Origin of the sequence: Streptomyces sp. NPDC006435 (assembly GCF_040612315.1) — a bacterium.
In the GTDB taxonomy this organism is placed as follows: Bacteria; Actinomycetota; Actinomycetes; order Streptomycetales; family Streptomycetaceae; genus Streptomyces.
Window position 1 is genome coordinate 1 of sequence record NZ_JBEXPY010000015.1, and the last position, 57,671, is coordinate 57,671.

39 protein-coding genes and 1 riboswitch (1 of these 40 running past the window's edge) are annotated in these 57,671 nt (G+C 71.2%); of the genes, 12 read left to right on the plus strand and 27 right to left on the minus strand.

Annotated elements, in window-relative coordinates:
* Nucleotides 1–177: 177 nt before the first annotated feature.
* The 7 genes from ABZZ04_RS16930 to ABZZ04_RS16960 all read right to left on the minus strand — a co-directional run bounded on the left by ABZZ04_RS16930 (nt 178) and on the right by ABZZ04_RS16960 (nt 8,587).
* Nucleotides 178–1,344 carry an MFS transporter gene (locus ABZZ04_RS16930; protein WP_356932985.1) on the minus strand — a complete coding sequence of 389 codons (1,167 nt, stop codon included), beginning with the start codon at nt 1,342–1,344 and terminating at the stop codon, nt 178–180.
* Between the two features lie 6 nt (nt 1,345–1,350).
* Nucleotides 1,351–1,908 (minus strand): GNAT family N-acetyltransferase, encoded by a 558-nt coding sequence (locus tag ABZZ04_RS16935; RefSeq protein ID WP_356932986.1) that lies wholly within the window; start codon nt 1,906–1,908, stop codon nt 1,351–1,353.
* Between the two features lie 12 nt (nt 1,909–1,920).
* Entirely contained in the window at nt 1,921–3,090 is a 1,170-nt protein-coding gene (locus ABZZ04_RS16940) for a type III PLP-dependent enzyme (protein ID WP_356932987.1), read from the minus strand.
* A 15-nt stretch (nt 3,091–3,105) separates the two neighbouring features.
* Nucleotides 3,106–4,500: a DUF6271 family protein gene (locus tag ABZZ04_RS16945; RefSeq protein ID WP_356932988.1), complete on the minus strand. Its 1,395-nt coding sequence runs from the start codon at nt 4,498–4,500 to the stop codon at nt 3,106–3,108.
* On the minus strand, nt 4,482–5,546 hold the full coding sequence (locus ABZZ04_RS16950) for a phytanoyl-CoA dioxygenase family protein (RefSeq protein ID WP_356932989.1): 1,065 nt from the start codon (nt 5,544–5,546) through the stop codon (nt 4,482–4,484). The genes ABZZ04_RS16945 and ABZZ04_RS16950 overlap by 19 nt, the downstream gene beginning before the upstream one ends.
* A gap of 752 nt (nt 5,547–6,298) precedes the next feature.
* On the minus strand, nt 6,299–7,246 hold the full coding sequence (locus tag ABZZ04_RS16955; protein WP_356932990.1) for a winged helix-turn-helix domain-containing protein: 948 nt from the start codon (nt 7,244–7,246) through the stop codon (nt 6,299–6,301).
* 474 nt (nt 7,247–7,720) lie between these two features.
* A complete protein-coding gene (locus ABZZ04_RS16960; protein WP_356932991.1) occupies nt 7,721–8,587 on the minus strand; it encodes a Gfo/Idh/MocA family oxidoreductase in 867 nt (288 codons plus the stop codon).
* Nucleotides 8,588–8,945: 358 nt separating this feature from the next.
* A riboswitch (cobalamin riboswitch) is annotated at nt 8,946–9,130 on the plus strand.
* Between the two features lie 29 nt (nt 9,131–9,159).
* Between ABZZ04_RS16960 and ABZZ04_RS16965 the strand changes: the two genes are divergently transcribed.
* Genes ABZZ04_RS16965 through ABZZ04_RS16980 form a run of 4 tightly spaced genes read left to right on the plus strand, consistent with a single transcriptional unit; the run spans nt 9,160 to nt 11,845 of the window.
* Nucleotides 9,160–9,864: an energy-coupling factor ABC transporter permease gene (locus ABZZ04_RS16965; protein WP_356932992.1), complete on the plus strand. Its 705-nt coding sequence runs from the start codon at nt 9,160–9,162 to the stop codon at nt 9,862–9,864.
* Nucleotides 9,861–10,241: an energy-coupling factor ABC transporter substrate-binding protein gene (locus tag ABZZ04_RS16970; protein WP_356932993.1), complete on the plus strand. Its 381-nt coding sequence runs from the start codon at nt 9,861–9,863 to the stop codon at nt 10,239–10,241. The genes ABZZ04_RS16965 and ABZZ04_RS16970 overlap by 4 nt, the downstream gene beginning before the upstream one ends.
* 6 nt (nt 10,242–10,247) lie before the next feature.
* Complete coding sequence (cbiQ, locus tag ABZZ04_RS16975; protein WP_356932994.1) at nt 10,248–10,997, plus strand: cobalt ECF transporter T component CbiQ; 750 nt, start codon at nt 10,248–10,250, stop codon at nt 10,995–10,997.
* Complete coding sequence (locus ABZZ04_RS16980) at nt 10,994–11,845, plus strand: ATP-binding cassette domain-containing protein (RefSeq protein ID WP_356932995.1); 852 nt, start codon at nt 10,994–10,996, stop codon at nt 11,843–11,845. Before cbiQ ends, ABZZ04_RS16980 begins: the two co-directional genes overlap by 4 nt.
* A 24-nt stretch (nt 11,846–11,869) precedes the next feature.
* Here ABZZ04_RS16980 and ABZZ04_RS16985 read toward each other — a convergent pair whose 3' ends face one another.
* From ABZZ04_RS16985 to ABZZ04_RS17005, 5 genes are all read right to left on the minus strand, one after another.
* The gene (locus ABZZ04_RS16985) at nt 11,870–13,192 is read right to left on the minus strand and encodes a TIGR02679 family protein (protein WP_356932996.1); all 1,323 of its coding nucleotides are present in this window, start codon (nt 13,190–13,192) and stop codon (nt 11,870–11,872) included.
* Nucleotides 13,189–17,571 carry a TIGR02680 family protein gene (locus ABZZ04_RS16990; protein WP_356932997.1) on the minus strand — a complete coding sequence of 1,461 codons (4,383 nt, stop codon included), beginning with the start codon at nt 17,569–17,571 and terminating at the stop codon, nt 13,189–13,191. The genes ABZZ04_RS16985 and ABZZ04_RS16990 overlap by 4 nt, the downstream gene beginning before the upstream one ends.
* Nucleotides 17,568–18,824, minus strand: a complete 1,257-nt coding sequence (locus ABZZ04_RS16995) for a TIGR02678 family protein (protein WP_356932998.1) — start codon at nt 18,822–18,824, stop codon at nt 17,568–17,570. The genes ABZZ04_RS16990 and ABZZ04_RS16995 overlap by 4 nt, the downstream gene beginning before the upstream one ends.
* On the minus strand, nt 18,821–20,599 hold the full coding sequence (locus tag ABZZ04_RS17000) for a TIGR02677 family protein (RefSeq protein ID WP_356932999.1): 1,779 nt from the start codon (nt 20,597–20,599) through the stop codon (nt 18,821–18,823). Before ABZZ04_RS17000 ends, ABZZ04_RS16995 begins: the two co-directional genes overlap by 4 nt.
* Nucleotides 20,600–20,708: 109 nt before the next feature.
* Complete coding sequence (locus tag ABZZ04_RS17005) at nt 20,709–21,197, minus strand: ATP-binding protein (RefSeq protein WP_356933000.1); 489 nt, start codon at nt 21,195–21,197, stop codon at nt 20,709–20,711.
* 193 nt (nt 21,198–21,390) lie between these two features.
* Here ABZZ04_RS17005 and ABZZ04_RS17010 point away from each other — a divergent pair, with 193 nt between their 5' ends.
* From ABZZ04_RS17010 to ABZZ04_RS17020, 3 genes are all read left to right on the plus strand, one after another.
* Nucleotides 21,391–22,215 (plus strand): helix-turn-helix transcriptional regulator, encoded by an 825-nt coding sequence (locus ABZZ04_RS17010; RefSeq protein WP_356933095.1) that lies wholly within the window; start codon nt 21,391–21,393, stop codon nt 22,213–22,215.
* Nucleotides 22,215–22,421 carry a DUF397 domain-containing protein gene (locus ABZZ04_RS17015; RefSeq protein WP_356933096.1) on the plus strand — a complete coding sequence of 69 codons (207 nt, stop codon included), beginning with the start codon at nt 22,215–22,217 and terminating at the stop codon, nt 22,419–22,421. The genes ABZZ04_RS17010 and ABZZ04_RS17015 overlap by 1 nt, the downstream gene beginning before the upstream one ends.
* A 356-nt stretch (nt 22,422–22,777) precedes the next feature.
* Nucleotides 22,778–24,739, plus strand: a complete 1,962-nt coding sequence (locus tag ABZZ04_RS17020; protein WP_356933001.1) for a DUF4157 domain-containing protein — start codon at nt 22,778–22,780, stop codon at nt 24,737–24,739.
* 418 nt (nt 24,740–25,157) lie between these two features.
* On the opposite strand, the gene ABZZ04_RS17025 is transcribed toward ABZZ04_RS17020, so the two are convergent.
* Nucleotides 25,158–26,171, minus strand: a complete 1,014-nt coding sequence (locus tag ABZZ04_RS17025; RefSeq protein ID WP_356933002.1) for a YafY family protein — start codon at nt 26,169–26,171, stop codon at nt 25,158–25,160.
* 70 nt (nt 26,172–26,241) lie between these two features.
* Between ABZZ04_RS17025 and ABZZ04_RS17030 the strand changes: the two genes are divergently transcribed.
* A complete protein-coding gene (locus ABZZ04_RS17030; protein WP_356933003.1) occupies nt 26,242–27,729 on the plus strand; it encodes an MFS transporter in 1,488 nt (495 codons plus the stop codon).
* A 796-nt stretch (nt 27,730–28,525) separates the two neighbouring features.
* Here the strand turns inward: ABZZ04_RS17030 and ABZZ04_RS17035 are convergent.
* Complete coding sequence (locus tag ABZZ04_RS17035) at nt 28,526–31,165, minus strand: NB-ARC domain-containing protein (protein ID WP_356933004.1); 2,640 nt, start codon at nt 31,163–31,165, stop codon at nt 28,526–28,528.
* Between the two features lie 343 nt (nt 31,166–31,508).
* On the opposite strand from ABZZ04_RS17035, the gene ABZZ04_RS17040 reads away from it, so the two are divergent.
* Nucleotides 31,509–31,709 carry a hypothetical protein gene (locus tag ABZZ04_RS17040; protein ID WP_356933005.1) on the plus strand — a complete coding sequence of 67 codons (201 nt, stop codon included), beginning with the start codon at nt 31,509–31,511 and terminating at the stop codon, nt 31,707–31,709.
* A 191-nt stretch (nt 31,710–31,900) separates the two neighbouring features.
* Here ABZZ04_RS17040 and ABZZ04_RS17045 read toward each other — a convergent pair whose 3' ends face one another.
* From ABZZ04_RS17045 to ABZZ04_RS17060, 4 genes are read right to left on the minus strand one after another with little or no spacing between them, the layout of a single operon-like run.
* The gene (locus ABZZ04_RS17045; RefSeq protein ID WP_356933006.1) at nt 31,901–34,954 is read right to left on the minus strand and encodes a DUF3962 domain-containing protein; all 3,054 of its coding nucleotides are present in this window, start codon (nt 34,952–34,954) and stop codon (nt 31,901–31,903) included.
* 54 nt (nt 34,955–35,008) lie between these two features.
* Nucleotides 35,009–38,710, minus strand: coding sequence for a hypothetical protein (locus ABZZ04_RS17050; RefSeq protein WP_356933007.1), 3,702 nt, complete (start codon nt 38,708–38,710; stop codon nt 35,009–35,011).
* Nucleotides 38,703–39,893: a hypothetical protein gene (locus ABZZ04_RS17055; protein ID WP_356933008.1), complete on the minus strand. Its 1,191-nt coding sequence runs from the start codon at nt 39,891–39,893 to the stop codon at nt 38,703–38,705. The genes ABZZ04_RS17050 and ABZZ04_RS17055 overlap by 8 nt, the downstream gene beginning before the upstream one ends.
* Entirely contained in the window at nt 39,890–41,659 is a 1,770-nt protein-coding gene (locus tag ABZZ04_RS17060) for a PD-(D/E)XK nuclease family protein (protein ID WP_356933009.1), read from the minus strand. Before ABZZ04_RS17060 ends, ABZZ04_RS17055 begins: the two co-directional genes overlap by 4 nt.
* Before the next feature lie 177 nt (nt 41,660–41,836).
* Between ABZZ04_RS17060 and ABZZ04_RS17065 the strand changes: the two genes are divergently transcribed.
* The gene (locus ABZZ04_RS17065; RefSeq protein ID WP_356933010.1) at nt 41,837–43,348 is read left to right on the plus strand and encodes a serine/threonine-protein kinase; all 1,512 of its coding nucleotides are present in this window, start codon (nt 41,837–41,839) and stop codon (nt 43,346–43,348) included.
* Nucleotides 43,349–43,430: 82 nt separating this feature from the next.
* Here ABZZ04_RS17065 and ABZZ04_RS17070 read toward each other — a convergent pair whose 3' ends face one another.
* The 5 genes from ABZZ04_RS17070 to ABZZ04_RS17090 form a co-directional block, all read right to left on the minus strand.
* Complete coding sequence (locus ABZZ04_RS17070) at nt 43,431–45,458, minus strand: N-6 DNA methylase (RefSeq protein ID WP_356933011.1); 2,028 nt, start codon at nt 45,456–45,458, stop codon at nt 43,431–43,433.
* A gap of 271 nt (nt 45,459–45,729) precedes the next feature.
* Nucleotides 45,730–47,049: a class I SAM-dependent RNA methyltransferase gene (locus tag ABZZ04_RS17075; protein WP_356933012.1), complete on the minus strand. Its 1,320-nt coding sequence runs from the start codon at nt 47,047–47,049 to the stop codon at nt 45,730–45,732.
* Nucleotides 47,050–47,203: 154 nt separating this feature from the next.
* Nucleotides 47,204–49,252 carry an APC family permease gene (locus ABZZ04_RS17080; protein ID WP_356933013.1) on the minus strand — a complete coding sequence of 683 codons (2,049 nt, stop codon included), beginning with the start codon at nt 49,250–49,252 and terminating at the stop codon, nt 47,204–47,206.
* 176 nt (nt 49,253–49,428) lie between these two features.
* A complete protein-coding gene (locus ABZZ04_RS17085; protein ID WP_356933014.1) occupies nt 49,429–50,496 on the minus strand; it encodes a 1-aminocyclopropane-1-carboxylate deaminase in 1,068 nt (355 codons plus the stop codon).
* 147 nt (nt 50,497–50,643) lie between these two features.
* Nucleotides 50,644–51,324 (minus strand): GntR family transcriptional regulator, encoded by a 681-nt coding sequence (locus tag ABZZ04_RS17090; RefSeq protein WP_356933015.1) that lies wholly within the window; start codon nt 51,322–51,324, stop codon nt 50,644–50,646.
* A 370-nt stretch (nt 51,325–51,694) separates the two neighbouring features.
* Here ABZZ04_RS17090 and ABZZ04_RS17095 point away from each other — a divergent pair, with 370 nt between their 5' ends.
* Both ABZZ04_RS17095 and ABZZ04_RS17100 read left to right on the plus strand, forming a co-directional pair.
* The gene (locus ABZZ04_RS17095; protein ID WP_124721011.1) at nt 51,695–52,363 is read left to right on the plus strand and encodes a TrkA family potassium uptake protein; all 669 of its coding nucleotides are present in this window, start codon (nt 51,695–51,697) and stop codon (nt 52,361–52,363) included.
* Nucleotides 52,363–53,043 carry a TrkA family potassium uptake protein gene (locus ABZZ04_RS17100; protein WP_356933016.1) on the plus strand — a complete coding sequence of 227 codons (681 nt, stop codon included), beginning with the start codon at nt 52,363–52,365 and terminating at the stop codon, nt 53,041–53,043. Before ABZZ04_RS17095 ends, ABZZ04_RS17100 begins: the two co-directional genes overlap by 1 nt.
* A gap of 88 nt (nt 53,044–53,131) precedes the next feature.
* Here ABZZ04_RS17100 and ABZZ04_RS17105 read toward each other — a convergent pair whose 3' ends face one another.
* The 4 genes from ABZZ04_RS17105 to ABZZ04_RS17120 form a co-directional block, all read right to left on the minus strand.
* Nucleotides 53,132–53,947 (minus strand): DUF3159 domain-containing protein, encoded by an 816-nt coding sequence (locus ABZZ04_RS17105; protein WP_356933017.1) that lies wholly within the window; start codon nt 53,945–53,947, stop codon nt 53,132–53,134.
* Nucleotides 53,948–53,950: 3 nt separating this feature from the next.
* The gene (locus ABZZ04_RS17110) at nt 53,951–54,367 is read right to left on the minus strand and encodes an OB-fold nucleic acid binding domain-containing protein (protein ID WP_187438874.1); all 417 of its coding nucleotides are present in this window, start codon (nt 54,365–54,367) and stop codon (nt 53,951–53,953) included.
* Between the two features lie 108 nt (nt 54,368–54,475).
* Complete coding sequence (locus ABZZ04_RS17115) at nt 54,476–55,168, minus strand: response regulator (RefSeq protein ID WP_148839886.1); 693 nt, start codon at nt 55,166–55,168, stop codon at nt 54,476–54,478.
* A gap of 130 nt (nt 55,169–55,298) precedes the next feature.
* On the minus strand, nt 55,299–57,671 hold the 3' portion of the coding sequence (locus ABZZ04_RS17120) for a sensor histidine kinase KdpD (RefSeq protein WP_356933018.1). The gene runs 171 nt beyond the window's last position; 2,373 of the gene's 2,544 nt are visible here — the last part of the coding sequence; its start codon lies off the right edge, out of view — the gene reads right to left on this strand; its stop codon occupies nt 55,299–55,301.

Here is a 57,671-nt window from a genome sequence, read left to right on the forward strand (position 1 = left end):
GGGGGGGGGGGCCGGCGCCTCCCGGGGTGGTCCTCTCTTTTCCGGTCTCCCCCGCCGCCCCCGCCCGGGGGGGGCCGGGGGGGGGGGCCCCCCCGCCCCCCCCCCCCCCCCCCCGCGGCGGGGGAACGGCCCCGGGCCGCAGGGGGGTTCACGGCGTCCGGCCCGGGGCGGGCGGTGTCAGGACTCGGCGGGTTCCGGCCAGCGGATCCGGGTGGCGCACAGGGAGACCAGGACCGCCGAGGCGGCCACCGCCCCCATGCCCCAGACGAGGCTGCCGGCCTCCGCTATGAAGCCGATCACCGCGGGCCCGGCCAGCAGGCCGGTCGTCCCCATGGCGGCGACCAGGGCCAGCGCGTCCGTGCCCTGCCCCGCCGCCGCCACGTAGATGCACGGTGTGACGGCCGCGACGCCCAGTCCGACGCAGGCGAACCCGATCAGTGTCGGCACCACGCCACCGGCCAGCAGGGCGAGCGCCAGCCCCGTACCGGCCACCGCGCTGCCGACGCGGACGATCCGTCCGTCGCCCCAGCGGCTGCGCCAGCCGTCGGCGAAGAGACGGGCCAGCACCATCATCCCCGAGACGACCGCGATGCCCAGGGGCGCCAGTTCCGAAGCCGCCCCGACCACATCCTCCATGTAGAGCGCCGACCAGTCGTTCATGGCGCCCTCGGTAACGGTGCCGAAGACCATCGCGCAGCCCATCCAGATCGTCACGCGGGACGGCATGGTGAGCCTGCGGCGGCTCTTCTCCGGGGCCGGCCGCTCCGGGGACTTCGGGTCCTCCGTGAGCAGTCCCCCGCGGGTCAGTCCGACCAGCAGCAGCAGAATGACGGCGGCCACCCCGAAGTGCACCGCGACCTTTGGGGTCAGTGCGTTCACCCCGGAGGCGAGCAGTGCCGCGAGCAGGGAACCGGCGCTGAACACGGCGTGCAGCCTGGCCATGGCGGTGCGCTGGTGGGCGGCTTCGAGCGCCGCCCCCTGGGCGTTCATCGCGACGTTCAGGCTTCCGACGGCGACCCCGTCGCAGCAGATGACCAGGAGTGCGACCGGGTAGTTGGGCGCCACGGAGAGCGCCGGCAGGAGCAGGGCCAGGAAGCCGGCCGACACGAGTGCGAGCCGTCGCGATCCCAGGCGTCTCATCAGGACCGCGACGAGGGGGAACGAGGCCGCCGCGCCCGCGCCGCAGGCCATCAGCAGCAGGCCCAGTTCCGCTTCGGTCAGGTCGAGTTCCGCCTTGATCGCGGGGAGCCGGGAGGCCCAGGTCGCGTACTGGAACCCGAGGAAGCAGAACAACGCCCCGATCGCCAGTTGTGCTCGGTGGAATTCGTCACGGACACCAGCCATGTGCAGTCAGCCCACTTCGTCTTTCGGAGGTACCCCGTGTGCCGTCATGCCGGCGAGGTTCGTTCTTCCGGCCCGGACTCCCGGCACCGTCCTGGACATGTACACCGCGCCCGGCCCGTAGCTCGTCGGCGGCCGGACCTCCCGGTGGGCCCGGTATCCGTGCGCCGCCCAGAAGGTGTCGCTGCCGCGGACCGCGACCAGGGACACCTCCTCGTACCCCTTCGATCCCGCCGTCGCCGTGAAGTGGCGCAGGAGGTTCTTCGCGAGTCCTCCGCCGCGGAACTCCGGGGCCACGACGAGGTCGTGCAGGTGCAGGTTGCGCGAATGGAAGACGATGCCCTCCCTCCGGTCCAGGTCGGGGTACTCGAACTTCGGGTAGGGCAGGGCCAGCAGGTATCCCGCGACCCGGCCGGCGTGGTCCAGGACGAAGCAGGTGGCCGGTGAGGCGTGGGCCCGGGACCGCAGCGCGGCCCCGCCCTCCGACAGTCCGTCGGCGGTGTACTCCTCGGCCTCCAGTGCGGTGATGCCGTCCCAGTCGTCGTCGGTGATGTGCCGTATACGCACGTGGTGATCTCTCTAGTCGCCGCGCGTCCACGCGTACGGAAGCGGATCGAAGCCGTTGAATCCCCGTGTCATGTATCCGGTCGCGTAGGCGCCGCTGGAGAGGATCCACACCGGGTCCCCCGAGGCGACCTCCCTGGGCACCGGGACGCGGTTGTGCTCGTGGGCGAAGGCGTCGTCGCTGTCGCAGGTGGGGCCCGCGACGACGGCCGGTACGTGGTCGCCGTCGTCGTGCGAGGGGAACAGCAGCCGGTACTGCAACTGGTCCATCTCGTAGAGGCCGTTGAACTTCCCGCAGCTCAGGTACAGCCAGTTCTCGCGTGCGCCGTCGAGCTGCTGCCGGGACGACAGCCGTGCCACGTGTGCCCTGATCGCACCGTGGTCGGCCACCAGGTGGCGGCCCGGTTCCATGAGGAAGTCCAGCGGTGCCCGCGACACCGCCGCGAGGTGTTGTGTCCCCTCGCGGATCACGGCGAAGATCTTGTCCACCGGCGGGTCCAGGGGCCGGCCCCTGTCGTCCAGGTAGCCCAGTGCGGGCAGTCCGCCGCCGAGGTTGACGTGGTCCGGGAGGATGCCCCGCCGGTTCAGCGCCGTGAGCAGGTCGGCGAGGGCCTCGAAGGTCTCCTGCCACGCCTGCGACGTCATCTGCTGGGAGCCGACGTGGACGGACAGCCCGGCCGGGGTCAGACCGGCCGAACGCGCCGCCTCCATCACCAGCACCGCGTCGGCGGCCGAGCAGCCGAACTTCCGGCTGAGGCCCCAGAGCGCCCCGGCCCCGCTGGTGGCCAGTCTGCAGAAGACCCGGGCGCCGGGGGCGTGGGCCGCGATCGCCGCCACGTCCTCCAGGCTGTCGGTCGCGAAGGTCCTGATCCCCATGCGGTGGGCGTCGGCGATGTTCCGGTCCGACTTGATGGTGTTGCCGTAGTGGATCCGGTCGGCCGGCACCCCGGTGCGCAGGGCCTGGGCCACCTCGTTGGGGCTCGCCGCGTCGAAGCCGGAGCCCCGCTCCGCCAGGCAGGCCAGGACCTCGTCCACCGGGCATGCCTTCATGGCGAAGCGGACGGAGATTCCCGGCAGTTCGCGCAGCAGCGCTTCGTACTGCGCCGCTATGCCGGTGAGGTCGAAGATGATCCGGTCGTCGTCGGCCGCCGTCAGCGCGGCGCGCATGTGTGTGTTCAGCTGCATGATGGTCCGGTCCGCCTACCGGTCCGACGGGCAAAGGCCGATGGACCCGTCCGACGGTTGGAGACCGGTGGACCCGGCCGTCGGTTGGACGTCGGTGGACCCGGCCGTCGGGTAAAGGCCGGTGGCCCTGCTCGCCCGCACCAGGGATTCCCAGTTCCCGGTCAGCAGCGCGAAGTCCTCGATGTCCGCACGGGCCTCTTCGAGCAGCCGTCGTCCGCCCGCCGCCAGGACCTCGGCGAACTCGGCGTACCTGCCGCCCAGTTTCCGGTAGGAGCGGTTGAGGACGTCCAGCCGGTGCACGTTCTCCGCCCGGTCCATCAGGGCGCTCCGCCCGGCGAGCTCGGCCACCGCCGCGGGCCGGACGCGGTGCCGGTCGTCGAGCAGCGCGGGACCGGCCTCCGCCATCCGTTCGTAGATGAAGTTGAAGTAGAGCATGGAGAGGAAGAACTTCACGAACCGCAGTTGGTAGGCCGTGAACCCGGCGTCGGTCCTGCGTTCCGCGGTGTAGAAGTTCACGATGTTGCGGTTGTGCAGGACCCCGGGCAGTGTGCTGTCGTGCACCAGGTGCATGAGGAAGTAGTCGCTGCCGATGGTGTCCGTCGCGGGCGGCAGCGGCACCCGTTCGTACACCTCGTCCAGGAAGCTGATGTTGCACATGTCGACCCGCATCGGATCGACTTGGGTGAGGACCGAGTGGTCGCGGACGAACGGGTCGGTGCCGGCGCCCTTGAAGGACTCCTCGACGAGTTCCCTCCTCTGCTCGTCCGACCAGTGTCCGGGGGCCCACAGGCCGACGACGTCGTGGTAGACGTCGCCGTCCAGCTCGGCGATCTCGCCGATGTCCACCGACAGTTCGCCGACGAAGGAACTGCCCACCATCGCCACGGGTTTGTGCGCGTGCTCGGGGTCGAGCGCGGTCTCGGACACCCCGGCCGCCGCTTCGGCCGCGGTCCTGCCGAGCGAGGCGAGTTCGTGGTGGACGGGGAAGACGGTCTCGCCGTCCAGGACCTGGTACGTGCTGTCGGAGTCCCGGCGGTGCACCGACCGGCAGCCGAGCGCGGCGGCGATCAGGAACGCCCGGTTGGTGCAGGCACCGTAGGAGACGCCGTCCGGGAGCATGAGGTCGAGCGTCAGGTCGGGCTTGGCGACACCGGAGCGCCGGATCACCCGCCGCAGGAAGTCCCGCTGTTCCGCCTCGCCGAGGTGGTGCACGACCACGTGCGGGGCCCGGCGCTCCCCGGCGACGACCCGGGCGTGTTCCGCGAACTCCCGTTCGTCCGAGGAGTCCAGGATCAGCAGGTGCACCTCGACGCCGAAGTGTTCGGCCGCGTGGTCCGCCTCCTCGCCCACGGCCGAGATCGTCGCGGCGCAGGCCCTGTTCGTCGGAAGGGTCAGGCAGATTCGGCGCATGCCCGCTCTCCGGTCGACCGCTCGTCGTCCTGCCCGCGCCAGGACTTCAGTCCCAGCAGCTTCTCGCCGAGGTCGTTCAGCGTGGCAGTGCCGTACCTGATGGATTCGTGCTTCGTCACGTCGCCGACGAGCGTCCCGTTCCACTCCGGGGTGGCGAGACTGCGCCACGACTCGATCCGGGAGCGCCGCAGTTCGTCGTGCGACTCCAGCGCGGGCATCATCGAGAGGTACTGGACGGCGCGGACCTCGTCCCGCGAGGTGTTGCGAGCCACCCCGTGCGCGAGCAGGCCGTTCCAGATCAGCAGGTCACCGGCCCGCAGCTCCGGGCGGATCACCGGGAACTCCGCGCGGTCGGTGTCCGGCCTGATCGGGTCCCGGTCCGCGGGCTGCCCGGTCTTCCACTCCTCGAACCGGTGGAAGAGTTCCGGCGAGCACTGGAAGCCGCCGGCCTCCGCCCGGGTGTCGTTCAGCGCGATGATGCCCTGGACCCGCTGGGGCAGGACGCCGAGCGTGGTGTCGACGTCCCAGTGCAGCTCGATGTCGAAGCCCTTGTCGGTGGGCGCGATGAGCGCCCGGTCCCGGTTCCCGACGTTGGGCGGGTTGAGGTTCAGCCGGTCCAGGGTCACCCACAGCTCTTCGCAGTCCCACACGTCGACGAAGGCGTCGTAGACGCGCTGCGTCTGCCGGCTGTCCCAGATGAGCTGGTGGTGGTACGCCTCGACGAACCCGTAGACGTGCAGTTCCCGGTCCAGGTCGTCCCGGAAGGGGCGGTCCTCGTACCAGGTGTCGGGCCGGGCCGGGTCGAGTCCCTGGAAGTCCCAGGTGAAGTCGAGCAGGCGGCGCGCCGCGGCGGCCGGGATCGCCTCCCGCACGATGACGTAGCCGTAGGTCTGCCAGAACTCGAAGTCCGCCTCGGACAGCACCCGCAGTTCCCGCGACTTCCGGATGTCCCTCAGCGGTGTCCGTGCCAGGTAGGACTCGCCGTCCGAGCTGAAGTACGGGCGGTCCGAAGGGGATCGGTGCAGATAGGAGTCGGGCGTCGTCATGCATTCACTCCAGGGCTCGGGTTCTTCGTGGCTGAACGGACCGACCGCTCCCCCTGCGGTACGGGTCCGGGCGCTCCACCTCGGTGGGCGCCGGTGACGGCCTCGGCGCCGTCGTCGTCGAACGGCGTCGGTACGGTGCGTCGGGCCGTGCGACGGGTGTGGTCCAAGTCGTCCGGGCGACGGGCCGGCCCGCTCACCGGCCTCGTGCGTCCGGTGCGGCGGACGGGTCGGGAGGCGGTGGGGCGGGCGGCGCCGCGTCGCGCGTCAAGGGCGGTGGCCGACGGCTCTGCCGGTCCGGTGGGTCGTGGCGGTGCCGTCGGCTCCGTCGGTGTCGTGGTTCGCGCTCGGCCCTGCGGGCGGATCGGATTCCAGGAAATGAACGTTTCCCAGTGCCTTGCTCACGTCTTCGCGGTCCTCCGGTCGAGCAGTTCCCGCCTCGACTCTTGTCGAGCCCCGGAGACCCGGCAAGCCTTTCGGCGTACGCCGAATCGCCCCGGCGGCATGCCGGATCGACTCCTCGCTTTCCGGCGTAATCGCTGGTGGGAGACGCGGGATCACGCTTCTGGACATCGGGTGGCACGGTGTTTCGGCCATGCTCGTCGCCGGGCCGACGGGGTCGCGGAAAACACAACACCGGGCGCGGCGCCAAGCGCCGGCCCGGTGTCATGTTGTGGTGGGCCGTCGGCCAAGTGCCCGGTTGCGATGGGCCCGCCGTCCCGGTGGCCGGTTGTGACGGGCCGTCGGCCCGATGGTCAGCCCTGTGACGCCTGTTGGCTCATCAGGCACTGCGTCAGCGTCATGCCCGAACGGTTCAGCTCGTACAGGACGCGCGTACCGGCCCGGTGGCGTTGCACCACACCGGCCGAGACGAGTGCCGAGAGGTGCTGGGAGACCGTGCTCGCGGCGAGCCCCAGGTGGTCGGCGAGCGCGGAGGTGGTGGTCGGTTCGGCCAGTTCGCGTACGACCGAGGCGCGTCCCCGGCCCAGCAGGATCGCCAGACGGTCCTCGCGCCGGTCCTGTGCGGCGCCGTCCCGCTTCGGGCCGGTGTGCAGGATTCCCGCTCCCCGTGCCGCGAAGGAGACCGCGGTCCGGCCGCCGGCGGCCGACCACCAGTGGGTGCCGTCCGTGAACATCATCGGCACGGCGGTCAATCGGCCCGTGCCGTCGGTGCGTTCGAGCGGCAGCCCCAGTTCGTGGAGGAGCGCCGCTCCCCCGCTCATCGCCAGGGTGCGCGAGCGGAAGAGGATCTCCTCCTCCAGGCAGCGTGCCAGACCGGCCTCGCGCGGCTCGACCGCGACCCGCCAGAAATTCGCGAAATCCGCTGCGAGATAACGGAGTTGACTCTCCGGCTCACGGATCAGCGCGGCGATCACGGGGTCCTCGACCGCCGCCGGGTACTCCCGGACGATCTCGTCGCGGACCGGGGCGGCCGGGGTGCGCGCCAGGTCGTCCAGCTCCTCGGTGATCCCCGCCCGTCGCGAGGCGATGCCCGCCCCCAGGAACGAGGGAACGCGCCCCCGCCGCCGGGCCAGGGCGACCACGGACCTCAGACGCGGCGTCAGCGCCCCGTGCGCCTCGCGGGCCCAGGACCGATGGGGCCAGGGGACGTCGGGGCCGTACCGGGTCAACAGCGCGACGGCGCCGAACGCCTGCCACAGATCGCACAGCGCCAGCCGTACGTCGGGCTGCTGTCGGTCCATCAGCCCTCCAGACCCGCATGCCGACGCACCGGGAAGCGCACCCCGGAAGTGAGCTGACAATACGTCAATTCCCATCTCCTGAAGCCGAGTTCACTTCGAATGAGCGACACTTCGGCACCAGAAGCGCATGGCGAATCGAACATGAACCCCGCCCACCCATCGTGGTCCAGACCAATGATGCATGAGCTTTCGACACCCGCACGGCGACTGTCAAGAACGTTGTGCCCCAGGTCACACGACCATCGCTCGGGGCGAGCGCACGGGCACGGAAGGTAGCCCCATCTGGTCTAGACATGTTGCCTGAAAGTGTGTTGACTTCACGCAGGGAGACACCCCTCGAAGGGCCCTCACCAGGTCAACTGTCCTCCGGGAGAAAGCTGTCGGTCCCTCTCCCGTCACTCCGCCGCAACCCTCGTCCGGTCCGCGGGGCACCCCCGTCGGCGCGGTCGCGACGGGATCGGGCCACCCTCCGGTTCACGCCGTCCGGGGACCGGCGGACGCCTCGCCCATGGCCGCGGCGACGGCCTCCAGGACCTCGACCGGACGCAACAGGTCCTCGTGCCCGATGGGCTGCCTGCCCGTACGGGCCATCTCCAGGAACGCTTCGAGGCCCGGCACGCAGTAGTCCGCGCCGGGGACGAGCGTCCGCTGGACCATGGCCTCGCGGGTGGAGGCCATCGCGTGGAACGGGATCTGCTCCGTGTCGCCCGGCCGGACGAGGTTCACGACGACCCGGGTGCCGCCCGCGGTGAACGACGCGGTGACGGTGGTACCGGTGAGGTCCGTGCGGATGCCGGAGACCGCTCCGGGCGCGAGCCGGAGGGCGATGTCCACCGTGTGGATCCCGTAGAAGAAGATCCCGTCGTACTCGCTGTCGGGGTCGGCCGGCCCGGACACGACGACCAGGTGCGGCGCGCCGTTCGCCGCCGACCGGGCCGCCAGTTCCTCGGTGTCGGGGATCCAGCGGAGCGCCGAGGACGAGGTGAGCGGCGCGCCGTGGGCGAGCGCGGTGTCGATCATGGCCCGGGCGTCCTCGACGGTGCGGGCGAGCGGCTTGTCGACGAACACCGCGAGGCCCTCGGCCAGGAAGGGGACCGCCAGGTCGCGGTGGCGCGTTCCGTACCGGTCCGCGACGACGACGGCGTCGACCAGTCCGAGCAGTTCGGTGGGCTCGTCGACGACGGTCGTGATCCCGCCGGTGGCCGCCAGGGCGTCGTTGCGCGGGCCGTGTCCGCCGCTGAGCGCCACGACGCGCGCGTCGCCGCCCGCCCCGTCGACGTTGAGGTGGCGGACGATCTGGTCGACGTGGCTGCTGTCGGTGCCGACGATCCCGATGCGCATCCGGAGACGTTCCCTTCATCGGTGGCGGCGGCCCGCCCGCCCGTGGTGCGACACCGAGTCTCGCACAGAGGGCGCACGGCCCCGGCCCGCGGTGCCAGCAGGGGCGGTACGGAGTGGCAGCAGGAGCGGTACGCGGTGACGGCACGGGCGGTACGGGCGGACGGCCCCGTGCGCCCGTACCGGGCCGTTCGCGCAGGTGACCGACACCGCGCACCGGCCCCTGCGCGCGGGCGTGCGGGCGTGCAGAAAAAGCGGCGTGGTGCACCGGGCGTCGCACCCGGTACGCGCGGGCGCGCAGGCGTGCGCGCGGTGCTCCCCGCCCCCTCCGGGCGTGCTTGTCACCACCCCGGGCCAGGCATTACTGTCACCACGCCTTGGTGAACGGGAAATCCGGTGTGATACCGGTGCGGCCCTCGCCACTGTGATCGGGAAGTCCGGCTCCAGCCCCCTGCGGGCAGCCACTGGGTCCTCGGACCCGGGAAGGCGGAGCACGGGCGGTGGTACCCGTCAGCCAGGAGACCGGCCAAGGCGCGTCAACCATCCACGAGGTGCTGGAGAGGGTCTACTGAGCCATGCACATAGCCGAGGGCTTTCTGCCTCCGGCGCACGCGATCGCCTGGGGCGTCGCGTCCGCGCCGTTCGTCGTACACGGAGTACGGTCACTCACCCGTGAGGTCAAGGAGCACCCGGAGAGCACCCTGCTCCTCGGCGCCTCCGGTGCCTTCACCTTCGTCCTGTCGGCCCTGAAACTCCCTTCCGTCACCGGGAGTTGCTCACACCCCACGGGTACCGGACTGGGCGCCATCCTCTTCCGGCCGCCGATCATGGCGGTGCTCGGCACCATCACCCTGCTCTTCCAGGCGCTGCTGCTGGCCCACGGCGGTCTGACCACGCTCGGTGCCAACGTCTTCTCGATGGCGATCGTCGGCCCCTGGGCCGGATACGGGCTGTACCGGCTGCTGCGGCGGTTCGACGTGCCGCTGATGGTGACGGTGTTCTTCGCCGCGTTCGTCGCCGACCTCTCCACCTACTGCGTCACCAGTGTGCAGCTGGCGCTGGCCTTCCCCGACCCGAGCAGCGGATTCCTGGGCGCGCTCGGCAAGTTCGGTTCCATCTTCGCCGTCACCCAGATCCCGCTCGCGGTGAGCGAGGGTCTGCTGACGGTGGTCGTGATGCGGCTGCTGGCGCAGTCCAGCAAGGGGGAACTGACCCGGCTGGGCGTGTTCCCGACTCGCCGCGCGGACCGGACCGGCACGCCCGAGGAGGTGGCCCGATGAGCCGTAACGCGAAGATCAACGCCCTGCTGCTGCTCGTCGTGGCCGCGCTCGCGGTCCTGCCGCTGGCACTCGGCCTCGGCGACCACAAGAAGGAGCCGTTCACGGGCGCCGACGCCGAGGCGGAGACGGCGATCACCGAGATCGAACCGGACTACGAACCCTGGTTCTCGCCCCTGTACGAACCACCGTCCGGCGAGATCGAGTCGGCGCTCTTCGCCCTCCAGGCGGCGCTCGGCGCGGGCGTCCTCGCCTACTACTTCGGGCTGCGCCGGGGCCGCCGCCAGGGCGCGGAACTCGCCCTGACGCAGGAGCAGGCGCGACGGGACGCCGAAAGCACGTCCGTCGGCACCGGGGACTCCCCCGCCGAAGGAGCCTGAACCCGCGTGCTGCCGATCGACGAGGCGGCGCACAGCAACCGCTGGCGCCGCCGTCATCCCGTGGACAAGGCCGTGCTCGGACTCGGGCTCACCGTGCTCGCGATCTCGCTGCCGCCCTGGCCCGGCGCGGCGCTCGTCCTGGTGACGGCGCTCGTGCTGCTGGCCGGTCCGGCGGGCGTGCCGGGCCGGCGGCTGTGGCGGGCGTACCGGGTGCCGTTGGGTTTCTGCGTGACCGGGGCGGCCACCCTGCTGGTGCAGATCGGCGGCCCCGGCGGGTTCGTGTCCCTCGCCGACGGCGGGCCGGTCCGGGCGGGGGAACTCCTGCTGCGCACCTCGGCCGCCTCCCTCGGGGTGCTGCTGTTCGCCTTCACCACACCGATGTCCGACCTGCTGCCGCGCCTGGTGCGGGCCGGGGTGCCCGCGCCGGTCGTGGACGTCGCCCTGGTGACGTACCGCATGAGTTTCCTGCTGCTCGACTCCGTGCGCCTGATCCGTCAGGCGCAGGCGGCCCGGCTCGGGCACACCACTCGGGCCGCCGCCTGGCGTTCCCTGGGCGGGCTCGGCGCCACCGCGTTCGTCCGGGCCTTCGACCGGGCGGCGCGGCTCCAGGCCGGGCTCGCCGGCCGGGGCTACGACGGCACCCTGCGCGTCCTGGTGCCCGAGGCCCGGGTCTCCGCCCCCTTCACCGCGGCGAGCCTCGCGCTGCTCGCGGCACTGACCGTCCTCACCCTCGTACTGGAAAGGCCGCTGTCATGAGCGAGCCCGCCGCCCTGGTCGCCCTGCGGGGCGCGTCCTTCTCGTACGAGGACGGGCCGACCGTGCTCGACGGGCTCGACTTCGAGGTGCGCGAGGGGCGCGCGCTCGCGCTGCTGGGCCGCAACGGCAGCGGCAAAACCACGCTGATGCGGCTGCTCAGCGGCGGGCTGCGGCCCCGTACGGGGCAACTGACCGTCGAGGGGAACCCCGTCACGTACGACCGCAAGGGACTGACCCGGCTGCGCACGACCGTGCAGCTGGTGGTGCAGGACCCCGACGACCAGCTCTTCGCCGCGTCCGTCCTCCAGGACGTGTCGTTCGGCCCGCTCAACCTTGGCCTGTCCGACGCCGAGGTGCGGGCGCGCGTCGACGAGGCGCTCGCCGCCCTGGACATCGGCGCGCTGGCCGACCGGCCCACCCACCTGCTGTCCTACGGGCAGCGCAAGCGGACCGCGATCGCCGGCGCCGTCGCCATGCGGCCCCGGGTGCTGATCCTCGACGAGCCGACCGCCGGGCTCGACCCGGACGGCCAGGAACGGCTGCTCGACACCCTCGACCGGCTCCGGGCGAACGGCACCACCGTCGTCATGGCCACCCATGACGTCGACCTCGCCCTGCGCTGGGCCGACGACGCCGCGGTCCTCACCCCGTCCGGCGCGCACATCGGCCCGGCGCCCGCCGCCCTCGCCCGCACCGATCTGCTCCGGCAGGCGGGGCTGCGCCTGCCGTGGGGCGTAGCGGCGTCCGAACTCCTGCGCACGCACGGCCTGTTGACCGAAGGCGCCACCGGTCCGCGCACCCCGGAGGAACTGGCCGCACTGGTGCCGGAGGCCACGGCCGACCACTGAGCCGCCGTGGTACGAACCCCGGGCTCATCCGCCGCGCCGGGCCCGCTCCCCCAGGTCCGCGAGCAGATCGTCGAGCACCGCCTCCTCCTCGACCCGGATCCCGTGCTCGGCGAGGGCGGCGGCCAGGGCCGGGTCCCACGGGGTCTCGGCGGGCGCGCCGGTCAGCCGCTGCGGCTCCGTCACCCCGGCCAGAGCGGCCAGGTAGTCGGCCGCCCCGAAGCGCCAGGGCCGCCACGCGACACCGCGCCCCAGCGCCGCGGCGATGCGCATCCCGCCCCAGTCGAAGTCGCCGTGGTGGAGGAACCCGGCTCCTCGCGCGGACAGGCCGCGCAGCAGGGCGAGCGCCGCCGCCGAGGGCTGCCCCTGGAGGCACACCATGGGCGGGCACTGCGGGCCGAAGGTGTCGGCTGCGGCGGACAGGACGGCCGGGTTCTCGCACACGTACACGGCCCCCGTTCCCGGGAGGGCGCCGCTCGGGGGGTGCCGGGTGAGCGAACGCAGCGTCAGGACGGCGGGCTCCCCCTCGTCGGCCGCCCAGTCGAGGGCCGGTGTCCCCCGCAGGTTGAGGGTCAGGACGGTCGACGACACGTCGTCCCTGAGCAGCCCCGCCGACGCCCATGCCTCCCGCCGCCACTCGGCGCCGGAGCCGTCCGGGAAGCCCGTGAGGGCCCGGAGCCCCGACAGGACCAGGGCGGCGAGCGGGGTTCCCTCGTCCAGGGCGTGGGCGCCGGAGAGATGGCGTGCCGCGAACGTCGCACGTGACACCGGAGGAACCGCGGGCAGTGCGCGCAGCGCCCGTGCGGCGGCGTCCACCAGTGGACCGGCGGCTTCCGGGGTGCGTGCGAGCCGCCGTACGAGGCCGTCCCCGCGGACCCGTTCCGCCCAGTCGGCCAGCCCGGGGTCCAGGGCGGCGAACGGCGCGTACGCGTCCTCCCAGGCCCGTTCCTCCCGGTCCCGCACCTCCGCGTGCAGGGCGACGGGCCCGGTCAGGGCCACCACCGCGGCCTCCAGCCCGTCGGGACCGGCCCCGGACCGGCGCAGCACCTCGTCCACCGCGTCGAGGCGTACCGTCAGGGAGCGGCCCGCGCCGGGGGCGCGCCCCAGCAGCCTTTCGGCGGCCTCCCGTTGGAGCTCGTCGGGGCGGGCCAGGGTGACCGTGCCGGTGAGGGGCCGACCGGCGGCCATCCGTCGGCGGGCGCGTTCCAGGAGCCAGGCGAGGCCGGGGTCGCCGAGCAGCCGTCCGAGGCGGTCGGTGTCGAGGCCGTCGAGGCCGTCGGCGCCGGGGCGGCCGGTGTCGGAGCGGGCTGCGTCGGGGCGGCCGGTGCCGGGACGGCCGGAAGGGCTCACCCCCACAGGGACTCCTGTTCTCCCCGGTCCTGCGCGGCGGTGTTCCCCGTGCCCGGCACGCCGGTTCCTCCCGGCTCCTGCACAGCAGCGTCCCCCGTGCCCGGCGCGGCGCCGGTTCCTCCCGGTTCCTGCGTGTCACCGGTCCACGCCGTCCCGGTGGCCGTTCCCCCGGCGCCCCGGTCGCTCCGTTCGCGGCCGTCGGGCTGGAGGGGCACCGTCGTCGTACGCGGTGCGGTTCCCGGCTCGGTGCCGCGCCGCCGGTCGAAGCCGTCCCATTCCCAACGGGTCACCAGGACGGCGTCGATGTCGTCGACGCGGGAGAGCTGCGCGATGGCGATGCCGGGCACCTGCGGGTAGCAGGCCCATTCCCGTTCGCTGGTCATGACGACGTCGAGGTCGAAGGCGCGCAGCAGGCCGAGGCACTTAGCGCGGGAGTCGTCGTCCACTCCCGCGAACGCCTCGTCCAGGGTGACCAGTCGTGGGGCGTGCGCGCCGCCCGCGCTCGCGTAGTGGGAGGACGCGGCGGCGAAGAGCGGTACGGACGCCGCCAGGACGCGTTCGCCGCCGGAGGCGGGCCCGGTGGCGGGCACCCACTTGCCGTGCTGGTGCCGTTCGACGCCGAACTCGTGCCACGCCCGGTAGTCGAGGGCGGCGGTGAGGTCCTCCTGCCAACTGCCCGCGCTGTCGTCGGCCTGGCGGCGGGCGATCTGCTCCTGGAGGAACACCCCGACCGCCGCCCGGTCCTGCGGCGACCAGGCGTCGGCCGACTGGCGCAGCCGTTCCCGGGCCTGGGCCAGGCCCTGCGGGGCCCGGCGGGAGGCCCGCCACACCAGGCGCAGCTTCATGCCGGTCGAGGTCGGGCGTTCCTCCAGCTCCCGGTTCATGGCGCGCACCCGGCGTTCGGCGGCCCCGATCAGTTCCTGGAGCGTCCCGGCGACCTCGGTGATCAGATGGGTCTCCAGGATCTCGCGTTCGTGCGCCGACAGGAGGCGGGTCAGTTCGGTGACCTCGGCGGCCAGCGCCTCGGCGAGTTCGGGCACGGCGCGCCGCCGGCCCTGATAGACGATGTCGACCCGCATGCCGTCCTCGCCCGGACGGGCCGTAGCGGTGTGCCCGTGCCGGGAGAGCGCGTCCTGGAGCCGCCCGAACTCCTCGCTCAGCCGCTTCTGGACGCGTTCCCAGGCCGCGTCCGAGTCGTCGGTGGAGGAGAGCCGGGACTCGATGGCACGGGCGAGGTTCACGGCGGGGGTCGCCGCCCACGTACCGCCGTCGTCGTCCGGTACGGCGACGTCGGGGAGGGCGACGGCGAGCAGCCCGGTCGAGACGAACCGCTGGAGCGCCGCGACGGCGCGCCCGCGCGCGGCGGTGGCGTCCGTGACGTCCTCCTCCAGCCGCTCGATGCGCCCCTCGGCGTGCCCGGCCCGCCGGTCCGCGTCGCGGATGTCCGCCTGTGCCCGCTGCTGTTCGTCCGCGCAGGCGCGGGCGGCGGTCGCGGTCTCCTCCAGCCGCCGCTGGAGTTCGGCGACGGCCGCGCCGACGGTGGAACGGAGCGTGCGCAGGTGTTCGTCCGCCGAGGCGGCCAGGCGGGCCGCCTCCGCGGTGCGTTCCGCGAGTTCGAGGGCGCGGTGTTCGGCCCGGTCGGTCTCGGCCCGGTCGCCGGTGACCGCGTGCTCGGCGTCCGTGCGCTCGCGCAGGGCCGGCCACAGCTCCGCGAGGTGGGCGGTGTGATCGGCGAGTGCCTGGCGCACGAGGGCCAGTGCCTCCCGGTCGGTGGGGAGGTGCAGGTCGGTGGCCGTCCCGCCGAGTTCGGCCGCTCTGCGCTCCGCCTCCCCGGCCGCCCGGTCGAGTTCGGCGGCCCGCTCCCGCTGCCGGGCACGGGCCCGCCGGACCGCGTCGGTCGCGGCGGTGACCCGCGCGTGCGCGTGGCGCAGCTCGTCGTCGCCGGGTACGGCCGCGAGTTCGGCGTCGAGCACCTCGCGGCGCCCCGCCACCGCGTGCAGCTCCCCGGACAGCCGTTCCCGCTCCGCCTCCAACTCGTCCCGTTCGAGGTGCAGTTCGGCGATCCGGGCGCGGCGTGCCTGTTCCCGCGCGCCCTCCCCCACGTACTGGGCGCTGTCCTTGGCCCAGCTCCCGGTCAGCGCGCCGACGCGGAAGCTCCCGTCCGTGGCGACCCAGGTGCCGTGGGCCCCGGCCCACCGGGCGCCCTCCGCCGGGCCCGCACCATCCTCGCCGCCGACCAGCCCGATCGAGGCCAGCAGGCGCTGGACCACTCGTTCCCCCACGGCTGCGGCCCCCGCGTCGGCGTGGTCGACCGCCGGGCACAGCACCCGGTCGAGGCCGTTCCCACCGGGCCGGTCCACGGGCGCGAGGAGTACGTCGAGGCCGCTCCCTCCGGACGGGTCCACAGGTGCGAGGAACACGTCGTGCCCGTTCGCCGCGACCGCGGAGCCGTCCGGCCGTACCCAGGCGTCGAGGAGCCCCGACGCCTCCAGGGCGGCCTCCAGCCCGGCGCGTTCGGCCCCGGTGACGTGCGGACGGAAGTCGACCAGCCGCCACAGCGGGGCCCCGACGCCCCGGGTCCGGACATCGGGGGTGCGGGTGTACGGAGCCGAGGGGCCCCGCTGTCCGCCCGCTTCGAGCGCGGTCAGTTCCCGTGCCACCAGCCGCTGCCGTTCCGCCGTCGCCGTCTCGCGGTGGGTCAGGTCGGCGGCCCGGTCGGCCAGGTCGGAGGCGAGGACGCGGTGGGTTCCGGCCGCGGCGACGAGCGCCGGGTGGGGGCCGTTCAGGTGGCCCGCCCACTCCTGCACCGCGTCGAGCACCCCCGGCAGCCCGGCCGGCCGCAACTCCGCGCACCCGGACAGGTGCTCCCGGACGGCCGCGACGAGCGCGCGCCCGGCCTGCGCGGTTCCCTCCTCGGCCCGGGCCAGCAGCTCCCCGGCGTGCACGGCCTCCTCGTCGGCCTCGTCGGCGCGCAGCCGGGCGGCGTTGTGCGCCTCCCCGGCCCGTTCGGCGTGCTCGGCGAGGGCCTCCACATGACCGACGGCACGCCGCCTGCTCGTCGTCGCCTCGTCCGCCGCGCGGCGCAGCACCGTGACGGGGGCGTCCTCGGTCCGCGGGACGTCGAGCCGGGCCGCCGCGGCGCTTCCGGCCACCCGGCCCAGGACGTCGTCCAGCGCCTCCTGCGCGGCGGTCAGCCGGTTCGTCGCGGTGCCGAGCCGGCCCAGGGCCCGGGTGTGTGCCTGGTCGGCCGTCCGCCGGTCCTCCTCGGCGCGCGTCAGGTCCGCAGCCGTGCGGGAGGCGTCGACCGCCGCCTGGTCGAGCGCGCGGGCGTCGCGCATTTCGGGCCCGGTCCGCAGGGCGGCGTCCTGCGCGTCCAGCCGCGCCGCGCGCTCGTCGAGCGACGCGGCCCGTTCCTGGGCCTTCGCCCGGTCCGCCACGGCCTGTTCACGGGCGTCCTGCGCCTTGAGGAGTTCACGCTGGATGTGCTCGTAGCGGGCGTGTTCGGTGCGGGGCAGCCGGGCCCGGCGCCGGGAGGCGATGCGGGCGTAGCGCCGGTAGTGGTCGAGGAACCCCGACGACGCCTCCTCGGCCTCGCGGGCCGCCCGCAGCTGCTCCTTCTCCTCGTCCAGCGACCGGAACGCCTCCGCCGCGTCGGCGACGACCGCCTGGTCCATCGGCGGCAGCGCCTCCGTCAGCGCCCGGGACAGGGCCGCCTCGTTGGGGCGCTTGGACAGTTGGGGCTGGCGCAGCTGGATGAGGAGGTCGACGAGTGCGCCGTAGCGCTGCTCCCCCAGTCCGAAGAGGGCCTCGTCGACCGCCCGGCGGTACGTCTTCGCGGTGTCGTACACCATGCCGCGGCTGCCGACGGCCTCCGCGAGCCGGTCCCGGGACAGGGCCGTGCCGGTCGCGTCGAGCAGGTCGAGTCCGGCGCCGATCCGCTGGTCGGTCACCGCGAACCAGTGGCGGGCGATGCCGCGTCCGGTGACGGCCTTCAGCCCGCAGAGCAGGGTACGGAAATGGGGTTCGCCGGTGGTCCCGTCGAGCCGTCCGAACTCGATCCAGGTGTAGCCGAGCCGTTCGGGATGTGGGTGCTCACCGCCCAGCAGCAGGTTCCACTCCATCCGTTTGCCCGGGTCGCCGTCGGGCTCGACCCGGCGGGCGGAGAGGTCCCCGTCCAGCAGGAACGGCAGGGTGAGGGCGAGCACCTTGGACTTCCCGGTGCCGTTGTTGCCGCGCAGCAGCAGCCGGCCGTCGCGGAACCAGAACTCCTCGACGTCGTAGTGGAACAGGTCGACGAGCCCGATGCGCAGGGGCCGCCACCGGCCGGGGGCGGGGTGGGGGAGGGCGGGGGCCGGGAGCCCGGTCGAGGCGCGGTTCACCTTTCGTCCTTCACGATCGTGTCCGGTGAGGTGGGAGGGTGCGGACGGTTCGGTGGTGTCCCCGGTTCCCTGATGACGGCCTCGCCGACCGCGTACCGCGCGAGGGCCGGCCGCGGCACGACGCCCCGCTCGGTGTGCTCGGCGAGTCCCAGGGCCACCAGTTTCTCCAGGGCCTGTGCCACCAGTACGGGTTCGGCACCCGGCTCCCTGGCCGACTTCGCCCAGAAACCGCCGTGTTCCGCGGCGAGTTCGCGCACCCGTCGTGCCAGCTCCGCCGGTGCGACGGGCCGCCCGGCTTCCGCCAGGTGCTGGGCGAGCAGCAGGGTGACGTGCCCGTGCGTGCCCTGTTCCGGCATGCGTACGTCGGTGAGGTCGTCCAGGGGGTCCACCATGGCGACGCCCTCGGCGCGCACCTCGGGCACCAGTCCGGTCAGTTCGCCGATCCGCGCGGTGATGAAGCCGCGCTGCCGGGTGAGGTAGGCCAGTTCGTCGTCGGTGAGGTCGTCGTAGTAGAGCACCGGGTCGTCGAGGAGGAGGCGGGTCAGCTTCCAGCGGATCGCGCGGAACCTCAGCTCGTCGCTGTCGAGGGCGGTCCGCGCCGTCATCTCCACCAGCCGTTCCTCGAACTCCTCGGCCTCGACGAGGGAGGGGCCGCGCAGGGACGCCGGAATCCCGGCCAGCACACGCCGCCGTACGTCGTACAGCACGTCCCCGGATCCGCTGATGTACGCCTCCTCGTCGCCCGCCACCCTTCGCAGCACCCCGGCCCGCAGCAGCAGTCGCACGACGGCTGCGAGGTCGAGTCGTTCGTCGCGCCGCTCCAGGGTGAACACGATCCCGGCGGCGACCAGTTCGGGGTCGGCGGCGGCCAGCACGATCTGCTCGGCGAGCCTGCCGAGCGCCACTTGGGCCTCGCCCCGCTCCAGCGCGGCCAGCGCCAGGCAGAGCAGGACGTAACGGCGCCTGGTGAAGGGCAGCGCGTTCCGGGTGGCCTCCCGGGCCGGATGCGTGACGTCGGTGAGGGTGCCCGGCGTCTTGCGCAGCCGCGCGGCGTCGGCGTCCGTGCGCAGCGTCCAGCCGACGTTGCGCTCGAACCACCCGCGCAGTTCGGCCTGGTGCCGTCGCACCAGCCGGAACTCGTCGGCGTACGGCCCGTCGGCGGTGAGCAGCGGCTCCTTCAGCAGGGCACGTGCGGCGCGTTGCAGGTCGGCCCGGCGCTGGCCGTCGAGGACCTCGGCGAGCGGCCCGGTCACCGCCCCTCCCCCGGCCCCGGCCCCGCAGCCGTCCCGACTCCGGCGGACGTGGTTGCGACCGGCATGGGTGCGGCCGACACTGGTGCGGCCGGTTCGGCTCCGGCGGACGCGGATGTGCGCCCGGCGGGCGGCCCGAACCGGATCTCCTCCGTGAGATCGATGATGTCGATCAGGTGGTCGGGCCCGCTGAACACCCCGTCGGGCGTGCGCACTTCGGCCGTCGAGCCGTCGTCGAGCGCGGTCAGCCGGATCTCCATGGAACCGTCCCCGCTGGTGGCCACGGTGGTCGTCGTCTCCGGCCGCCAGGTGGCGAGGGCGTCGCCGAGCAGCCGCAGGAACAGCTGGAAGGCGACCGGATCGAGCTCCCCCAGCCGGGACAGCCGCACCGGCCCGCCCGTCGCGAGCCGGTCCCGGGCCGCCCTGACCTCCTCGGACTGCCTGGCGGCGATCTCGGCGAGCCGGCGCTTCGCCGCTCCCCGGTCGGCCACCCGGCGCGGCTTGCCACGCCGCTCGTAGCTGCCGGTACGGCGCAGCTGGGGGCTGATCCGCAGCGGTCGCGCCCCGGCCCACGGCGTCGAGGCCGGTTCGGGTGCGGCCGTCCGCTCGGCGAGGGTGTCGCCGTCGACGGTGAGGTGCCGGGACGGGTACAGCCCGAACGCCACCCGCCACAACCGGTGCCGCGCCGCGTCGTCCGGCGCCTGGGCGAACCACCGCGCCAGCGTGCGGAAGTCGGCCGAACGGTCGGACCGCCCGGCCCGTCGCTCGTTCAACTGCCGTACGACGGCGAGGAGTTGCGGAATCGAACCGAGCGCGCGCCCCCGCAGCAGCCGGGCCTGCGACTCCCGCCCCTCCCCCGAGACGAACCACTGCGCGAGCCCGGACCACCGGTCCGCCCACCGCTCGTACGCCACCGCCTCCGCGTGCTCGGCGTCGTCGGGGGAGGCGTCGACGGCCTCCCGGGCGGCGGCGATCCGCAGCAGCGGCCCCACCCGCCCCTGGTCCTCCAGTTCCCCGATCAGCAGGGCGATCCGCCCGCCGAGGGTGATCAGGTCCTGGATGAACCGCTCCAGGTACTGGATCAGCCGGTCCTTGTACGCGAGGAACGCCTCGACCTCGATGTCGTGCAGATCGATGGTGCGCTGGAGCGACCCCATGAAGGCACGGGCGTTGTCGGCGAGGTCGGTGAAACGCGCGGTCAGCACGGAGAGCGCGACGTACGCCTTCGCCGGATCGGGCTCGTCCTGCGCCGCGATCACCAGCAGCGCCCGCAGCTGTGTGACGATGTCGTGCAGCGCGACCGCCTGGAGCTCCCCGCGCCGCCCCAGCACCTCGTCGTACGCCCCCAGCGCCGCCTCGACCGCCTCACCGGCCCGTGTGAGCTGGTAGATGAACCGCCTGCGATAGAAGTCCTCGACCGCCGTCACCCGCGCATGGTCCGGATCGGCCCGCAGGTTCCCCCAGACGACGAGGCTGTCCAGCGCCTTCGTCACCGCCTCGACGTCGGCGGGCCGACTCTCCGCCTCCAGGGCGGCGTACACGTCCTCCGGCCGCAGATGCACGGCGAACCGTTCCTTGGCGGCGAGGAAGGTGCGCATCACCTGTCGGTAGAGGGCGGCGTTGGGGACGGTGAGATGAGCGAAGGGACTGTAGTCGACGACGGACGGACCAGACGCCCGGACGACCGCCTCCCGGTTCCGCTCATGGACCGGCTGCCGGTCCCGCGCGCTCCCCCGGTCGCCGTCCTCCAGCATGACCATGCGGTTCGTCGCCCCCACCCTCGCACTCGCGTCGTCCCGGATCGTTCCGAGTCGTTCCGGATCGTTCCGCCCTTCCCGACCTCCCCACCCTACCGACCGTGATTCCGCCGTGCCGATCGAGTGACGGTCAGTACAGGGCGACCTCGCACCAGACGGTCTTGGTGCACGGGTCGCCGCCGGTGGTTCCCCAGCGGGTGGACAGGGCTTCGACGAGGAGGAGTCCCCGGCCGGTGTCGAGGTCGGCGGACGGCGGCGGAATCGCGCCGGGGGAAGGCGGACGGCGCTCGGGCCTCGCGTCCGTCACCTCGATGCGGAGCGAGGTCCCGTCGGGGCCGAGGGTGAGCCGCAGCCGGAAGTCACGCCCCCGCACCCGGCCGTGCCGCACCGCGTTCGTGGCGAGTTCGGCCACGAGCAGCGTCACCGTCCGGTTGGCGTCACTGTCGTACGGCCGGCCCCAGCGGTGGACCTCCTCGGCCGCGAGACGCCGGGCGAGACGGGCGCCGCGCGGGGTGGCCGAGAGCCGGATGACGAAGTGGCCGGTGGGGGCGGGGAGTTGGAAGCCCTCCGGACGAAGTGCCGAGTGCGGCGCCGCCGAGTGGCCGATATCACGATTCATGTCACTCAGCGTGGTCGGCCACCTCTACGCCGACCAGTGACGACGTCGGTGCGCGACGTCACTGTCCGGGTGCTGTCCGGGCGGTGCGGCGTTACGCGGGGCGCCGACGAGCAGTTGGGCACGGACGGAACGGACGTGGAGGTGCGCGAACGTGGGTGTGACGGGGCAGGGAACGCAGGGCGGCGGTGACGGGATGGAGCCGTACGACGGCGACGACGAGGAGTCGGCGGCCGTACTGCGGACGGTCGGCCGGGTCGTGAAGACGTGCCGCGAACGAAAAGGGCTCACCCAGGCCGATTTGGGCGCGGCCATCGGTTACAGCGAGGAGCAGGTCTCCTCGGTGGAACGGGGACGGCGCGCACCGAGCGCGACGTTCCTGGAGAAGGCCGACGAGGTGCTGGAGGCCGGTGGGTTGATCGTCGGGCTGAGGAAGGAGGCGGAGGAGGCCAGGTTCCCGAAGAAGGTAAGAGATCTGGCGAAGCTGGAGGCGAAAGCGGTCGAGGTCTGCACCTACGACGACTCCGTCGTCCACGGCCTGCTCCAGACACCCGACTACGCAAGAGCCCTGTACGAGATGCGACGTCCGGCGTTCTCCGAGGAGGAGGTGGAACGGCTCGTCGCCGCACGACTGGCGCGTCAGGGGATCTTCGACCGGCAGCCCGCCCCCGTCTTCGCTTTCATCCAGGAAGAGGTGACGTTGCGACGCCCGATCGGGGGCAGAATGGTGATGCGGAAGCAGCTCGAACACCTGTTGGAGGTCGGCCATCGGCGGAACGTGGAGATCCAGGTGATGCCCACGGATCGCGAGGACCACGCCGGTCTCGCGGGGTCATTTCAGTTGCTCCGGCTCAAGGGCGGGGACACCGTGGGACACAACGAGGTTCAGCTCACCAGTCGGCTGATCTCCCACCCCGGGGAAGTCCAGATCCACGAGATCCGCCACGGCATCATCCGGGCCCAGGCCCTCACACCCCGTGAGTCGCTGGCCTACATCGAGAAAGCGCTGGGAGAGACATGATGACCAACCCCCCGACAGGGAACAGTCCCGTGCTGAACTGGTTCAAGAGCAGCTACAGCACGAACGACGGCCCGGCGTGCGTGGAGGTCGCTTCCGCCCCCGGCACCGTCCACGTACGCGACTCGAAGCACACCCGGGGCCCCCAACTCGCCTTCGGCCCCCGGCAATGGGCCGCCTTCGTTTCGTACGCCGCCGATCAGCACTGACACACTGCCGCACCGCACCGCCGATGCCCCGCGCCCGGTTCCGTACCGGGTGCGGGGCATCGCCGTAGCGCTGTAGCGCCGTGGCGGTCGTCGAGGGCCGTGGCGCTTCGGCGCCCCGGCCCGCATCGGCGTCGCGACCCGCGCGGAGAGGACATGCCGAGGTAGCCGCTCGGCCCCTCGGAGCTGCCCCGACGTCTCTGGTGCGAGCATCGCCCGCCCGGTATCCAGGGAAAGTCGAATTCCGTCACCGGGTTGGGGAACGCGTGCACGATCGCGACAGGACGAGGACGACCGGCACCGATACGAGACGAGCGCCCCAGCAGCCCGCCGAACCGGAGACGGTTCCGGGGAGCCTCATGGACCTGCAGGCGACTGTCGGGAACGACGCCGTGGTGCAGATGCTGCGGCGGGCCGGGCAGCTGTCCGCGGAGCAGCACGGGCACGGTGTCGACCACGGGCATGCGCAATCCGAGGTGGTGCAGCGTTCCACCGTCCATGACGTATTGCGTTCGCCCGGACGCCCCTTGGACGAGGCCACCCGTATCGACATGGAGGACAGACTCGGCGCGGATTTCTCCGACGTCCGCGTCCATGACGACACCGCCGCCAGGGCCTCGGCCGCCGAGGTCGGTGCCCGCGCCTACACCTCCGGCCACCACGTCGTCATCGGCGACGGCGGCGCCGACGAACACACCCTCGCCCACGAGCTCACCCATGTCATCCAACAACGCACCGGCCCCGTGGCCGGCACCGACAACGGCGCGGGGCTCAGGGTCTCCAGCCCCACCGACCGGTACGAACGCGAAGCGGAGGCCAACGCCACAAGGGCCATGCGCCCCGCCCCCGCACCGACCGCCTCGGCCCGACCAACGGGAAAGGGCCGACCGTCGCGCCCCGCCCCGGCGGTGGGGCCGAGGAACGTGCAGCGGACGAAGAACAACCAGATGTCGACCAGCAGCGTCTACGGGCGCGTCGCGGCCGGCGAATTCGGAGAACCCGCCGCCGAGGACGACGTCCCGGGAATAATATCGCTCACCCCTGCCCTGCTCAGATCCGATCTGAACCTCGCCAAAATAGCCGAGAGGTACAGAACAGGATTCCCCGAAGACGCCACCGGGATCGAAAGCAGGTTCGCCCTGGTGATCGGGGTGAACTGCTGGGAAGGAGAAAGCGGGAAAGAAAAATTACTCAGGGAAAAAATTAAAGAATTCGAAGGAGTATGGAAGAAGGACGCGTTCAAGGTAGAAGTCATCGGGTTCTCCTGGAGCAACCCCGTGGCAAACGAGGGCAACAAAAAGGAGCAGAACATAATCCCTTATGGCAGCATCAGAGAAAGGATCATGCGCGACGAGGCGGTGAAGCGGCTGATCATTGGACTGAGGAAATCCGGCAGAAAACACGTCTACGTGCACACCAGCGATTCCGATACCCAATCGTTCAAGACCCAGGCCGGGCCGCTCTTCTCCTCCGCCAGCAGCCAGGGCGGACCTTTGGGCGGCACCGACCCGATGGACATATTCAGTGGTGGCTACACGGGCCTCGACCCCAATTCAACCCCCGAAGAGAAAGAGGAAAAGAGCACCAAGTCCGCCAAGAAGGTCAAGAAGGTCAAGAAACCCAAGAAGCCGGAGGAATTCGAACGGGACCTCATGTTCTGGAACGCCGCCCAGGTGGACCTTGCCATCCGGGACGCCATGGCCCGACAGAAACCGAGCTCCGTCTACTACCCCGAGCCGAACACCTTCGTGAAGGTTCACGATGAACTGGACGAGTTGGAGGACGGCATCTCCTTCGAACAGGGCAGCCAGGAAGGGGCGGCCCTGGTGAAGAGCGCACGGAACGAGATCTCCAATCGCGGAACCGAGGAGGTGAGAGAGGGATTCGACTCCCGGTACGCGATCACCACCGATATGGAGCGAATCGGAAGGAAAGTCGGGACGGGACTGTACAGCACCAAGAAACCCGTCACCAAGGAAGTACTCGAACAGCTCTCCGAACTCTCGCAGAGCCACTCCAATCAGATCACATGGCAGGACCGTATCGAAGATGCTTACGGTCTTCCGGCGGGCATGGCCGCTTCGATCGGCAAGATCGTGTACGCGGGCGTGCACGATCCGAAAATCCTCGGCGAGGATTTCAGCGAAGACACCGTAAAGAAATACATCTTGGATGAAATCAAAAAAGACAAAACTCTGCTCAAGGACCTCAAGGACCATAAAATCCTGAAAGAGATTTCAAAGATGGCGTTCGAGAGCAGGAAAGTTCTGCTCGACGCCTTCACTCGCGCCCGCGACCAGCTCTCCAGGGCTGAGGAATGACCTTCGCATCGAATTTTCGGCGGCAGGACGCCCGTCCGTCAGAAGGCCTGGAGCGGCCGTACCGCGCCATCCCGCCCCGTGACTCCTGAGCGCCCTCCGGCGAACCGGCGGAGGGCAGGGGTGCCCGGGGCGGGGACGGGGACGCGCCTCGGCTCTCAGGTTCCCGTGCCGAGTCACACGCAGAGACGGGCGAGGCCGGGTGAACGCTCCAGATCCTCTGGATTCCGCGCCCTCGTGGCGTCCACTGCCCTGCGGGCGTCGAGCACCCGCGAGAGGTGGTTCCCGAACTCCGGGGGCCTGTCGACGGCCGGCTCACCATTGGAGAAGGAACTGGAAAGAAGATGCCGCTCCACGACGGGCCACCGAAAAAAATCCCGCCCGTTCAGGCAGCAGGGGCCGGTGGTGGGGCAAAATTTCCTCACTCCTTCGCCGGAAGTCCGTCCTCGTACCGGGCAAGCATTTCGGCCAGCGTGCGTCGCATCTTCTCCCGCAGCGGCGGCGGCCCCACCACCTCCGCCCCCGCGCCCAACGACAGCAGTGCGGGAAGCGCCCGTTCGACGGACTCGATGGGGACGACCACCCGGATCCAACCGTCCGCGTCGCGTTCCGCCGACTCCGCGGCGGCCCGCGCCGCCGCCGGTTCGAGCGCCTGCCCGATGCCCGCGAACGCCTCGGCCGACAGGCGCAGCACCGCCTCGTCCAGGAAACGGCGCGTGTCGAAGGTAGCCAGGTACTCGTGCCAGTGGGCCGCCAGGTCGAATCCGGCAGGCCGGGTGAACGTCTCGGCCAGGGGCTCCAGTTCGTTGATCCGGGACACCCGGTAGGTCCGCACACCGCGCGCGGAACCGGCCACCAGGTACCAGCGACCGGCTTTGAGGACCACTCCGTAGGGGTCGACGGTCCTGCTCACCTCGTGCGGGGTGGCCCAGCGTTCATACCGGATCCGCACGCGCTGCCGGCCCCACACCGCGCTCACCGCCCCGGCCAGCCGAGGGGTCTCGTCGGAGTCCTGGTACCAGCCGGGGATGTCGACGTGGATCCGTTGCCGGGACTGTTCGGCACGCTCGCGCAGCTCGGGCGACAGTGCCGCGGAGAGCTTCAGCCGTGCCTCCGCCGCCACGGCACCGAGGCCGAGATCGGCCGCCGCGTCGGGCAGCCCGGTCAGGAAAAGGGCACCGGCCTCGTCCGTGGTGAGCCCGGTGAGCCGGGTCCGGTGCCCCTCCATCAGCCGGTACCCGCCGTCCGGTCCGGATTCGCCGTACAGCGGGATACCGGAGGCCCCGAGCGACTCCATGTCCCGGTAGACGGTGCGTACCGACACCTCCAGGGCGTCCGCCAACTCCCTCGCGGTCATCCGGCCGCGTGTCTGCAGGAGCAACAGGGCACTCACCAACCGGCTCGCTCGCACGGAAAAAAACAATACCCGGATCACTGACAGCAGGTGTCAGTGATCCGGCCCTAGCCTCGCCCCGTTCATCCGACGAAGGACGAGAGGCCACACCATGCCCAGTGCGCAGACCGCCGGACGCGCAGCCGATCGCCCGTCCTGGGCGCCCCTGGCCATCGTTCTGATCGGCGGGTTCATCGCATTCCTGGACTTCTTCATCGCCAATGTGGCCATCCCCTCGATCCAGAGCGACCTGGGCGCCGACGCGTCCGGGGCGCAACTCGTCATGGTGGGTTACGGCGCGGCCCTGTGCGTGGGGCTCATCACCGGTGGGCGGATGGGCGACATCTTCGGCCCCCGCCGGATGTTCCTGGCCGGCCTCGCGCTCTTCACCGCCTCGTCGGCGGCGTGCGGTCTCGCGCCGGACATCGGGTTCCTGATCGTCGCCCGCATCGTCCAGGGGCTCTCCTCGGCGATGCTGGCCCCGCAGGTGCTCGCCGTCGTGAGCCACGTCTACACCGGTGAGGCGCGGGGCCGTGCCTTCGGCGCCTACGGACTGATGCTGGGGCTGTCCGGACTGTGCGGGCAACTCATCGGCGGCGTGCTGATCGCTCTCGATGTCGCCGGGCTCGGCTGGCGGAGCGTCTTCCTGGTCAACATCCCGGTCGGTCTGGTGATCCTGGCCCTGACGCCGCGGTCCGTGCCCGACATCCGCACCGGGGCCGACACCGAACTCGACCTGGTGGGCGCCGCTTTGGCCACGGCGGGTCTCGTCGCGGTGGTGCTGCCGCTGCTGGAGGGCAGGGAGCAGGGCTGGCCGCTGTGGGCACGGGTGTCGCTGGTCGTGGCCGTGCCACTGATCGCCCTGTTCATCACCCACCAGCGGCGACTGGCCGCAAGGTGCGGGGCACCCCTGATCGACCCGGGGCTGTTCCGTTCACGGGGATTCACCATCGGCGTCACCGCGTACTTCGTCTACTTCATGTCGATGGGTTCCTTCTTCCTGCTGTTCGCGATCTACATGCAGGAGGGCCGCGGCTGGACCCCCTTGGCGTCCGGCCTGCTCTTCACCACGATGAGCGCCGGCTTCTTCGGCTCGTCCTTCCTCGCGGGAAGGATCGCCGCGCGCATCGGGAACCAGGTCATCGCCCTGGGCGCCGGGCTGGTGGCCGCCGGATACGGGACGGTCGGCGTGATCGTCCCTCAGCTCGGCACGAACGGCACGGCAGGCTGGGTTGCTCCCGGACTGCTGGTGGCCGGTTTCGGCATGGGCCTGGTCGCCGCACCACTGCCCGCCGCAACCATGGCGGACGTCGACCCGAAACACGCCTCCTCGGCCTCCGGCGTACTGTCCACCGCGATGGAGGGCGGCGCGGCACTCGGCGTCTCACTCGTCGGCCTGGTCTTCTTCGGCACGCTCGGAAACCCGCCGGCCCCGGACAACTACCCCAGGGCGTTCTGCCTCGGCATCGCAGCCATCGTGACGTTTCCCCTCGTCGTCACACTCCTCGTCCAGGCGCTTCCCGGTCCGACTCCGACCACGCCGGACACGGACCGGGAAGGGAGCGAAGAGACCGGCACGGCGAAACAGCCGGTGCGCTGAGGGCACTGAGTCTTCTCCGCGATCCGGGCACTCAATGCCCCTTGCCATGGGGCCGAGTTGGCGCCACTGCCCGATCACCGGAAACCCCGCCCCATGGGCACACCCTGGAGCTCCCCGACGCGGTGACGCAGATGCGACAGCGCAAAACCGCAGGTAGGAGCCCCTACTTGACCGGCTCCAGAATCGCCACGCACTCCACATGGTGCGTCATCGGAAACACGTGCGACTACAAGCCATCAAAGAAAGCGCAGGTCAGGCGGGTTCCCGCCCACTGCGCTGGTGTCGTCCCGGGCCTGGAGCGTCAAATAAGCGTCACGGGCGTCTGCCGTACCGCCCCCGAACCAGAGGGCCAACATCACCACAGCGAAGCCGCACAAGGCAATGACTCAAGCGATAAGCGTAAGCCGGCTTTCCCGCTCACCGACCTCGGGCTGCACTCTGTCTCGTCGTCCTCGATAACGTTGACCGGGTACATGGGTGATTCGTGAGAGGTTGCCCTGTGACCTCCGGCCGCGAATGGGGGCGAACATCCAGTTCGAAGAGCTGACGGCACTGACGCCAGAAGGCGGACCGGCACTGGTCCGGGCCGGGGATACCGCGTTCCGGCCCGTGACGCGGCGCCGTACCGCAGAGTGGGTCGGCCGGGGTGAGGCCGAGCGGATGAAGGCGGAAATTGTGCGGCTCGATCACACCGCACAAGTGACCGGAGTGCGCGAGCCGGCCCCTCTTGCCCCGGCTCAGGCTCCGCCCGTTCGCCGGATGCCGGATGCCGGATGCCGGATGCCAATCAAACCTGTCACGGAAGGCGGGCAAGCCGGTCGAGGGCCGTGTCGAGGTCCCTCTCCCCCGCCCTTCTCAGTACAGCCGCGGCCTGCCCCATCGCCTCAGCCGACTCGGCCGTCCTTCCCGCAGCCTTGAGCGCCTTCGCGAGCCACACCAGCGTCCGGGCCTCCCTGCTGCCATAGGTCAGCGACCGGTACAGCACGCGGGCACGCACCAACTCGACGACAGCGGCTTCGGGATCTTCCCGCGCCATCCGGATGCGGCCCAGACTGAAGTGCGCGTGCGCCTGCCCGTTGACATCGCCTGTGTCTGTCAGCAGGGACAGGGCCTGCAAGCAGCACTCGGCCGCCTCCTCGTACTGTCCGAGGTCGTATCGCGCGCTCCCGATGCCGCTCAGTACAGCCGCCTGTCCAAGAACGTCCTGGAGTTCTTCGAAGGCAGGCAGGGCCGCACCGAAGTGATCCAGTGCCTCCCCGGGGGCACCACTCTCCTGGAGCAGAACCCCGAGGGTGTGGCGCCCCAGGGCGGCTCCCAGCGTGTCTCCGTCGTCGTCACTGATCCGCACCGCACCGTTCAGTTCCCGCACGGCAGCTTCGACGTTGCCCAGGGCTCGGTGGGTCCCGGCGAGCATCCGGCGCACCATGGCCACGTCGGCCGGGGCAGACTCCCGTGTCGCCGCAGGAAGAGCGCGATGGAGACCGGCGAGCGCGTCCAGATGACGATCGGACCGCCACTGGAAGGTGACCAGGGTCATCGACAACAACCATGTGTAGCGGTCGAGTCCGTGCCGCTGGGCCAGTCCGACGGCGGCGGTCAGCGTCGAGTACTCCGCCTCGAACCACCTCATCGCCGCCGTCGTGTCGGCCGGGTCCATGACTACGAGTGTGCCGGGCTGGCCGATCGGCAACCGCCGCCCGGGCTCCAGCCGCCGGTCGCAGGCCCACGCCTGGTGCAACAGGTAATGCAGCACTCGCTTCACTACGCGAATACGCTCGGCTTCGGCCCACTCGCGGGTCAGCGCCTCGGCGTAGACCCGGACCAGATCATGCAAGGCGTACCGCTCGATCGAGGGTTCGAGCGCCAGGCTCATCCCCAGAAGCTCGTCAACCGCATTACTGACGTAAGAACTGTCCTCGGGCTCGATCGCCCGCAGTGCCGCCCAGCTGATCGTCGGCCCCGGATGAATCGCCAGCCGCTCGAGCAGTCTTGCCGCCGGCACGGAGAGCTGCCGGCGGGAAGCGTCGAGCGACAGACGTACGCTCAGATCCTCGGAGCCCAGGTCGAGTGAGTGCAGCCGAGTGCTTTCCACTCGCAGTTCGCGCACAATGTCCGGCAATGCCCATGGCCGCCGCTTGATGCGCGCGGCCATGATTCCGAGCGCCAGCGGAAGCCCGGAACAATGTTCCACGATGTCGGGCACGAAGGGAGCGGCTGTACGCATGCGGTCCTCTCCGAGCCGCTTGCCAAGGAGTGCGGCGGCGTCTGCACGATTCAGTGGTTCGAGAGCGATGAGTTCAGCGTGCTCCCGGATCTCCAGCCCGTCCAGGTGGCGGCGGCCGGTGACGATCGTCGCGCTGGCCCCGGCCGGGGGGAGCAGTCGGCGGACGTGCGCCTCGTCCCACGCGTTGTCCAGGATCAAAAGGACCGAACGGTCCGCGAGCGCGGTGCGGTACGCGGACAGCATGCCGTCCGGCGTCGGCGTGGCCGGGCGCACGCCGAGATCGTTCAAAAGCCGGGCGATGACGTGCTCGTGGCTCAGAAGGCCCTCAGGAGCGACCCCTCCGAGATCAACGTGCAGGATGCCGTCGGCGAAGTACTGGTCGAGCGCCACCGCGACCTCGACAGCGAGCGCGGACTTCCCGACGCCGGGCAGTCCCGACAGGGCGACCAGCCGGGACCGCTCCGGGGATCGCCCCAGAAGAACCTCGGTCATCCGATCGCGCTGCCGGCGGCGCCCCACCAGGGAGACCGACCCGAGCGGAAGCTGACGGGGCCTCGGCGGAGTCATGGCGCGGAGGGAGACGACAGTCCCCTGGTCGTATTCACCTGTCGCGCCCGCGAGCAGCAGGTGCGCGGTGGAGCGGCCGCATTCCCGCTCCCACTCTGCCAAAAGCGGCGGAATCTCGACCTCTCTGCCGAGCATACGCAGTGCGCGCACCTTGAGTTCAAGCAATGCCTCACTCGTCGGCCAGTGCACCAGGGCAGAGTCGACCCGGTCGAGGGCGGCCCGCAGCTGAGCGCACTCCAGTTCCGCCTGGACGCAGGCGGTCGTGGCCTCCCGGAGCTCCCCCATCAGTTCATGGCGTCTCCGATCGAAAGCGACCCCCTGCACCCCATCGAAGAGAATCCCGCGCCACTCCCCTGTCGCGTCGCGAAGTGAATCGAGCCGCACCGAGGAGTCGCGTGTGGAGTCCGCCGTCCGCAGTAATCCACGGAAGCGCAGGTAATCAACCTCTTCCGGCTTGACGTGAACTCCACAAAACCCCCTCTCGTTGCTCTCGGAGCAAATTTCCGGCACAGACTTCCGAAGCTGGTGAAAAGTCTGCCGAATTCGATTCGGGCTCAACGGCTCCTGGGGCCACAGGTAATGCATGATCTCGTCGTGGGACGCGCGAAGGCCGGGCGAGACAAGGAGAACGACCAGCAGCTCCAAGGCCTTTCGCGACCTCACCCCAACGGCTCGGCCCGCCCTGAGGACTGTCACCGGACCCAGTAATCGAAGCTCCATGACGCCTCACCCTCTTCCCGTTCGCGGCGGATCCGCAAGCACCCGAGGAGAAGCATGGCACATCTCGTCGAGCGGCATTTAACGTTCACCTAACGCTTGCCACTTGGCCGCGACGGGATCGGCCTGGCAATCTTCGAGCACCCCGATCCGACTAGTCCGATGGAACGGGAATCACTGGATCATTCATTCGATGAACTCGAATTGATCTTCGATTGCGATCGAATCCGACCCAGTAGTCGAACAAGGAACTCAAGGCCAGGAGAAGCTCATGCCCCGAAACCACATCGAACGCCGTACCAGCCGGCCCGCCCCGAGGCGCTGCGTCAACGGGACGAACTCCACCCGGCGGCACGACGCCCGTCTGACCTCCGGTGCGGCCTCCGCCACGTGGCACGGCCGCGTATGGAAGCCCGTCCGTCCGGCTGCTGAACTCGCCCGCGAATCAGCGCTGTTCTCCGAATTCGAGTAGAACAGGCCTGCCAAGGCCCGGGGGCCGTGACGCCGGAACCGGGCCGAAGGCAGGCTTGAGCGACACCGTCGGAGGCGGGCCCTGGTGAGAGAGCCCCGGCCCGCCTCCGGCCGATGCAACGGATACGCCGCCGCTCACCCGGGCGGCGGCCCTCCTGGAGCCCTTCCCCGAATCCATCCGAATCCCCCAAATCAGAGGTGAGCCGACCGGTCCGGCGCCTCGCGACGCGGGGCCGGAATCGGCACGCCAGCAGCATCCGGGGGCGGCTTTCGGTCGTCGGGAAGGCTCTCGATCCCCTCGTCGGAACGCTCCGGCGCGATCTCCCCGTCTGTCGCCTCCGCTCCCGGTTCTTCCGCCGCGACGGTGGGAAGGACGTACGCCTGAGCCAGTCCGGCGAGGTGCAGGGGAAGCGGAAGAGAGAGAGCGACCGGATAATCGGGAGCCATGCGCAGTTGGTGCGTCGCGAGAGCGATGGCCTCGGGTTCGTCGGGCGCGGAAGATGACGGCAGCTCCACGTCCCGCTCCGTATGGCAGCCGAGCACGGCGATCTCGACCAGCGTCGGGTTCCAGGCTCCGGTGCCCGCCTGGGAGGTGAGCTTTCCCGCGGCGTTGACCCGGGCGGCAAGCCTGTCGAGTGCCGGTGAGACCGCGAAGGTTCCGGGACGTTCCGTGCTGCTGTAGAACACCCGCGCAGCGATGTCACCGCATTCCTCGCCCCTTGGAGGTACCGCCCAGAACCCCGCCGGCTGGCCATGGGCCTTGCCCGGCTCCGCCAGGCCCCACCACTGAGCCGTCTCATGGCCGGCTCGCCCGCGTACCCGGACCAGGCGGAGTTCGTCGTCGATGCCTCCCGGTGGAGCGTGACCGACCCTGATCGCGTCAGGTTCGATCTGCCCGTCCTGCAGCCAAGGCCAGTGCGACCTGCTGTTCTGCGCATGGGTGATGAGAACGGTCGGGTGATGGCGGAGCGAGTGCAGCATGCGCTGGAGGAAGCGCGCGGTGTCCTTGCGCTGCTCTGACAGATTGGTCCGCCGTGCCTTCACGGTGATACGCGGCGCGCCATCGGCGCCGGGCTCGTCCGGGGCGGACGGGTCGATCTCGGCTTTCTTCACCAGCCCGAGCAGGAAATGCGGATAGGGAATCCAGGTGCGGGTGTCGTCGTCCCATCCACGGACGACGCAGAGTCCACCACCCTCGGCAAGCGGAGTGACGAGCACGGCGACCGGCAGATGCCTCGGCAGCCGGGTAGGTCCGTCCTTACGCCGCTTGACCATCCAGAGGGCGGCGTACTGAAGACCGTCCGGCAGGTCGCCGCCCAGGGTGTGTTCCGGCAGGACACGTACGCCGAGCTGGCGGAAGCCGTCCAGCCAGGCCTGGTGAGCCCGGTGTTCGACGGTGTCCGCGTTGGCGATCCGCCGTTCTCCGGAGGGCGTGACGACGAACTGGGTCAACACTCCCGCGTCGGCGCACCCGAGGCGCTGGGCGAACTTGGGGTCGGTGTCCGCCTCGCGGAAGGTCGTCCGGTGGCCGATCTCGACCAGGGCGAGGCCGGGACGGCTCGGGTCGGCGCCGTCCGCGCGCAGCCAGCCGCTCAGCTCCCGGCGGCGAACGGTCAGAGCGCGGGCCGCTCGCTCTCCCCGGCGTCCGATGGCCGGGTCGAGAACGAGCCCGTCCGCGAGCCCGTCGGTGAGCGGCAGGCAGCGCAGCCGCACCACGAGTTCCGGGCTCTGCCATTCGAGCGTCACGGGCCGGCCTGGACGGGCGTCGTCGAAGGCCTGTTCCGACAGATCGTGCGCTCCGCCGTCGCCGTCGAGGCCCAGCGTCCTGGCGAACTCCCGGACCGCGTGGCGGCGCAGTTCCGCGGTCCGCCAGAGCAGCCGGGCCGTCACATACGTCTGCTCGGCTTCCGGATCGGACGTGAGCCCGGCACGGTCCCCGAGCACCGCGATGGCGCGGCGCCGGGCCAGCGCCGCGCGCGATTCCTCGGCCTTCTTCGCCGGCTCGCCCAACGGCTTGGCACGCCGATTGGCCGGGGCTCCGATCCCCTTTCCGCGTCCGCGCACCAGATCGGGCAGCCGGACCACGCCCGGCGGCAGCGCCGTCTCCGCCCAAGCGGTGAGCTGGGACCTCTGATGGGGCATGAGCCCCGGGCCGACCTCATGCGCGCCCATGTGGTTGCTGTGGACGACGGCGGCCCGGACACCGGGGCCGTCGCCGATCCAGTCTTCCGGGCTTGCGAGCAGGTGGTCGGGAGCGGGGAACTGTCCGACGACGCTGAGCTGGTGCAGGATGCCGGCCGGGTCGTTCTCGACCCAGGTGAATCCGTTGGAGGCACGGTCGCGCCGCAGCCGGGCCAGCGCGCCGCGTTTGGTCGCGGGCACCCCCGGCAGCCAGGGAATCTTGGGCCGCAGATACACCGTGGTGGACTGGCCGTACGGCAGCGGCAGCCGCCCGGTGTCGGACCTCGTGTGGGTGGCCCAGCGGCGTACCCCCCAGTGCAGATGCAGCCGCGGCCGCGGGTCGAAGGGGGTGGTGTGCAGCGAGATGTTGAGCGTGATCGAGAACCACCACTCCTTGCGTTTGATGGTGCGGCACAGAGGTTGCGACATGAGCTCCGCGCCTTGGTCCCGGGGGCCTCGGGGCAGCGCCTGGAAGTGCAGTTCGCCCCCGTCGAAGGGATAGGGGTCGAGACCCAGGACGCGGCGGGCGAGCGCGTCGGCGGCGAGTTGGAACTGCCGGGGCTCCGGTGCGGCCGTCCCGCCGTCGGTGAGGTGCGCGCCGAGAAGGTCCACCCCCGGCACGCTCTCCCAGTTCAACGGGGTGCCCGCCAGCTCGTCGCCGCATCGCAGGAGGAGGGCACGCAGCTCCGGGGTGGGCTCGGTTCGCCGGGGCATCAGCATGCGCAGCCAGGCGTTGAATACCTGACCGCCCGCCCGGCCGGGGAGAGGGGCGGGCGCGTCCGCGGGCACGTACATCCAGAAGTCCTCGGGTGGCAGAGGTCCCTCACCGACGGGAGGGCGGGCCCGCGGCCGCACGATCACTTCGGGAGCGAGTGTCTGCAGTGCGGTGTCCAGGCTCTTGGTGGGCAGGGTCCGCTGCCACTCGGCCTCGGGGCGACCGTGGTTGTAAAGCGCCAGAAGTGGGCTCTGCCAGTGTTCGGGGAAGCGCAGGGCTCGGTAGTCCTGGGTCCACGGTGCGGCAGGGTCGGCGAGGTGGTAGGCGGATCGGCGGATCTCTCGGTACACGGCGATACTCCCTCGGGGGCTGTGTGATGGGGGCCGGTGTCTGTCCGTCGTGGGTCAGCGGTCTCTGGGCGGCGAGGTGTCGATCCCGCACAGCGCGTTGTACAGCGGCCGGTAGAGCAGCCTGACCAGGGATGGATCGGCGGGGTCGGCGCAGACTCCGGGGTCTTCGGCGAAGTAGGGGGCCAGCACGTCGCGCAGGCGGACCAGCAGGCCGGGATCGTTCTGCCAGCGCGGTCGGCGCTGGTCGGTCGCGCGGCCACCGGCCGCCGCGAGTTGGGGGGCGAACGCGGCGTCGACGAAGACGACTCTGGCGGGAACCCCGCCGCGGACCAGGCGGCCGATCACCTGCCAGAGGGTGACCAGCTGATCCCAGGCGAACGACTCCTTCTCCGGGGTGGACAGCCTGGAGTACATGTAGGAGCGGGAGAGCAGGCGGCGCCACACACCCCGCGCGGCCGTACGGAAGGCGCTGCCCGCTCCGTCCAGATCCGCCCCGTCGCCGACCAGTCCGGCGAAGGTGCCCTCGGCCAGCCCGGGTTGGTCGCGGACGAACCGCGCCGCCCAGTCGTTGACGGCGAAGACGGAGAGGAAGAGGTCGTCCGGGCGGGGGTGGGGGCGAACGAGGAAGAACACGGTGCCGAACGCGGCCACCCGCTCCTCGCCGGGGCTCTGGAAAGGGGTGAGGATGTTGTGTCCGCGTTCGACCGCGAGCAGGGGCGCGACCAGGATCTGGGCACTCTTGTCGGCCGCGAACTCGGCCAGATCACCCCGGCGCACGACGGGCGCCGTCGCCGCTCCCGCGGAGCGCGCCTCTGCGGCGAGGGAGGCCTCCAGCGCGGCGTCGTCCGCGGCGAGCACCCGGACGCGTTCCCGCCAGGCGGACATCTCCGAGAGCGTCGCGGCCACCAGCGCGGCCTCCCGATAGCTGCCCACGAGCAGAAGGGCTCGTCGACGACGCGGATCGGGAATCTGTGCCAGTTCGCGTTGGAGGGGGCTACGGGTGCGGTCCCGAGGGGAGCGTGCCAGCTTCTCCACGAGCAGGCGCAGGACTGCCTCTCGCGTCTCCGGGTTCTGCCCGGAGATACGGATGGGCTGCCCGGCGTCGTCGTACATGAACTCGGTGCGGAACAGGGACTCGCCGATCGAGCGCAGTGCCTCCGGCTGCGGTTTGAGCACCGCCTGGACGGGTGCGACCACGTGGGCCCGGGTGGAGGTTCCCGCCCAGCTGGTCCCGGACATGAGCAGGACGTTCGGGCCCGTCGTGCCCCGGTCGGCGTCCGCGCCCAGCCGGGGCATGGAGAGAAGGAGCTCGCGGCCCACCCCGGCGCACCGGAAGAAGCGAAGGGTGCCCGTGCACCGTCCGTCCCGGCTGTCGCGCTCGTCGAGCAGAAACTGGAAGCCGAGCACATTGCCCATGGGGGACTCGGGCAACAGGGGTGCGTAGTCCAGGGGCGGGCGCCTGGTCAGCTCGTGTTCTCCGGGGTCGAGCCGCAGGGCTGCCTCGACCTGGGGCCAAAGGAAGGTCACCCGATCGAGCCGCTGGTGCAGGGCCGCAAGTACCAGAGTGAACTCCAGTCTCTCCGCTTGAAGTTCGAGCCACTCCTCGGTGAACTCGGATTCGTCCTGTGGTACCTCGCCGGGAAGCGGCGGTCGCTCGAAGGGCCTGGGCGCACCGTCGAGAAGGGCGTCGAGCAGGGCTCGCACGCGCCCGCGCGTCCGCTTCTCCTGAAGCGTGTGCAGGACGTCGTGGGCCAGCCTCGCCAGGTCGTCGGCGAAGGTGCCGTACGGCCCACGATCACCGAGGGGGTCATCACGGAAGACATCGAAGACCTTGGTGAGCCGGTCCCGGCGGGCGGCCCAGGGGGTGTCCTCCACAACGGATGTGGCCTCGGACGGACGATGCAGGGCCTCCTCGTCGTCGTAGAGTGCGGCCTCGTCCACCGTGTCGTCGTCCTCGAGGGCCCGTTGGGGCGGCGGATACCAGGCGTTGAGCAGGCGTTCCTGAAGGGTCCATGGGCTGAAGTAGTCGATCTGGGCCCACTTCCGCAGGGCCGGGGTGTCGATGAGCATGGCGTAGAGCCGATCGGCGGCGGAGCCGACGACATCCAGAGCGGCCGACCAACGTTCGACATCCTGATCGGAGAGTTGCAGCCGGCCCTGCCGGGAGAGTTCGGCGATCTCATGGGTCTGGAGCCGGTCGAGCCACGATTCAGGACCTGTGGTGACCAGCGTGGCCGTGGGAGCGAACGTCTGATCGAGCTGCATCTGAACGCGGTCGGCTTCGTCCACGACGATGATGTCGCTGCGCAGACAGGCGAGTTCCAGATACCGCAGTCGTTCGGCGTTGAGCTGCCGCGGCACGGAAGTCTGGACCAAGCTCGCTGGGTTGGCGACCCAGATGAGCGCGTCCACGAGGTCGCGCGAGGAGGAATGACGGGGGCAGACGCTCCACAGCGAGCAGGCGTGCGACTTCCCCGGGTCCTCCATTTCCTCGGCATCGCCGGGCTCGGCGCCGGCGCCGGTGGCGCCGACCGGGCGCACGCCCCGGGCGTACCGGAGTTCCCGGGTGACACGGGCGGCGTGCGACCGCGCGCCCTCCTCCTGGTCGGGTTCGTCCGCACGACGATCCACCGGATGCAAGGAGCCGCAGGGCGCGTCGGCGAAGCGCAGTGGCGCGTCGGTCTCCAGGGCGCGCAGCGCGTCGAGCGGACAGGCCGTGCTCAAGTGGGCGAAGGACGGGTCGGTGTGGTCCAGCAGCGAGCGCTTGCCGCGTGCGGCGAGCCGCCGGTGCAGGCGCTGGGTGTGCTTGGGCCGGGTGGTGGCGCCCTGGACGAGCGCCGCCCGCAGACCGAGCCCCTGAAGAAGCTGGGTCTGGCTGAGCTGCTCGGCGACATCGCCGACCAGCAGAGTGGTGCGCAGATTCCGCTGATGCGCCCAGACCGCGAGCAGGATCATGAGGGTCGACTTCCCGGCGCCGACCATGCCCACCAGGTGCGTCAGCCCGTCCAAGGCGAGCGCCTCTGCCTTCTCGAAGTCCGTTCCGTCCGCCGTACGGACGTCCAGTTCGAGACTGGCCAGCCGCTCACACCATTGGCCGGACTGCCTCCCGAGCTGGAGCTCCCGCGCCTCCATCCACCTCGCGGTGTCCTCGAGTTCGGCAAGGGAAACCTCGATGGGGCCGCCGGGGCCGGGGCGGGGAGCGACGAGGTTGTGCCCCGGCGGGGGATCGAACACGAACTCCGGAGGGATGGTGACGGAGGAATAACGGCGCTGCTCCTTGAAACGATGTGCTCCCTCCCCGGCGTACGGAAGCGGATTCGTCGCGAAGTCCGGGACCCGTCCGAGCGCGTTGTCGTAGACATCGAAGCGGTGAGCGGCCACCGGGTGCGCGACCCGGCGTGCGGGTCCGCCACCGGCCGGAACCCGGTAGCCGCGCAGCTGCTCGGGAAGCTGCTGGTAGCTTTCCAGGCTCTGTTGCCACAGGCGCCGTCGTCTCATGGGCCACAGGAGGTGGCGGGCCGCCGTCAGGGCGAGCTGGTCTTCGGGGGTTCTCACCAGTCCGGCGGCGGAGGCGAAGGGGTAGCCGCCGAGGAGGACCCAGACTCCGTCCGCCGCCCGTCCGGGCCCCAGCGTCTCCAGCAGCCGCAGGCCCAGTTCGACCTGGCAGAGCAGAGCGGGTTTGATGCCGCGGTACTCCGTGGGCCAGGGCCTCAGGTCCTTGACCAGCCGCTGGTACCAGCCGCTGCGGTCACGCACGATCCGTCCCCTTCCTCCTGTGCGGCTCCGGTGCGATGCGCGCGTCCGGGCCTCGTTCGCCGCGCAGCCGCTTCCGGGCGGCCTCGACTACTTGGTCGTCGGTGAGCAGGCACAGCCCGGCCGCGTGCGCGGGGCGCTCCCGGGCGAAGGTCTCCAGGTAGTCGCCGCGCTCGCGGACCCGGAATTGCGGCACGGCCCAGCACGCCTCGTCGTACGGCGGCTCGGGCCGCACGGTGCCGGCGGCACGGCCCAGAAACCCCGGGTGGGTCCAGTCCTTCACGTCGATCGCCCAGACGTGGCCGTCGGGAAAGGTGATCCTCAGGTCGTACGCGTCGTAGCCGGGCCACATCTCGACGGCGAGGCCGAGACGGCGCAGCTTCCTCTCCAGATCCACCTCGGCGTGCCCTGGCCCGGTGACGAACTGCCGGAGCGGGCGCCGGAGCTGCCACAGTCCCCCCACTTCATCGGCGGGCAGTCGCCGGCCGGGGGGAGGAGAGCCGAGGCGCCGGCAGTGTTCGCGTTCGCACCACCAGCCGCCGTCGACCAAGGGGACGAGCAGCGTGAGGCAACGGTCGCAGGCGAGGCCGACGCCGTCCCTGCCATGGCACGCCGGCACAGGCGCGTAGACCTCGTCGACAAGGAACTGGACCGGTTCGAGGTAGAGGTCCGTGCTGACGTCGGGCCACTCCGCCTCGGTCAGCACGGGCCGGGTGACCAGCAGCCGCCGGAACGCCGTGTACGACTCGGGAACGTTCGCCGCGCGGCAGGCGTTCATGGCTTCGCCGATCACCAGCTGGGCGTACTGGCGGCCGGTGCTGTTCCCGAACCCTTTGACCTCGAGCTCGCCGCAAAGCTGTGTCGGCCTCCCGGAGTGCGGGTCGATGAGCCGGTTGTCCCCCCTGAAGAGATCCAGAGGCAGCGCGTCGAGGGGCCAGCTCCGCAAGGGGCGGGTCCGGCACCAGCCGATCATCTCCGGCACCCCCGTCGGCGGCTGCGCCCCGCTGCGCAGACAGGCAAGGACCAGCCGGTCCAAGGCGCGCTGAGCGTCAGGAGGGTACGGAAGGGCGAAGGAGTCCAGCCGGCCGACCTCGTCCAGCCGCGCGACGGCCGTGGCGACGTCGCGGAGCAGGACCACGTCGGGGTTCTCCAGCCAGTCCGGAATCGTCCCGGCGTCATCACTCACGCCGACTCGACCGGTCCCGGCGCGGCGTCGGGAACGGAGGCCGGCGGGGAGGCGGAGACGTACGCGGTGCCGGGGGCACACCAGGTACGCACTTGGCAGGTGTGACAGTGGCGACCTGTGCGAGGCTCGTACGAGGTGTCCCGGAGCAGAGGCTCGGCGAGATCCGCGATCACCTCCTGGGCTTCCGCCACCGTCGCAGGGCGGCTGGGATCGATGGCTTCGAGGCGGCTCTCCCCCGCGCCCTCCCTCAGATGCTCCAGCTCGACACGGCCGCGGCGCGCCCCTTCGCCCACGGCCCCCTTGTCGAACAGCAGCACGGCCAAGGCAAGTTGAGGGAAGGCCCGCAGCAGCGGGCGGCCTTCCCACAGGGGCGCGGCGGCGGTCTTGGTCTCCCGCCAGATCCACCGCCCCCTCCGGGTGTGGAGCAGGTCCGGCACGGCGAGGACGACGACGTCCAGCTCGGGGATATACGCCGTGACCTGGTGCTGCGGCAGCACCTTCTCGTCCTGAGCCAGCCCGTCCAGCGGGCAGAGCGCCCGGTGTTCATCCAGCATCCGCAGGGCGCTCAGAGCCAGCGGCTCCTCCAGCGAGTGCCCCGGGGGCAGCATGCCCTCATGCGCCTGGGGAAGTTCCCGGCAGCCGGCGGGGAGAGGCCGCTCGTGCCGCGCGTTCAGCACGGCGTCCACCACCCGCCCCCGGCGCGCGCCGGGGTTCTCGGGGGTCAGGTCGTTGAGATACAGCCGGCGCACGAGGTGGTACTGGGCGGGACAGTCTCCATGAAGTCGCAGGTCCCAGGCGGAGATGGAACGGCGCCTGGCACGGAACGGCGCGGCGCCCCGAAACGGCCCCCAAAGCTGCGGAGTGCGCGGCAGCTCGGCACAGTGCCCGATGACCTTGCAGTCGACACAACTGGCGCCTGGGCGTACCCCGGTGCCGGTGGCGGCGGCGACGAAGGCAGGTGCGGCATCCCGCCCGAACCGCTCGCGCACGGTGTCCGGCCCCCAGTCGAGCAGGGGGGTGACACTGCCGTCCGCACAGCCGAAGTCGAAGACCCGCACCCGATCCGGTGGCGTGGGATTCACCAGGGGGGTCTCCGGCGGGCGAGCCTGACGGGCACGCCTCCGGGCGGGCAGGCCCTGTGCGACGACATAGGCGATCGCGGCCTTCTCCGCCGCTGGACGGTCGGGCTTCGCACGGCCGAAGGAGGGGATCCACAGATCCCTCACCGCGCCGTCCGCAGAAGCGTACTGGCGGCCCCAGGTCTTGTGCTCGTACTGCCGGGCGCCCCGGCCGTCAGGGTGTTCCCGGAGCGCGGTGCGCGCGGTCCAGTCCAGCCGTACCGGGACGGTGGGGGGCAACCCCGCGGCCTGCGCGGCGCGTTGCTCCCGCGTACGGGCGGCGACATAACGTTCGAACGCTTGGATGGTCCACGCGATGAGGGAGGGGTGCGCGGGTGCGCTGCGGCCACGGAACGCGCCAGATGTCTGGCGCAATTCCTCGACTACCCGCCCGGGTTGCCAGTGCTCGTGCTCCCATAGGTCCAGCGCGGCAAGCAGGGGGCCGGCGCCGAAGTCCTCCAGAGGTTTGGGCCGTTCACCCATGAGGGGTATAAGCGGCGCTCCGGCGGCATCCGGGGTCTCCGCGCTGAGCAGGGGCCGGACCGCGGTGCGCAGATGGGACGGACAGGCATGGGGGTCGGTCCGGGCGTGGGTGGTGCTGACCTTGACCAGCCAGCTCTCACCAGTGGTTCCGGGCGGATTCTCCATGGTTCCCCCTGCTCAGGGCGGCACGGACGGAGTGGCACCGAGGGACACGGCCACCGAAGCACTCGAACAGTGTGGCACAGCTTGTGAACTAAGTCGTTGGATGTCATCGACCACATCCGGCACACGGTACGCTGCGCCTTCAGGCAGGGCATTCGGGCATACAGAGGGGCGCAGAGAGTGGAAGCGGACTGGGAGGACGTACGGGCGGGGGAATTGATCGGCGAGTGCTACGAGCTGGTCGATCCGGCAGGCAAGGGAGCAATGGCCCAGATCTGGCGGGCCCGCGACCGGACGAACGGTCGACAGGTCGCCGTGAAGTTTCTGCGGCTGGATTCCGAGGATCTCCTTCAGCTCGACCCCCGGGACCGGGAGGACGAACTTCACTTTCGGCGCGTCAGGTTCTCTCGCGAGGCACAACTCCTCGCCCGCCTGCGGCACCCCAACATCCCCGAGCAGTACGCCTTCGGAACACATCACGGTGTCCCCTACCTGGTCATGTCCTACGTGGTGGGGATCAATCTGCGAGCCTTCCTGAACCAGTACGCACCGCTCACACCTCTGGTCGCCACCTCCGCCGCCGCGCAGATCGCCGCCGCCTTCGTCCACGCCCATGAGCTCCGTGTGCTCCACCGGGATCTGAAGCCGGACAACGCGATGATCTCCGAGCGGGGCGTAGGGTTCTTGATCGATTTCGGCATCGGCAAAGAGCTCGGAATCGAGTCCACCCTCACCCAGCCGGGTTCCACCCTCGGCACACGGGGCTACCAGGCGCCGGAGCAGATCCAGGGCGAAGAGGCCACCGCGGCTTGGGACGTCTACTCGTTCTGCTGTGTCTTCTACGAACTCCTCACCGGAAGACCCCCGTTCGTAGCCAATGAACGGGACGGTTCGGTGGAGCGCCAGCATCTGCGCAACATGCCGTTGCGCCCGGGCGATCTGGCGGCGGGGATCCCCGACGCTTTGGACAAGCTGGTACTCCGGGGGCTCTCCAAAGAGCCGGAACAGCGCCCGACCATGAGGGAAATCCTCGATGTCCTGGACGAGTTCACCCCCAGGCCCGGCGACCCCGAGCCCCTGCCACAGATCCTGCACGACCCCACACGCCCCTTCCGGTGCCCCGAGACGGCCCTGGACCCGGATGAGTCACCCCAGCGGGAGCCGATCCGGAGCGCCGTGGAAGACGAGCAGGCGGGATGGCTGGACCCGGACGCGATCGCGCTGCTCTGCACGGCGGCCGAGCGGGAGTTGACGGAGGGAGGTCCCGGGGGCGCGGTAGATGAACTCGCCGGGCTCACTTCCCGCGTTCGCGAGCAGTGGGGGCGCCGCCCGCTGGTCCGGAAGGTCTGGGAACTGACCGCCGGGGGGCTCTGGCTCGCGGGAGAGTTCGATTCCGCCGCGCAGCGGTACCAGAGCATCGCGGACGAGCTGGTACCCGGAAAAGGCCCTCATGAGCGGGCCGACCGGACGGTGTTCGGTCTGCGCGCCGCCCGGTGCCGGCTGGAGTCCGACGGAAACATCGCAGCGGCCGTAGACGTGGTCACCGAGGCCGGTTACCTGGCGGCGTCGCTGCCCGAACCGTACGCCAGTCAGTTGGAGACGGAACGCCGCGAGGTGGCGGACCGCATCTCCGAACTGCTCGCCGAGCAGGACGGCGGGTCGGACTCCAGCACGGCGGCCGAGCGGGAATGACGTCACTGGGCCGGGCCGGATCCGGACCGCCCGACCTGGCCCGGCATCCCCCTGGTAGACCTCCGTTCCCCCAGGGCCCGGTCTACTCCCCGTACGCCAGACGGCCCGCCGCGAGTTCGTCTCCGAGATCCCGTCCCATCCTCTTGGCGACGATCCGCAAGCGTTCGGCCAGTCCCTCGAAGGCGGCCAGGTGCCGGAACGCGTCGCTGTACCGCCGCTGCTCCGACAGATCAATCCGGCGCACCTGGAGCCGGCGCACATCGATCCGGGAAGAACTGGACGCATGGGTGCCGGCGTGGCGGGCGTTGGCCGGCGCCTTGAGTGAACCCGCCAGGAACCAGGGGTCGAGTACATCCGGGTCGACCCGGAGCGCATGGATCTGCGGGCCCACCGCCATCGGTGGGCCTTCGTGGACCCAGGCCGAGAACTCCCTGGACACACCGACGACCACTACGTCCCCGGGTTCCACCACGACGGCGTCATCCGGATACACCCACCCACTGGGGGATTCGTCCAGCAGCAGATCGGAGATGGTCAGCAGCGGGACTCGCGCGTGCCCGGGCTCCGGTACGGCCGCTTCGGCTGGAAGGCGGCCCGAGCGCAGGGTGAGCGCCTCCGCCCGAGCGAGTTCGCCGACGGTCGCGCTCGGCTGATCCTCCGTACCGCGGGCGAGTTCGAGGGCAGCCAGACAGGCGCTTTCGGTCCGGAGACCGTCGAGCAGCTCGCCGACCTCGCTCCAGGAGTCCGCGAGCCGGGGTCCGACGTGCCCCGAAGCCGGCGTGACATGGCGGCCAGGAGTGAGGTCCACGTCGTCGTCGAGGAGGTCGATGACAGGGACGGCCGCAGCCCAGGCGGTCGCGCCGGAGTCCTCGGCCGCCTGTTCGCTCAATGCCCCGGCCACGGCTCCCCCGCCGGCCGTGCCGACGACGGACCGGATGAAGGCTCCGAGTTCACCCCATTCAGGACCGCCGTCCCGAGAGGTGGACCGGGGAAACCGCGCGGCGGCGTCGACGAACAAGAACTCCCCCGGGCCCTGCGGGCTCTCCCCCGGAGCAGGCCGCCGCAGCACCCACAGATGCAGAGACAGACTGTGCGGCGCGGCGGATCCGGGCGGAAGAGCCACCACGGCCCGCAGGGCCCCGGTGCGCAGCAGCGATCTGCGGATTCTCCGTCCGGCCTTGCGCGCGGCCACGGTCGGCGGCAGCAGCAGGACCGCGCTGCCGCCTGGGCGGAGCCGAGCCAGGCAGTGCTGCACCCAGGCGAGTTCGGGCTCGGTACGAGGCGGAGTGCCATGCACCCACCGGGTATCCGCGGCAAGGTCCTCGTACCCCCAGTCCCGCTCGTTGGCCGGCGGGTTGCAGAGCACCATGTCCGCCTGTGCGCCGATGAGGGGATCCGCGCGGAGGGAGTCCCCCGGCGCGATCACGGGCGCGGGCCCCGGCGTCTCGGGGCCCGGCAGCAGTGCGAGCCGCACGTCGGTCAGAGCTGTGAGCACCGGATCGCGGTCACAACCGAGCAGCGCGGCAGGGCGATTCAGCGTGGTGGGGACGGCCTTCGCGGCGGCGGCCAGCAGATGGCCCGCTCCGCACGCGGGGTCGAGCGCCATGAGGGGATCCCCAGGGTGCTCGCCGGCAAAAGGCCCACGCGTCCGCAGGGCCAGATCGGCCATGAGATCGGCCAGCGGCTCGGGGGTGGTGGTGATCTGGCGTACATGGGTATCCAGCCAGCGGCGCAGGAGAAACATGAGGATGTCGTACGAATCCTCGCGTCGCCCCAGCTCCACGGCGGCCCGCACCGGACCCGCACCGGCACCGTCTGACCCGCCGCCGTCACTCTCCCCGCGGGCGAGCAGCCGTCCCACGGTGGCGATGGCGAGCCCTGTCTCGTCACGGTCGCCCAAGGCCTCGAACCGGGGCCAGAGCCATTCGCGGCTCGTGGTCTTGCCCAGTTTCCCGTTGTTCCTGAGCCATTTTTCGATGTCCGTCAGGGAGAAGTGCGGGCTCGTGTCCGCGCCGCCGATCCGCGGCGGAAAAGTGTCGTGCCGACGGCGCCAGTTACTCACGGCGGCTCGCCCCACCCCCGCGAGCCGGGCGATCTCGGCCAGGGTCACCGGTACGACGGGGGGCGAGGTCATCACTTCTCCAGAGGCGTCGGCCGAGCGGAACCGGAGTGTCGGCTTGCGCAAGCACTTGAGCAGGCAGCCCCTCGCGCCTTCCCACTCCCGGGCCAGGCTAACGCATTGACTTTGTTCACAGGCTTACACCGCGTATGAGGGTGTGGGTGTGCGCCGACCTCAACGACTCCGCCGGGGCGCAGAAAAGCGGCGGTGCACCGTCCGCGAGGCACATCATGCCCACCGACGAAATCGCAGGTCAGAGCCCCTACTTCACCGGCTCCAGAATCGCCACGCACTCCACGTGGTGCGTCATCGGGAACAGGTCGAACGCCCGCAGCGTCCGTACCCGGTAGCCGCCGTCCCGGAAGTACGCCAGGTCCCGGGCCAGGGCGGCCGGGTCGCAGGCGACGTAGGCGATGCGGCGGGCGCCCAGGGAGGACAGGTGCTTGACCGTTGCCTTGCCGGCGCCCGCGCGGGGCGGGTCGAGGACGATCAGGTCGCATTCGGTGATGCCCGTGCGCGGGAGGACCTGGTCGACCTTGCCGTGCTCGATGCGGACCCGGTCCAGGTCCTTCAGGTTGTGGCGGGCGTCCTCGACGGCGCGCTTGCCGGATTCGATGCCGAGGACGGCGCCCTTCTCCCCGATGCGCTGGCCGATGGCGCCGGCGAACAGGCCGACGCCGCAGTACAGGTCGAGGGCGGTGTCGTTCTTGCGGGGCAGCAGGCCCTGCATGACGGCGCGGACGAGGGTGTCGGCGGCCTGCGGGTGGACCTGCCAGAAGCCGCCGGAGCCGACCCGGTAGGTGCGGTCGTCGGCGCGTTCGCGGACGAAGGCGCGGCCGTGCACCCGGTGGACGCCGCCGTCGCGTTCGTCGACGCGCATCACGGAGACCGGCTTGTCCAGCTCGACGAGCGGGAGCCGGGCGCCCGGGCGCGGGGTGAGGATGACCTGGCGGTCGTGGGAGCCGGTGGCGGCGATGGCCTCCACCGAGGCCATGCCCGGCCAGTCCCGCTTCTCGACGCCGAGCTCCGTGACGCCGGGGGCCGCGATCAGGCAGCGGTCGACGGGCTCCACGTCGTGGGAGCGGTGCTTGCGCAGGCCGGCCCGGCCGGTCTCGTCGACGGCGTACTGGACGCGGGTGCGCCAGGCCGGTACCTCGCCCGCCGGGAGCTTGTCGCCCTCGGCCGGCATGACGGTGCCGTCCCAGCCCGCCTCCTCGGGGGTGAGGCCCGCCAGGCGCTGGAGCTGTTCGGCGATGACCTCGCCCTTGAGGCGGCGCTGGGCGCCCGGCTTGGCGTGCTGCCAGTCGCAACCGCCGCACTTGCCGGGACCGGCGTACGGGCAGGGCGCCTCGACCCGGTCCTTGGACGCCTCGATGATCCGGACCGCGTCGGCGCGCAGGAAGCGGGAGTCGCTCTCGCCCTCGGTGACCCTGGCGACGACCTTCTCGCCGGGGAGCGTGTGCCGTACGAACAGGACCCGGCCCTCGGAGGTACGGGCGATGCAGTGCCCGCCGTGTGCGACGGGCCCGACCTCGACCTCGTACTCCTCCCCGACCAGCGACGACGTGGGTTCGTTCTGCATGAGGGGGTGGCTCCAGAGCTCAAGGGGAAACGGGAGGGGAAACAGCGGGCCGGGACGGCGAAGGGGAACGGCCGGACAACAACCTACGATTCTACGTCGGTGTCGTCCGGCCGTTTACCACGCGCGGAACACGGGTGGAGGCGGAAAGGGGCGGTCAGACCTTGCTGCCGGGTTCCCTGGGCCTGCGCTCCACGGGGCCCCGGCGCACCGAGCCCGGCGCGTTCCACTCGGCGCGCTTCCTGGCGCGCTTCTTGGCGGCCTCGGAGGACTCCAGCTGGTACGGCACGGAGGTCACCATCACGCCCGGGGTGAACAGCAGCCGCCCCTTGAGGCGCAGGGCGCTCTGGTTGTGCAGCAGGTGCTCGTACCAGTGGCCGACCACGTACTCCGGGATGTACACGCTCACCACGTCGCGCGGGCTCTCCCGGCGCAGGCCCTTCACGTAGTCGATGACCGGGCGGGTCACCTCGCGGTACGGGGAGTCGAGGATCTTCAGCGGGATGTCGATGCCGCGCCGCTCCCAGTCGTCCTTGAGCGCCTTGGTCTCGGACGGGTCGACGCTGATGGAGAGCGCCTCCAGCCGGTCGGAACGGATCAGCTTGGCGTAGGCGAGGGCGCGCAGCGTGGGCCGGTGGAGCTTGGAGACCAGGACGATCGAGTGGACCCGGGAGGGCCGGATCGTCTCGTCGGACGGGGTCTCGTCGGCGGCGATCTCCTCGGCGACCCGGTCGTAGTGCCGGCGGATCGCGGTCATCGTCCCGTAGAAGATCACCATGCCGAGCAGGGCGACCCAGGCGCCGTGGGTGAACTTGGTGGCGAGCACGACGACGAGCACCAGGCCGGTGAAGAACGCCCCGAAGGTGTTGATCGCACGGGAGCGCACCATGTGGCGGCGCTTGGCCGGGTCCTTCTCCGTCGCCAGGTGGCGGTTCCAGTGCCGGACCATGCCGGTCTGGCTGAGGGTGAAGGAGACGAACACGCCGACGATGTAGAGCTGGATGAGGCGGGTGGAGTCCGCCCCGTAGACCCAGGTCAGCAGGATCGCCGCGCCGGCCAGCAGCACGATGCCGTTGGAGAAGGCGAGCCGGTCGCCGCGGGTGTGGAGCTGCCGGGGCAGGTAGCGGTCCTGCGCGAGGATCGAGCCGAGCAGCGGGAAGCCGTTGTACGCGGTGTTGGCGGCCAGGAAGAGGACGAGTGCGGTGGCGGCCGCGAGGGCGACGAAGAGGAACGTGCCCTCGCCGAAGACGGCGGCCGCCACCTGCGAGATCACCGGGTCCTGGACGAAGTCCGCGCCGACCGGGACGCCGTGGTCGATCAGGTCCTTGGCCGGGTTCTCCGCCATCTTCACGTCGGTGGCCATGGCCAGGCCGATGATGCCGCAGAACATGGTGACGGCCAGCAGGCCCATCATCGCGAGGGTGGTCGCGGCGTTCTTGCTCTTCGGCTTGCGGAAGGCGGGCACGCCGTTGCTGATCGCCTCGACGCCGGTGAGGGCGGCACAGCCGGAGGAGAAGGCCCGCAGCAGCAGGAAGACCAGCGCGAAGCCGGCCAGCCCCTCGTGCTCCGGCTTGATCTCGTAGCCCGAGGTCGGGGCGTGCATGGTGTCGTCGAGGACCAGGCCCCGGAACGCGCCCCAGGCGATCATGATGAAGACGCCGGCCACGAAGAGGTACGTGGGGATGGCGAAGAGCTTGCCGGACTCCTTGACGCCGCGCAGGTTCATCAGCGTCAGCAGCACGATGGCCGCGATCGCGCACATCGTCTTGTGCTCGACGACGAACGGGATCGCCGACCCGAGGTTCTCCACCCCGGAGGAGATCGACACGGCGACGGTCAGCACGTAGTCGACCAGCAGTGCGCTGGCCACGGTCAGGCCGGCCTTGGGGCCGAGGTTGGTGGTGGCGACCTCGTAGTCGCCACCACCGCTCGGGTAGGCGTGCACGTTCTGCCGGTACGAGGCGACGACCGTGAACATCAGCACCACGACGGCGAGCGCGATCCAGGGGCTGAAGCTGTAGGCCGACACACCCGCGATGGAGAGCACCAGGAGGACTTCTCCGGGCGCGTACGCCACCGAGGACAGCGGGTCGGATGCGAAGACGGGGAGTGCGATGCGCTTGGGGAGGAGCGTTTCTCCCAGCTTGTCGCTGCGCAGCGCCCGCCCGATCAGGATCCGTTTGGGCACGTCGGTCAGTTTGGACACGCTGAGGATCGTAAGCGTTCCGTATGGGCCTCACGGGACCTGTCGGGCGCGTGGCCTCGCAATCTCCTGCGCTCGGCGGAAAGAGCCGCGAAATCCTTAACGAAATCCTTGCGCCGGGGGCAAGCCCCCGCTGACGAAATCCTTGCGCCCGGAATGCGCCCCGGACGGGCCCGTTCTCAGGCGTCCGCGAACAGGGCGCTGTAGCCGTTGAGCGCGGGCTGACCGCCGAGGTGGGCGTAGAGGACGGTGGAGTCGCGGGCGATCTCGCCGCGCGCCACCAGGTCGACGGTCCCGGCCATCGACTTCCCCTCGTACACGGGGTCGGTGACCATGCCCTCGGTGCGGGCGGCGAGGCGCATCGCGTCGAGGGTGGTGTCGTCGGGGATGCCGTACGTGCCCGCGTGGTAGCGCTCGTCCAGTTCGACGTCGTCGACGGTGATCTCCCGGCGCACCCCGATGAGCCGGGCGGTGCCGGCCGCGATCCGGGCGATCTGCTCGCGGGTGCGAGTGGGTTCGGCGGAGGCGTCGATGCCCAGGACACGCCGCGGACGGCCGCCCGCCTCCTCGATCGCGGCGAAGCCCGCGACCATGCCGGCCTGGGTGGAGCCGGTCACCGAGCAGACCACCACCGTGTCGAAGAACACGCCGAGCGCGCGCTCCTGCTCGACGACCTCGTACGCCCAGTTGGCGAAGCCGAGCCCGCCCAGGGGGTGGTCGGAGGCTCCCGCGGGGATGGCGTACGGCCGGCCGCCGCCCTCCTCGACCTCGCGCAGCGCCTGCTCCCAGCTCTCCTTGACGCCGATGCCGAACCCGGCGCGCACCAGACGGACGTCGGCGCCGGCGAGACGGCTGATGAGGATGTTGCCGACCTTGTCGTAGACGGCGTCGGGCCACTCGACCCAGCTCTCCTGGATCAGTACGCACTTGAGGCCGGCGCGGGCGGCCACCGCCGCGACCTGGCGCGTGTGGTTGGACTGGACGCCGCCGATGGAGACGAGGGTGTCGCAGCCCTTGGCCAGGGCGTCGGCGACGAGGTATTCGAGCTTGCGGGTCTTGTTGCCGCCGTAGGCGATGCCGGAGTTGCAGTCCTCCCGCTTGGCCCAGACGGCGGCGCCGCCGAGGTGGTCGGTGAGCCGGTCGAGGCGGTGCACCGGCGAGGGGCCGAAGAGCAGGGGGTAGCGGTCGTACGAGGAGAGGGAGGCGGGCGCGGGTGCGGGCGTGGGCTCGGGCGAGGCGGCGTTCACGGGGGCTCCTTCGAACGGGGGTGGGGAAGGGGATGGGACCGGCTACGGGGACGGGGGTGCGGAGGTACGAGGGCGCGGGGGCTGGTCGGATCAGGCAGGTCAGGCAGGTCACTCGGACGGTTCGGGCGGTCGGGCCGGGTCGGCGGGTCAGGCCTGTCCAGTCGGTTCGGCCTGTTCAGCCGGTTCGTCGGCGAGTTCTTCCAGCGACCGCCAGATCTCGGCCGTGATCCGGGCCGCGGCCTCGGCGTCCCGTTCCGCGCACGCCTCGATCAGCCGGTCGTGCAGTTCGGCCGAGCCGTGCGCCTCGCTCGCCGTGCCGAACCGCCGCCACTCCAGGCGCCGGATCAAGGGGGTGTACCGCTCGACGGTGGCGGCCACGGCGCGGTTGCCGCAGGCGGTGACCAGGACGTCGTGGAGCCGGTCGTCGGCGCGCAGCGCCTCCGCGACGTCACCGCGCCCGGTCGCGTCCCGGAAGCGGTCGTTGGCCTCGCGCATCGCGGTGACGTCCGCGTCCGTGAGCCGGGGCACCGCGGTCCTGGCGGCCAGTTCCTGCATGGCCCGTACGACCGCGGCCGCGTCCCGGACGTCGCGCGGCACCAGCCGGGTCACCCGGGTGTAGCTCTGCGGCTTGGACTCGACGAGACCCTCGCCGGAGAGCCGGGACAGCGCGTCGCGGACCGGGGCCCGGGAGAGGCCGAGGCGTTCGGCGAGATCCGCGTCGCGGACGGGGGCGCCGGGTGGGATGTCGCCGCGGACGATGGCGTCGCGGATCGCCTCGTACGCGGTGTCCCGCAGCAGGGTCCGTCGTACGGGTCGCAGAGTCTCCATGAACTGACATGTTAGATGTTTGTGCGCGTCGCACTCAAGACCTCGTCCCGCGCGGGAGGTCCGCCGGGTACCGAGGTCCGCCGGGCACGGAGGTTCGTCGGGTACCGGGGTTCGTCGGGTACCGAGGCACGCCGGGCACGGAGGTTCGTCAGGTACCGGGGTTCGTCAGGTACCGGGGTTCGTCGCGCCCCGGGCCGCCGCGCGGCGAAAGCGCACTCGGATGAGGCCTCGCACTCCGGGCCGCATAAGCTCATCCTGGGCAACGGGACAGACCGTTGCCCCGTTGTTTGCCCGGCAAGCTGAGAAAGAAGTGTGAGCAGGGTGTTTTCGCAGGTCAGCCGGACGACCAGGAGTGCGAGGTAGGCGCAAGGTGCACATCGTCATCATGGGCTGCGGGCGAGTGGGAGCCGCTCTCGCGCAGACCCTGGAGCAGCAGGGGCACACGGTCGCCGTCGTCGACCAGGACCCCACGGCCTTCCGTCGCCTCGGCTCCGGGTTCGGCGGACGCCGCGTCACGGGTGTCGGCTTCGACCAGGACACCCTCCGCGAGGCGGGTATCGAGGAGGCCGGTGCGTTCGCCGCGGTGAGCAGCGGCGACAACTCGAACATCATCGCCGCCCGGGTGGCCCGCGAGATGTTCGGCATCGAGAACGTCGCGGCGCGGATCTACGACCCCCGGCGCGCCGAGGTCTACCAGCGGCTGGGCATCCCCACGGTCGCCACCGTGCGCTGGACCGCCGACCAGATGCTGCGCAGGCTGCTGCCGTCGGGCGCCGAGCCGCTGTGGCGGGACCCGAGCGGCGGCGTGCAGCTCGCCGAGGTGCACACCACGCCGTCCTGGATCGGCCACAAGATCAGCACGCTGCAGGAGGAGACGGGCGTCCGCGTCGCGTTCCTCACCCGGCTGGGGGAGGCCATCCTGCCCACCTCGCAGACGGTTCTGCAGGAGGGCGACCTGGTCCACGTGATGATGCGTACGGACGAGATCGCGAAGGTCGAGGCGGCCTTCGCCGAGGGTCCCGAGGAGGGCGGTCACTGATGCGTGTCGCGATTGCCGGGGCCGGCGCGGTGGGCCGTTCCATCGCGGGCGAGCTGCTGGAGAACGGGCACGAGGTGCTGCTCGTCGACAAGGCGCCGACCGCCATCTCGGTGGAGCGGGTGCCGATGGCCGAGTGGCTGCTGGCGGACGCCTGCGAGATCACCTCTCTCGACGAGGCGGCGCTGCAGCGCTGCAACGTCGTGATCGCGGCGACCGGCGACGACAAGGTGAACCTGGTCGTCTCGCTGCTCGCCAAGACCGAGTACGGCGTGCCGAGGGTGGTCGCCCGGGTCAACAACCCGAAGAACGAGTGGCTGTTCAACGAGGCATGGGGCGTCGACGTGGCGGTCTCCACGCCGCGTCTGATGTCGGCGCTGGTCGAGGAGGCGGTGAGCGTCGGCGACCTGGTCCGGCTGCTGCGCTTCAGCCACGGCGACGCCAACCTGGTCGAGCTGACGCTGCCGCCGGAGTCGGCGCTGGCCGGCACCCGGGTCGGCCAGGTGGCCTGGCCCGAGGACACCTCGCTGGTCACCATCATCCGCGGGCAGCGCGTGCTGACGCCGAACACCGAGGAGACCCTGGAGGCCGGTGACGAGCTGCTGTTCGTGGCCGCGCAGGCGCGCGAGGAGCAGCTGGAGGACCTGCTGTCGGTGCGCCGGGGCGAGGGTTCGGACGACTGACCGCGCATGAATGACGGGAGGGCCCGGACCGTGTGACACGGTCCGGGCCCTCCCGTCATTCGTACGGCACGCGCGGCGTCCCGGTACCTCAGTACTCCCGGTACTCCCCGTCGCGCACCGCGGCGGTCTCCTGCTCGCGGGCCGCGGCGGCCGCTGCCGCCTCGCGCTCCCTCTCGGCCTTGCGCTCCTTCTCGGCCCGCTCCTCGGCCTCCATCTCGGCGAAGACGTCGATGGGCGGCGGCGCCTTGGCGAGGAAGACCCAGGTCAGATAGACCGCGAGGAGGAACGGCGGGATCTTCAGGGCGACCAGGACCCAGCCGAACTGAGTGGTGTCGGCCCACAGGTACAGCGGGAAGAGGATCGCGCACTTGGCGAGCAGGATCAGTCCCCAGGCGTAGCTGGCCTTGGCGTACGCCTTCTTGCGCCCGGGGTTCCTGGTCCGCCAGGAGAGGTTCTCCTTGAAGACCGGGCCCAGGATCAGGCCGATCAGCGGCACCCCGGCGAGGGTGGTGATCAGGTAGGCGAGCGCCAGGCCGAGCGTGTAGAGCATGCCCGGCAGGTAGAAGTCCTTGGCGTTGCCCGTCATCTTCGCGAAGAACACGCCGAAGGCCACGCCGAAGACGCCGCTGAAGGCGTGCTTGACGGTGTCCTTGCGGATCAGCCGTACGACGACCAGGGCCAGGGAGACCGCCAGGGCCGCGATGGCCGAGGCGGTCAGATCCTTGTTGATCGTGAAGACGGTGACGAACAGCAGTCCGGGAACGACCGTCTCCACCATGCCCCGGACACCGCCGAACGCCTCGAAGAGGGCGGCCTCCGTGACCGCCTTCGTGTCGGCGTCCTGCGAGTCGGGGCGGGTGGTGGTGCGGTCCGTGTCGGACGACGGCTTGTCGGAAGACGTCACCGGCTACTCCTTGCCGAGCGGTCGGAGTTCGTATTTGGGGTTGAACAGCACCCGGCGCCCGTGGCTCATGGCGATCCGGCCCGAGGCGATGAGCCTGCGGCCCGGTTCTATGCCCACGATGGAGCGCCGCCCCAGCCAGACGACGTCCAGCGGTGCGGTGCCGTCGAAGAGCTCCGCCTCCAGGGCGGGCACTCCGGCGCGCGGCCGCAGGGTGACGGTCCGCAAGGTACCAGTCACCTTCACGATCTGCCGGTCGGTGCATTCGGAGATCCGCGTGCAGCCCGAGGCCTGCGCGTCCTCCTGGAGCTCCTCGGACTCCAGGTCCTCCTGGGAGCTGGACAACCGGTCGAGCATCCGACGGAAGCGGCTCGACGGTTTGTCCGCCTTGCCCTGCTTCTCGGATCGGGGAACAGCACTCATACCCGAAGGGTACCGGTCCGGGCTGCTCCGAGCGGGTGTCCCGGGTCTCACCCGACCGGGTGAGGAGCCCGGGTGCACCGAACCGGCACGGAACGGCTCCGTCCCCGGTCAGCCGCGCTCGAAGCGGTAGCCCATGCCCGGCTCGGTGACGAAGTGCCGGGGGTGCGAGGGGTCGGCCTCCAGCTTGCGCCTCAGCTGGGCCATGTAGACCCGCAGGTAGTTGGTCTCGGTGCCGTACGAGGGCCCCCAGACCTCCTGGAGCAGCTGCTTCTGGCTGACCAGCCGGCCGCTGTTGCGGACCAGGACCTCCAGCAGGTGCCACTCGGTGGGGGTGAGCCGCACGTCGCGTCCGTCGCGGTGGACCTTCTTCGCCGCGAGGTCGACGGTGAACCCCTCGGTCTCGACGATCACCACGTCGTCGGAGCCGTGCTGACCGACGGGTTCGGCCCGGCGGACGGAGGCGCGCAGCCGGGCGAGCAGTTCGTCCATGCCGAACGGCTTGGTGACGTAGTCGTCGGCGCCCGCGTCCAGGGCCTCGACCTTCTCGTCGGAGGTGTGGCGGGCGGAGAGCACCAGGATCGGCACCCGGGTCCAGCCGCGCAGCCCCTTGATCACCTCGACGCCGTCCATGTCGGGCAGTCCGAGGTCGAGGACGACGACGTCGGGGTGGCGGGTGGCGGCGAGCTGGAGGGCGGTCGCGCCGTCGGGCGCCGCGTCCACCTCGTACTTGCGCGCCTTCAGGTTGATCACGAGGGCGCGTACGATCTGCGGCTCGTCGTCGACCACAAGCACCCGGGTCATGGGGGCCCTGCCTTTCTGCTGTACGGCGGTCTCCCGGGACCTCGTGGGGGCCGGGGACTTCGTCGCGGGAATCATGGGGTGGAGTGCGCGGGCACCGCGCGGGGTGTGCGGCACGGTGCGGGCCGTGCGCTCACGGGACGGCCCGCGCGGGCAGGCCGGGGCCGACCGGGACGTGTCCGGGCGCCGCCTTCAGGGTCAGCACCATCGTGAGGCCGCCGCCGGGGGTGTCCTCGGCGTCCAGGGTGCCGCCCATGGACTCGACGAAGCCGCGGGCCACGGCGAGGCCCAGTCCGACGCCGACGCCGCGCGGGGCGTCGCCGTAGCGCTGGAACGCCTCGAAGATGCGCTCCTTGGCCTCGTCGGGGACGCCCGGGCCGCGGTCGGCCACCCGCAGCTCGACGCGTTCGCCGAGTGCGCTGGCGGCCACCGTGACGCGCTGTCCGGGCGGGCTGTACTTGACGGCGTTCTCGACGATGTTGGCGACGGCCCGTTCCAGCAGGCCGGGGTCGACCGCGACCATGGGCAGGCTCTCGGGGACGTCCAGGTCGGCGCTGTCCTCCGGTACGCCGCCGAGCGCCATCGGGACCACCTCGTCGAGGTCGATCTCGCGGATCAGCGGGGTGACGGTGCCGGTCTGGAGCCGGGACATGTCCAGGAGGTTGCCGACCAGGTGGTCGAGGCGGTCGGCGCCGTTCTCGATGCCCTCCAGCAGCTCGGCCTCGTCCTCGTCGGACCAGGCGACGTCGTCGGAGCGCAGGGAGCTGACGGCGGCCTTGATAGCGGCGAGCGGGGTGCGCAGGTCGTGACTGACGGCGGCCAGGAGCGCCGTCCTGATCCGGTTGCCCTCGGCGAGCCGCCGGGCCTCCTCCGCCTCGTCGACCAGCCGCTGCCGGTCCAGTACGACGGCGGCCTGGGCGGCGAACGCACCGAGCACCCTGCGGTCCTCGGCGGGCAGCACCCGCCCGGAGAGCGCGAGCGCCATGTGGTCGCCGACGGGCATGTCCGCGTCGGCGTCCTCCGGCCGGGCCACCGGGCCCGGCCCGACGCTCCCGGCGCATGTCCAGGGATCGACGTCGCTCGTGCGCTCCAGCAGGGCCACGGACTCCATGCCGAAGGTCTCGCGGACCCGTTCCAGCAGGGCGTCCAGCGTCGTCTCGCCGCGCAGCACGCTGCCGGCCAGGAAGGAGAGGATCTCCGACTCGGCGCGCAGCCGGGCCGCCTGGTGCGTGCGGCGCGCCGCCAGGTCGACGACCGAGGCGACCGCGACCGCCACCGCGAAGAAGATCACGATGGCGACGAAGTTCTCCGGGTCCTGGACGGTCAGGGTGTGGGTGGGCGGGGTGAACCAGTAGTTCAGCAGCATCGAGCCCACGGCGGCCGACGCGAGGGCGGGCAGCAGTCCGCCGATCAGCGCGGCGCCCACGGTCAGGAAGAGGAAGAGCAGGACGTCGTTGGCGAGTCCGGGGCCACTGTCCAAAGTGGCCAGGAGCAGTGTGAGGAGGGCCGGGCCGCCCACGCCGACCAGCCAGCCCCAGATGATCCGGGCCCGGCCCAGCCGGGCCCCGCGGGCGATGGGCAGGCCGCGCCCCTTGGCGGCCTCCTCGTGGGTGACGATGTGGACGTCGAGGTCGGGGCCGGACTCGCGGGCCACGGTGGCGCCCACGCCCGGTCCGAAGACGTACTGCCACGCCTTGCGGCGGCTGGAGCCGAGGACGATCTGCGTGGCGTTCACCCCGCGTGCGAATTCCAGGAGCGCCGACGGTATGTCGTCGCCGATGACGTGGTGGAAGGTGCCGCCGAGGTCCTCCACGAGGGTGCGCTGGACGGTGAGCTCCTTGGGCGAGGCCGAGGTCAGTCCGTCGCTGCGGGCGATGTAGACGGCGAGGATCTCGCTGCCCGAGCCCTTGGCCGCCATCCGGGAGGCGCGGCGGATGAGCGTGCGGCCCTCGGGTCCGCCGGTCAGGCCGACGACTATGCGTTCGCGGGCCTGCCAGGTGGTGCGGATGTTGTGCTCGCCGCGGTACTGCTGGAGGTACTCGTCGACCCGGTCGGCGACCCAGAGCAGGGCGAGCTCGCGCAGGGCTGTGAGGTTGCCGGGGCGGAAGTAGTTGGACAGGGAGGCGTCGATCCGGTCGGGCTTGTAGATGTTGCCGTGGGCCATGCGGCGACGCAGCGCCTGGGGCGACATGTCGACGAGTTCCAGCTGGTCGGCCCTGCGGACGACCTCGTCGGGAACGGTCTCGCGCTGCCGTACGCCGGTTATCGACTCGACGACGTCACCGAGCGACTCCAGGTGCTGGATGTTGACCGTGGAGATCACGTCGATGCCGGCCTGGAGGAGCTCCTCGACGTCCTGCCAGCGCTTGGCGTTGCGGGAGCCCGGCACATTGGTGTGCGCCAGTTCGTCCACCAGGGCGACGGCCGGGGCGCGTTCCAGGACGGCGTCGACGTCCATCTCGGTGAAGACGGCGGAGCGGTACTCGATCTCGCGCCGCCGGATCTG

Bases quoted from the DNA above. Each gene is read 5' to 3' on its own strand.
- ABZZ04_RS16930 (WP_356932985.1), bottom strand. From the start codon at position 1,344: ATGGCTGGTGTCCGTGACGAATTCCACCGAGCACAACTGGCGATCGGG.
- ABZZ04_RS16940 (WP_356932987.1), bottom strand. From the start codon at position 3,090: ATGCAGCTGAACACACACATGCGCGCCGCGCTGACGGCGGCCGACGAC.
- ABZZ04_RS16945 (WP_356932988.1), bottom strand. From the start codon at position 4,500: ATGCGCCGAATCTGCCTGACCCTTCCGACGAACAGGGCCTGCGCCGCG.
- ABZZ04_RS16950 (WP_356932989.1), bottom strand. From the start codon at position 5,546: ATGACGACGCCCGACTCCTATCTGCACCGATCCCCTTCGGACCGCCCG.
- ABZZ04_RS16955 (WP_356932990.1), bottom strand. From the start codon at position 7,246: ATGGACCGACAGCAGCCCGACGTACGGCTGGCGCTGTGCGATCTGTGG.
- ABZZ04_RS16960 (WP_356932991.1), bottom strand. From the start codon at position 8,587: ATGCGCATCGGGATCGTCGGCACCGACAGCAGCCACGTCGACCAGATC.
- ABZZ04_RS16965 (WP_356932992.1), top strand. From the start codon at position 9,160: ATGCACATAGCCGAGGGCTTTCTGCCTCCGGCGCACGCGATCGCCTGG.
- ABZZ04_RS16970 (WP_356932993.1), top strand. From the start codon at position 9,861: ATGAGCCGTAACGCGAAGATCAACGCCCTGCTGCTGCTCGTCGTGGCC.
- ABZZ04_RS16980 (WP_356932995.1), top strand. From the start codon at position 10,994: ATGAGCGAGCCCGCCGCCCTGGTCGCCCTGCGGGGCGCGTCCTTCTCG.
- ABZZ04_RS17005 (WP_356933000.1), bottom strand. From the start codon at position 21,197: ATGAATCGTGATATCGGCCACTCGGCGGCGCCGCACTCGGCACTTCGT.
- ABZZ04_RS17010 (WP_356933095.1), top strand. From the start codon at position 21,391: ATGGAGCCGTACGACGGCGACGACGAGGAGTCGGCGGCCGTACTGCGG.
- ABZZ04_RS17015 (WP_356933096.1), top strand. From the start codon at position 22,215: ATGACCAACCCCCCGACAGGGAACAGTCCCGTGCTGAACTGGTTCAAG.
- ABZZ04_RS17020 (WP_356933001.1), top strand. From the start codon at position 22,778: ATGGACCTGCAGGCGACTGTCGGGAACGACGCCGTGGTGCAGATGCTG.
- ABZZ04_RS17030 (WP_356933003.1), top strand. From the start codon at position 26,242: ATGCCCAGTGCGCAGACCGCCGGACGCGCAGCCGATCGCCCGTCCTGG.
- ABZZ04_RS17040 (WP_356933005.1), top strand. From the start codon at position 31,509: ATGCCCCGAAACCACATCGAACGCCGTACCAGCCGGCCCGCCCCGAGG.
- ABZZ04_RS17060 (WP_356933009.1), bottom strand. From the start codon at position 41,659: ATGGAGAATCCGCCCGGAACCACTGGTGAGAGCTGGCTGGTCAAGGTC.
- ABZZ04_RS17075 (WP_356933012.1), bottom strand. From the start codon at position 47,049: ATGCAGAACGAACCCACGTCGTCGCTGGTCGGGGAGGAGTACGAGGTC.
- ABZZ04_RS17090 (WP_356933015.1), bottom strand. From the start codon at position 51,324: ATGGAGACTCTGCGACCCGTACGACGGACCCTGCTGCGGGACACCGCG.
- ABZZ04_RS17100 (WP_356933016.1), top strand. From the start codon at position 52,363: ATGCGTGTCGCGATTGCCGGGGCCGGCGCGGTGGGCCGTTCCATCGCG.
- ABZZ04_RS17110 (WP_187438874.1), bottom strand. From the start codon at position 54,367: ATGAGTGCTGTTCCCCGATCCGAGAAGCAGGGCAAGGCGGACAAACCG.
- ABZZ04_RS17115 (WP_148839886.1), bottom strand. From the start codon at position 55,168: ATGACCCGGGTGCTTGTGGTCGACGACGAGCCGCAGATCGTACGCGCC.